The sequence below is a fragment of the Streptomyces sp. genome (genome assembly GCF_035645055.1).
In the GTDB taxonomy this organism is placed as follows: Bacteria; Actinomycetota; Actinomycetes; order Streptomycetales; family Streptomycetaceae; genus Streptomyces.
The window spans coordinates 56,715-97,614 of the sequence record NZ_DASQNH010000007.1 but is presented as its reverse complement, the minus strand read 5'-3'; the positions used below and the strand labels follow the sequence as shown (position 1 = coordinate 97,614).

Here is a 40,900-nt window from a genome sequence, read left to right as displayed (position 1 = left end):
ACGAGGGTGCGGTGAGGGTGGCGAAGACGCGCGGGTGATCCCGGACAGTGGCGGGGATGTCTCGGCGGTCGTCACCGGCGAGGCCGGCGCGGATGAGGTGGTACGTGTCGCCCGCGTAGGTCCAGGCGCAGGCCGGGCAGCGCGAGGCGCGGCGGTTACCGCAGGCAAGACGGAGGCGTCCGCCGGGCTCATCGGCGGTGGTGTAGTGGTGCAGGGGCTCGCCGGTGGTCTTGTCCGGGAGCGGCACGCAGGCCAGTGCGTGGGCTGACGGTCGACGCAGCGAGTCGTAGGTCAGCTCAGACCGGCGGCACGCCTCAACTCAGACTCGCTGTAGCCGAACGTGTAGTCCTCGTCCATCCCGTTCGACAGCCAGATGTCTGCCGCGTCATGCACGCTTAGCGACTCGCTGCCTCCGTCGCCGTCATGGTCTTCGCCGATCATGCAACGGCAATCCTCGCAATAGCCGCTCTCCTGCCCCTCTTCGCTGAACTCGACGAAGATAAAACGTTGGTGCTTCGGGCCCGTGGGCATGAGATCTCCTGCCAGCGAAGTGAACATTCCGGTAGCAGTGCGCACATATCAGAGGCGCTGAGCCCGTGATGCCGGGCCCCCACGTCAGGCCGGACCCGCGTGCACTCGAAGATTGGGCACGCGGAGGGCGTGGGCGCTTGGTTGAGACCCGCCAGTCACTACTTCTCACGCCAGCGCACGCCTGCTGACCTGCGGTTTCGCGTCAATCGAGGGCAGGATCGAGCAGGAGGAGCCAGCCTGCCGTTCCCCGAGGAACGCTGCCGGACGGTTCGTCGCATCACCGCACGCAAAGCCTTCGGGCCAACTACGCCGCCGCGCTGCCCTGATCGCCACTTGCCGGCATCCGCAGCGTGTGATCACCGAAGTCGGCAACCAAGTCCAACCTGCCGCCGAGCGCTTCGACGTAACGTGCGATGACATCGAGAGTGGCGACCTCACCGTGCTCGATCTGGGACACGCGAGCGATGCTCACACCCATACGGGCAGCCACGTCCCTCTGGGCCATCCCGGACTGCTTGCGCGCCTCAGCGAGTTGATGCCCACGGGCTTCCGCCAGCAGACGACGCGAACCAGCTTCCACCTCAGCGGGGTCCACGCCGGCCGAGTACAGCTCCTGCTCCAGGGTCTCCCAGTCCTGCGGGGTCTTCTCGGGCATGCTTACTCCTCAGTCCTCCGTGTCACCGGTGTAGTCGCGGTAGAGCTGTTCAGCCAGAGGAATGTTGTCGCGGTACCAGCGCTCCCAGTTTCCTGCCTTGTCGCCCCCGAGGAGTAACAGGGCTGAACGGGTCGGATCGAAGGCGAAGATGATCCGGATCTCGGACCGGCCGCCTGACCCCGGCCTCAGCTCCTTGAGGTGATGCAGTTCCGATCCCTTCAGCCGGTCCACGAGGGGACGCCCCAGGGTGGGGCCTGCGTCACGTAGGGCGGCGACGGCCTGGGCGATCTGGGCGGCAGAACCGAGGTCCTCCTTGATCAGCCGCCTGAACCACTCCGCGTACTCATCGGTGACCTTGATCGCCCAGCTCAAGACGACTCCCCTCGACACCAGCGTCATCAGTTTAAGGATTTCCTTAAACAGCGGCAAGCCGACTGGTCCGGCGCTGGGCTCACCAACATGGCTCTCATGAACCACCACGCCGGGTGGGAGGTCCTGAATTTCTCATCATGCTCAGAAGCTCACGCCACGCGCGAACAACGGCGTACCGGTCGATCAGGAAGCTCATCCGCGCACACTCCTTACTCCTGCCGCCGCGAACGCGGCAGTGCCGGTTTCGGCCGTCGAACCGCCTCGAATGACGCCCACGGGATGAGGTGACGGCACGCACGCACCGCTTACCTCCAGAGGTCGACTGGGCCTGGACGGCAAGCCGGTCCTGCTCGCAACGAGCTACCTTCCCATGGCTCTGGTCGCCGGGTCCGCCCTCACCCAGGAGGACACCGGACCAGGCGGAACGTACGCCAGGCTCGCCGAACTCGGATACGAGCCCGTGCACTTCCGCGAAGAGATCCGCTCACGCATGCCGTCGAAGGACGAGGCGGCACAGCTGAGCATGTCCGCGGGCACTCCGGTCATCCTCATCTGCCGCACCGCTTTCACGGACCAGGGCCAGCCCGTCGAGGTCAACGAGATGACGCTGGACGCCGCCTCCTACGTCCTGGAGTACGACTTCGACGCAGGTACACGAACTGCCGCCACCGGCAATTGAGTCACCGCCTTCTTCCCCAGGCGGGGTGGGTTCGGGTTCAGCTTCGGGCGAAGAACTCCACCTCCGCCAGGGCCAGGTGGCGGCCCGGGGTGAGGCCGACGGGTGAACGGAGGACCAGGCGGATCGTCTTCACGTCGCTGATGGGGGTCGGGAACGTCTGCGGGCCCGGCTTGTCGCTGAGGGTGAGTTTCCTGTGGTGGCGTTCGCCGTCCCGCGTCGTCACCTCCAGGTTCAGTTGGAGCGCGCGTGCCTGGTGGGCGTAGGACTCCGGAGACTTGGACGCGCCGTTGGTGATGATCAGGTCGACCAGCCGGAACGGCTTGCGGAAGGTGTAGGTCACCGAGGCGCCCGGTGCCGGCGCGCCCCAGTAGCGGTTGCTCAGCCCGTCCGTGGTGTTCGTCGCCGGGTGCCGGGGTACCCCGGCGCTCGCCTCGACGGCCACGGGGGTCACGGGCTTGGCCTTGCTCAGCTTGTCCCGGGTGTCCTCGACCAAGGCACGTCCGGCGGGCAGCAGCAGGAGGCCGCCCGCGCACAGAGCCGCCAGCACGGCCAGGGTCATCAGGAGGCGCGCCGCCCGGCCCGAGCCGGCCCGCACCCGGCGGCGCAGTGGCCACACGGACCGCCACCACGGCAGTGGAGCGGGCTTCGGGGCGGCGTTCAGCGCGGTCGCGCAGCGGCGGCAGAACCGGCGGTCCGGCGAGTTGAGCGCGCCGCAGGCGGGGCAGGGCACGCCCGCCCCTTCGTCCGGTACCGCCACCGCCGCCGGTCGTACGACGGGACGCCGGGCCATCGGCCTCGCGGGGCGTACGGGCAGCACGGCGTCCGCGGAGCCGGAGGGCTCCGGTGCCGGGGAGGGAGTGGGACGCTCGGGGCGGGTTTCGTCCGGTTCGGGCCGGGGCGGGGCGCTCCCGGTCCTCTCCCGGCCCGAGGCGGTGCCGCGCCCCTCGTCGTCGGCCCCCGGTGATCCCGCCGTGGTCGTGGTACTCGGCTCCCCCGTCTCCCCGCGGTTCCGGGGCGTCGGCCGGGGCCGTGACGACGCGGTGCGGGGAGGTGCGGCGGGCGCCGGCTCGGCCGCCTGGGGAGGGGTCGGGTCCGGTGCGGCCGGGGGCTCCGGGGACGTACCGGGGGGCGGGCTCGTGTCCGACCAGCCCAGGTACGCGCCGCAGTTGCCGCAGAAGTCGTCCGTGGGGCCGTTGGACGCCCCGCACGAGGGACATGCGCGCATGGCGTCACCTCCCTTCGTCGGCGGGCGGGCCGGGCAGTATCTCCACCCGGCAGACGGTATGCACCGGGCACATGGCCCGGACGATCTCGCGCACCCTGTCCGGGTCGACCCGTGCCGCGCGGCCAGGCCACACGCGGACCAGGGGCCCGGTGGGGGACTTCGGCGGCAGGTCGGCGCCGGGGGTGCCCGACCACGCCGCGCCGCCGTCCCCGGACACCTCGGCGTGCACGCCGAGTGCGAGCCGCAGGCCCTCGACCAGGCCGCGTGCGGTGCCACGCCACCGGTGCAGCTCCACCGCGCGGACGACCGCCTCGCGGCGCAGTTCCTCCGGCCACTGCGGGTCGTCGGGGGCGCCCACCCACGACGCCAGCCAGGTCAGGAAGTCGGCCGGGGCCACCCGGGGGTCGAGGTAGGCGGTCAGGTTGTCCAGGGTCGCGAACACCGGGGCGAGGACGGTGTCGAGGCCGGCGGTGAACCGCTGTGCGAAGTCGTCGTCGGCGTACAGGGCGGGCAACTGCTCGCCGATCGGGTACCTGCTCGGCAGGCCGGGTACGGCGGCGCGGCTCATCGTGGTGCCTCCGGTTCCGCGGCGGTGGCGGCGCTGGTCATCTCCGTACCTCTCCCCCGGTTCCCGGTTCGGCCGCCGTGACGACCACCTGGTGCTGGTAGGAGAAGACCAGCGCGCCCGGGGCCACGTCGATGCGGTCCGTCGGCGCGCCGCGCCGGCCGGTGATCGGATCGGCGGGGAAGAGGCGGATCTCCTCCACGAGCGTGTTGCCGGTGGCGCGTTGCAGCACGCCGAACACCTCCCCGTACTGCACCGGCCGCCCGAACGGCCACCCGGTGCCGTCCGGCCCCCCGCGCAGCGGGTTGAGGTGCCGGAACAGCGCGTCGAGTGCGGCCTCGCGCACCGCGTCGGTGTCGCCCGGCGCCGCCACGAGCCGGGCCACCACGGTGACGCCCTGGTAGACCGGCGGCTCCACCACCACGCGGGTGCCGATCAGGCGTCGCTCGTCGAGGCTCGTGGTGATCGCTTCGAGGACCTGGTCCGAGGGGATCAGCTGTTCGAAGCGGAGCCGGTCGTCGCCCTCGTCGGCCACCGCGTCCGGCACCACCAGCACCCGTACCGCGCCCTCGCCGTCCGCGGCGGGCAGGCAGCGGACCCGGCGGACCGAGGGCGCCGCCCGGCGGCTGATGATCTCGTAGTCCTCGGCGGTCACCGCGCGCTCCTGCATCCGCAGCGCCTGCGGGGCCCGCAGTCTGGCGTTCTCGACGGTCTCCCCGGCGACGCCCCCGCGCGCCGCCTCCCGGTTGGTGACCCGGGCGACGTACGGAACGGAGCTGCGCAGCACGGAGATCGCGCCGCGGGCCACGTTGCCCGCCGGGCCGCCGCCGGTGCGGTAGCGGGCCACCCGCACCTGTGCGCCCTTGGGCGGGACGGCGCCGCACTGCCGCAGCGAGCCGTCCGGCTCGCGCAGCGCCGGGGGGAAGGCGAACTCACCGGTGGTGGCGTCCACCCGGACGTGCCGGTCGTCGGGGCCGGAGCGGCCGAAGTGCTCGACCACGTCCCAGCGCTGCCAGCCCTCGGCCGAGGACACCTCCACCGCGGGGGGCTCGCCGTCGAGGAGGACGGGCGGGCGGCCGAGCCGGAACGTCTGTCCCGCGACGCCCTCCGAGGTGCCGAGCGGCACGTCGGTCACGGTCTCGGCGTGCTCGACGGACATGGTGCCGCCCACGGTGAAGGCCGCCGCCTCGCGCACCGTGGGGGACTCCGAGTAGAACGGCTGGCCCGGCTCCGCCTCGGTGACGCGGCAGCGCAGCCAGCCGGCGCGCGTCCCGCCGATCACCGACGCCGTGTGCCCGGCCGGTACGTACACGATGACCTCACCGGGACGGTTCAGCCCGCCGGTGGTGTCCGGGCCGGTCTCGCACACCCGCCAGCCGCCGCCGTCCCACGCCTCCCACACGAGGGGCGGCTGGCGCGGGTCCACGCCGACTCCCTCGACGCGGCTGTCCAGGCGGACGGCGACGATGCAGCGGGGCACCGCCGTCGGCAGGCCGAACAGCAGCGCGTCACCCGGCTCCGGCGTGGCCTGGAAGCAGGGGATGTCGCGGCCTTCGGCGAGCATTCCGGTCCGGTCGGTCTGCTCACCGGTACGGTACGCGGTCACGAGGCGGATCAACTCGCCGGGCAGGACCCGCAGTTCGTCCGTGGTCGCGAACACCACGGCCTCGTCGGTCTCGCCGCGCGCGGTGGTCACCTCGGTGCCCGCGGGCAGCGCCACCGTGTCGGGCTGCGGCGCCGACAGCCAGAAGTCGACCTCGGCCACGGCCGCCGCCGGCGGGAAGAGGCGGATGCCCAGCAGGTCGAGGAACGCGGTGTAGTTCTTGTCCGGGACCCGGTTCAGCCGGTACAGCAGCTGGTCCACGAGGTACGCGAACGTCTCGATCAGGGTGACGCCCGGGTCGGAGACGTTGTGGTCGGTCCACTCGGGGGCGCGTTGCTGCACGTACCGCTTCGCCTCGTCGACGAGCTGCTGGAACCGCCGGTCGTCCAGGTTCGGGGAGGGCAGGGCCATCAGTCCGTGCCCCCGTCCTCGGCCCCCGCTGGGGCCCCCGCCTCGGAGGGGATCGTGTAGAAGGGGAAGACCAGATTGCGCCGGTCGTTGGTGGAACGCACGGTGTAGTGCACGTCGATGTAGAGGGTGCCGTCCTCGACGGCGTCGAAGGCGACCACCACGTCGTCCACCGCGACGCGCGGCTCCCACCGTTCGAGGGCCTCGCGCACCTGCTGCGCGATGCGTCCGGCGGTGGCGCCGTCACCGGGGGCGAAGACGTAGTCGTGGATGCCGCAGCCGAACTCCGGGCGCATGGGGCGCTCGCCGGGTGCGGTGCCCAGTACCAGGCGGATCGCCTCCTCGATCTCCCGTTCCCGTTCGACCATGGCGATCCCGCCGGTCGGCCCGACCCGCATCGGGAACGCCCAGCCGCGCCCGATGAACCGCTCGCTCATCACACGCCCCCGATCAGGACGTTCGGGGCACCGGTCAGGATCATCGCGCCGCACGCGGTCCGGTCGCGCGCCCGCGCGGCCGGTACCCCGCCGATCAGCACGGTGGCCGCGGCCGGGCCGGGCAGGACCACGTTGGCCGGGCCCGTGGCCGCGTGCGGCGGCACCGGGCAGGTGTGCAGGCTGCCCACGACGGCGGCGGGTCGGCCGCCGATCAGCACGCGGGCCACGGCCGCGGCGGCGCCGGGCGGTGGGGTGGCGATCACACCGCCGTGGTCGGTGGGGTCACCGGTACGGGCTGCGGCCGGCATGCGTTGCTCCTTGGGGAATCGGGACATCGGGGAACCGGGAGGTCCGGGGATCGGGAAGGAAGGTGAGTCGGGAAGGGCCGGAGAGCGGGAAGGGCCGGAGAGCGGGAAAGCCGGGGAGCGGGAAGGCCGGGGCGGGCGGGGTCAGTTGATCCGGATGAGCTTCGCCTTCAGAACGCCCAGCAGGCCGCCGTCGACGGTGACGTCCGAGCTGCCGGTGACGCTCACCGAACGGCCGCCGACCTTCACCCCGACCCGGCCCTGGATGTCCACGTTCCGGCCCGACACGCTCACGTCGCCCCGTCCCGCGTCCAGGGTGATGCCCTGCCTGTCGAGCAGGACGGAGGTGAGGGGTTGCCGGCCCTTGGCGTACACCGTCAGCTCGATCCGGTCCCGCCGGTCGTCCAGGAACACTTCGAGGCGCTCGTCACCGGTCGTCAGCCTGACGCCGGACGGACCCGGTGCCCTCGCGTCCAGCAGCTCCACCCGGTGGCCCGAACGGGACACGACGGAGCGGCGGTTGACCTGGCCGGTCGTCCTGTCGATGAGCGGGACGTCGTGGGGCGACGGCTTGTCGACGCCGTTGTAGAGCCCTCCGATGACGTACGGGCTGTCCAGCAGGCCCTGTTCGAAGCCCACCAGGACCTCGTCGTTGACCTCGGGGCTCACCACGCCTCCGCCGCCCCTGCCGCCCCACTGCACGGTGCGCACCCAGTCGGTGGTGTACGTGTCGTCCAGCCAGGGGAACCTCAGCCTCACCGCGCCGCTCTCGGCGCCGCCCGGCTCGCGTACGTCCGTCACCACGCCGATCGCCAGCCCCGGCATGCGCGGCCCGTGGCTCGGCGCGCCGGCGCCGGTGACCAGACCCGTCAGGGAGCGGTCCGGGCTGGCGCTCACCCACACCGTCGTCCGGTACCCGCCGTGCGGCTCCAGGACGTGCTGCACGGCCGTCGCCGTGTACTTGCCCGAGAACGCCTGCCCGACGTTGCCGAGCGCCACCGGCTTGCCCGCCCGCAGCCGGGGGTTGCCCTCCGCCACCGCCTCCAGCTCTCCGAAGGCCGCGCTCACCTGGGCGGCCGTCGCGTCCGCGACCGCCGTCGTCTCCGCCTGGGTGCGGTACGGGGTGTCCGTGACGGTCAGCTTCGCCGACCTGCCGAACCGGGCGGCGAACGCCGGGCTCAGGCCCGGCACCACCGTGTCGCTGTCCACCGACGGCTGCCGGGCCACCAGCGGCCGCTTCGTGGTGACGTCCCAGCCGCGCACCTCCACCTGTGACGCGCCGGCCGCGGCCGACAGCGAGGCCCGCAGCGCCAGCAGGTTCCGCCCGTACTCCAGCACCATCGGGTCCCGGGCGGCCGAGGTCGACGGCGCGGGCGCCCCGGACGCCTTGCGCGGCCGGGTGAACTGGAGCAGCCCCTTGTCGTCGACGCGCACCTGCGCGCCGCTCTCGGCCGCCAGGTACTGCAGGAAGTCCCAGTCGGACACGTTCGCCTGCGAGAGCTGCCGGTAGGTGACCGGCGCGGCCTCCACGGTCCCGCAGGCCAGCCCCGCCCCGGCGGCCACCTTGCGGACGATCGCCGCCGCCGTCATGTTCCGGTACGCCACCACCTTCCGGCCCCGCTGGAGGCGGTGCGCCCGGGAGTAGGCACGCACCACCGTGAACGAGCCCGTGCGGTCCCGGTCCACCTCCAGGGCCGTCACCTCGCCGTCGAACAGCCGCTCGCGAGCCTGCCCGGACACGGTGACCACCGACACCCTGAGCGGGGTGCCGATGGTGATGCCGGTCGCCCCCAGGAACTCGTGGTCGGGGTCACGGAAGGTGAGCTGCGCCGCGTCCGGCAGGCCCACGTTCTCGTCCACCACGCAGCCGACCAGTTGGGCGGCCCATACCGGCGGAAGTTCGGCGGGCGTCTCGATGACGGGGTCCGCCGCGAACGACCGGCCGCCCCGTCCCTCGGGTGTGGTCACCGCTCCTCCTCACCGCCCGCGTCCCGCAGCCCCGGCACCACCAGTTCGGTGCCGGGCACGAGCGCCATCGGGTCGTCGATTCCGTTCGCCTCCGCGATGACCCGCCAGGCCGTCGCGTCGCCGTACTCCCGCCAGGCCAGCAGGGCCAGGCTGTCGCCCGCCACCACGGTGTGCGTACTGCGGGCGGTGCGCGCGCCGGACGTCGGGTTCTGGCCCGGCGGATCGACGCTCGCCTCCTCGATCGACAGCGCGCAGGTGGCCCGCAGCGGCTTGCCGTCCACGTCGAAGAGGGTGTAGGTCACCGACAGGCTGGAGAGCACCCCGTCGAACGAGGTCGTCCGCGCGGTGCCCCACTCGAACCGCACCCACGGGCTGGCCGGCTTCTTGCGGCCCAGGCTGGCCGGGGTCGGCACACACGCCTTCATCAGCTTCTCCACCGCCTGCTCCACGGAGTTGTCGTGGGTGGCGGTGGCGTCCAGGAACACCTCCAGGCTCAGCTCGCGCGGGCCGCTGCCGACGAACTCGGGCAGCGCCGATTGCTCCGCCATCCGGGAGGGGGAACGCCGCCACTCGGTGGTCTTGCGCAGTTCCAGGGTGGAAGGGTTGAACTGCAGGTCGAGCCGCGCGATCGTCCCGCCGGGCTTCGCGCCGACCGAAGCGGGGGGCTCCTTCAGGGTCAGCTGGGCCCTGGCCCGGCTGGAGCGGACCGCTGGGGACATGCCGGGACTTCCTTTCCGAAGTGAACGCGTGGCGGGGCGGCTGATGAGGTGGGTCAGGACGGGCGCAGACCCTCGTGGGCGATCTCCAGGGTCTCCACCGCCGGCTCCGAGCTGGCGGGGTCGAAGGACGGCCCCTGCCAGCGCACCGGGACGATCCCGAACACCTGCCAGCTGATGATCCGGGTCAGGTCCGGCTTCAGCGCCACGATCTCGCCGTCCTTGGGTTCCACCCGCTTCAGCGTCTCGTCGAGCCAGCGGCCGATCTTCGCCGTGTCGGCGGTGACCGGGCGGGTGAGCGTGATGTTCGACCAGGTCACGCGCCCGGGCAGCTGCCAGGTGAAGCCGTTGTTGCCGCCCTCGGCGTAGCTCTCCATCTCGACCTCGGCACCCATGCCGGAACAGGTGTGGAAGGCGCCGAGGTCGTTGCCGCCGATCGCGAGCCGGAAGAACACGCTCGTCGCGAAGATGCTGTCCGTCATTGGTCCGTCATCCGTTCCCTGACCTCATCCGTTCCCTGACCTCATCGGTTCCCTGACCTCATCGGTTCCCTGACCTCATCCGTCCCGTGGCCTCAGCGGCGTCCGTCGTGGGGGCGGCCCGTGCGTTCCCTGCCGCGCCGCAGTTCGGCGCGCAGCAGCCGGGCCACCGGGTCGAGCAGGCGGCGCGCCAGGTCGTCCAGGTCGAGGCCGGGATCCGGCGCCGACTCGGCCCGCCGGGCCGCACCCTTGCCGGAGGCGGACGTCGTGGCGGACGCGGACGCCGGCCGCGGGCCGCCGCGCGCCGGTCCCGCCTCGGCGGGCACGCTCGGGGATACGCGGTCACCGGCGCCGGAGCCGGTGCGCTGGACCGAGGTCGCCGTCGCGCCGGACGCGCCGCCGGGCCCGGCGCTCTTGCGCCGGACCACGGGGGCGGTTCCCGCCGTTGCCGGCGCCGGCGTGGCCGGCGGGCGGTCCGCGAGCGGTGGTGCCTGCGGGGCGGTCACCGGGAGGGGCCGCGCCGGTACCGCCGCGGACGGGGGGAGCGCCCCGGGCCCGGGAGTCTCCGGGTGGGACGGCGCGGGCCGGACGACCGGGACGCGCTGAACGGAGGCCGCGGAGCCGGTGGGCCGTACGCCCGGGTCCTCCGGTCCGCGGTGGCCGGCCGCGGCCCGCTGGATCGGCGGGTTCGCCGGGGCGCCCGCGGGCCCGCCCGGCGTCGGCCGCGCGGGCCCACGTGCGGGCGGCACGGGGTAGTCCCGAGGGGCGGCCGGTGCGTCGGAGTCGAAGGGGGTGGCGGGTGGCTGTGCCGGGACGGCCCCGGTGGCAGCCGGTGCTCCGGAACGGGAGGCGGGCGGCTGTGCCGGCGCGATCCCGGTGGCAGCCGGTATCCCGGAACGGGAGGCGGGCGGCTGGGCGGGGGCCGTCCGGGCAGCAACCGGTGCCCCGGCGCGAGAGGCCGACGACTGGGCCGGGTCGGTGCGGGCGGCAGCCGTGGTGGCGGGCCAGCGGGCCGCCACCACGGGACGGCTGCCGGTGCGGGCGGCGGGCGGTGCCGCCCCTTCCGGGGGCCGGGTGTTCAGGGAGAGCGGGCGCGCGGCGAGCAGGGAGAGGGTACGCGGTGCCGCCGGAGCGGAGTGCGCCGCCGAGCGGGTCACCGGGAGGGCTCCCGGGCCGAGGGACCGAGCACCCGAGGTACCCGCCGTGCCTTCGGCCGCGCGCCGGGCGACGACGAGCGGGCCCGGGGCGGCGGGGACTCGGTGCCGCTGCCCGTCGGAGCCCGGCCCGCCGCCGGACGCCGTGCCGGGTCGTCGCGCGTTCCGCGCGGGGCCCGCCTCGTCTGCGGCGGCTTCCGGCACCGGGCCCTGGGGCGCGGTGGCCGGGGACGACGCCACCAGGGGCGTCACGGGTCCGTTCCCGTTCTGTGCGGGGCCGCGCTTCGAGGCGTCCGCGCCGGAGGAGCCGGCCGCGAGGCGGCGCTGCACGTCACCCGTCCCCAGCAGTGGTGCGTCCGCCCCGTTGTCTCCCGTCGCGCGGGACACGCGCTCGGCGGGCGTCCGTTCGCGATCCGTCGTGGGCGGCACCGGAGCGACGTGGGCCTCCCGGTCCCGTCGTACCGGAGCCCGCCGGCCGTCCGGGCCGGAGGCGGTGGCATCCGGCAGGCCGGCGCTCGGCGGCAGCGCGGGCAGCGGTGCGCCCAGGCCGCCGCGCGCGCGTGCCCCGGTGCGGGCGGGGGGCCGGTGCGGGGTGCCGGCCGGTGCGGCGGGGCCGTCCGGGGTGCCGTGGGCCGTGCGGCTTGCCGCGCCGTCGTACGAGCCCTCGGTGCCGGTCGCGCCTTCCACGCGGCGCTGGACGAGGGGAAGCACCGGGCCGGAGGCGGCCTTGGCGCCGGGCGTGGGGTGCGGGGCGGGGGCGTCCTCGGTCAACGGCGTCGCCGTGGCGGGCAGTTCGCTCAGCGGGGCGCCGAGCGGCGCGCGGGGGGCCGCGCCCTGCCCGGGGGTGGTCGAGCGCGCCCTCGTCCCGGCCGGTCTCGTCCCGGCCGGTGCGGTCGTCGTGGAGGGGGCGCCGGGATCCTCGACGGTGGCGGGCCGCAGGGCGGGGACGCGGCGCACCGGTCCGGCCGGGCGCCGGGCGACGGTCAGGGAGGGGCCCGCAGGGCGGAGCCGGACGGCCGGGTGGGACACGTCGGCGCCGGAGTCCGGGGAGGCCTCCGGCTCCCCGCCTTCCCGGTCGGGCCGTGGCCCGGTCGTCCCCGTCGCGGTGCGCCGGCCGTCCGGGCCTGGGGTGGTACGCCTCCCGGTACCGGACGGCGGCCGGGACGCGCGTCCGGGGTCCGGCTCGGGCAAGCCGGACCGCGTCGTCGACGCGGGCCCGTCGGATCCGGGCCGGGCCGTGGCTCGGTCGGCGGCTGCGCCCGGGACCACCGACACTCGCCGCACCAGCGGGATCTCCGGCGTGGCCGGCCGGCGGCCGGTGCCGGCGGAGGGCACGACCGGGCCGGTGCCGGGCATCGCCGCCCGTTGGACGGCGGGAGGTGACGAGGAGGGTGACGCGGAGAGCACGGCGGGAGAATCCGCGGACGTGAGGCCACGGCGTTGCGGCCCCTCGTCCGGACGTCCCTTACCCGCGGCGGCGCCGTCGCTGCCGGGACGCGCCACCACGGGTTCCCCGGACGAGACGGGACCGGACGAGACGGGACCGGACGGCATCCGACCGGACGGCATCCGACCGGACGAGGCCGAATCGGACGACGCCGAACCGGATGACGCCGAACCGGACCGCTGCGCCCCAGGCCGCGCTCGGCCGGCCGACGGACGGACCGCGCCGACCGGGGCACCGCCGACCGGGGCCCCGGCATCCGGCGCACCGGTGCCCGACGCGCCGTCCTGCGGCCCGTCCGTCCCCTCCGGCCGCAGTGACCGGAGCAGCAGCGGCCCCCCACCGGTCCGGGTGGCGTGCGGGGCGGCCGGGCGGGTGACGCCGCGCACCAGGCCCGCCGGGGCCGTGGGCAGCAGAGCGTGGCCGAGGCCGGAGTCGAACGACGGGTTCTGCCAGGCGGCGAGGCCCGCCCGGAAGGCGAGGCCGTCGCTGACGCCGAGCGGGGTCCGCGAGACGGTGAGTACCGGAGCCGGGGTACGGCGCCAGCCGCCGTCCCAGTCGCCGGGCACGGCGGGAACCGGTGCCTCGGGCACGCTCCGGTGCGGGTCCTCGCCGGACGGACCGCCCGCTTCGGCCCCGGCGCGCTCCGCCGGCCGCGAGGGGCCGGCGGCGATCGGCCCGGCGGCCCGGCGGCGCAGTCTGTCCCGCCATGCCATGCGCTCAGCCACCTTCGTTCACACGGGTGTTGATGCGGGCGATCTCGGCCACCCACTGCCGGCGTTCGTCGTGGGTCAGGTCGAGGATCTCCTCACGTGGCCAGTGGAAGTGATAGGCGACGTACGCGATCTCCTCCCGGAGCCGGGGAAGGGCGTACGTCACGATTCCCCCAGGCGCCCACCCGAGAGGTCGACCTCGAAGCCGCCCTCGCAGTGCGGGCAGGTCACCGCCGCCCGGGTGTGGCCCTCGCTGTTGACGCGGCGGTAGAAGTCCTGGAGGAAGGCGACGTCGGTGGCGTACATCCGTTCCACGATCCCGGCGTGCACATCGGTGATGGAGCCGATCCGGGTGATCACCTGGCTCAGCAGCACCACGCTCAGGTACGCCGGATTCTCCTTGACCCTCAGGTCGATCTGGGGCCGCAGCTCGTCCCGCGCCGTGGCCAGGCGCATCGCGCCGTGGCGGTGCACCGTACCCGCCTCGTCGACGTATCCGCGCGGCAGCTCGAACTCGAACTCGGTGCGCAGCCCGTGGTCCTCTCGTGGCGGCGGGGCGGCGGCGGGGGGTGCCGCCGCCTGCTCGGTCGCCGGGGCGGGCGCCGTCGCCTGGAGGATCTCGTCCAGGTTGCCCGCCGTCACCGTTCGGCGCCTCATTCGACGATGATCTCCTCGAACACGATCGTGACGGTCTCGGTGGCGGCGGAGGACTCGCCCGCCCTCAGGGAGGGCCCCTCCCACTTGGAGGCCCAGCCCTGCATCAGCTGGATGCGGCGGACCGTGTTGCCCTCGGTGTCCTTGATCTCGATGGTGAGGTTCTGGCGCGCGGCGTTCACGGCGCCGTTGTTCAGGGTCTCCTTGATCCAGGTGGTGAACTCGCTGCTCTGGTCGAGTCCCCGGGTGATCGTGATCTCGCCTGCCTGCCGGCCGCCGGGCTGCTTGCGGATGATCTGCTTGCCCTCGGCGCTGACCTGCTTGATCTCGACGACGTCCTCTTCGACGGTCAGCCCGCTGATCTCCTGGATCGACTCGACCAGGTAGCCGCCGAGCTGCACGCCGAAGACATGGGTGGAAAGAGCATCGCCCGTTGCCATGACTGTCTGTCACCTTTCCTTGCGGAGCCGTTCTTCCACGGTCCCGGGGTCACTCGTCGATGAGGCTGGTGCTGTCGGAGAACTGGGCCAGCCGGAACACCACGAACTCCGCGGGCTTGACCGGCGAGACGCCGATCTCGCAGACGACCCGGCCCTGGTCGATGGACTCCTGCGGATTGTTGTCGCGGTCGCACTTCACGTAGAACGCCTCTTCGGCGGTACGGCCGAAGAGCGCGCCCCGGCGCCACTCCTCGGTGAGGAACGCCGTGACGTTGCGCCGGATGCTCGACCAGAGACGGTCGTCGTTCGGCTCGAAGACCACCCACTGGGTGCCCAGGAGGATCGACTCCTCCAGGTAGTTGAACAGGCGGCGCACGTTCAGATAGCGCCAGGCCGGGTCGGAGGAGAGGGTGCGGGCGCCCCACACCCGGATGCCCCGGCCGGGAAAGGCCCGCACGCAGTTCACGCCGATCGGGTTCAGCAGGTCCTGCTCGCCCTTGCTGAGCCGGAGCTCCAGGTCCACCGCGCCGCGGATCACCTCGTTGGCGGGCGCCTTGTGCACGCCGCGCTCGGCGTCGCTGCGCGCCCACACACCGGCGATGTGACCGCTCGGCGGGACGGTGGTGTTGCGGCCGGCGGCCGGGTCGAAGACCCGCACCCACGGGTAGTAGAGCGCGGCGTACCGGGAGTCGAAGCCCGCCTCGTCGTTGCGCCAGGTGCGCGCCTGCTGGGCGGTCAGCCCGGGCGGGGTGTCCAGGACCGCGACCCGGTCGCCCATCTGCTCGCAGTGCGAGATCACCGCGAGCTGCACGGTGCGCACGCCCTCGGCGTCGATGTCGCCGCGCTGGTAGGCGCTCATCAGGTCCGGCACCGCGACCATGGTGATCTCGTCGATGGTCTCCAGGCCGCCGAACCCGGTGCGGGCCCCGGCGTCACCGACGTATTCGGCCGGTCCGAGACGGGCCACCTCGCCGGAGCCGGGAGCGGCGGGCGCGGCCGGGGCGTCGGCCAGCGCCACGGTCTGGTTGGCGGGCCTGCTCTGCGGGGCGCCCTGCTGCTCGGTGACCTCGATCAGCTTGGAGGAGCGGGCCTGGGTGACCAGGTAGCCCTTGACGTTCTTACGGGCGGACGCCTCGTAGGTCTCCACCACCTGGGTGCCCTGGCGGACCAGGAGCTTGAAGCGGTCCTCCGGCGGGTTCTCGCCGTCGGCGTCGGCGATCTCCACCGACAGACCGGAGGCGCCCGGGCGGGCCGCGACCAGGAAGCCGCCCAGCTCCGCCGGCTGCGCCGCCTTCGGCTCCGTCGCCCGGTCACCGCCGGCCGCCGGGGCGGAGGCGTCCTCGGCGGAGCCACCGATCCGCACGATGTACGCGGCGCCACCGCCGTTGGCGAAGTACCCGTAGACCGCATGGGCCAGGTACGTGCCCTCGGTGAAGCCGCCGAACAGCTGGGTGTACTGGTCCCAGCTGGTGACCAGCGTCGGCGTGTGGAACGGGCCGGTCTCGGCGAACCCGACGAACGCGGCGACGGCGGTGCCGACGCCTTCGATCGGCCGGGCACCGGACTGCACCTCCTCCACGTACACGCCCGGGGTGAGGTACGTCGGCATGCTCGCTCCTTCGGGTCCTTGCGGGTCGGTCACCTGTGTCCAGGCCGAGTCTGCGCGGCGGGTCGGCGGGGGCGACAGGTACGCGCGGACCCGACCGGGGGCAGGGGCGCTGCCTTTCCCTGCCCGCGCCGACCGTCGCCCCGCCACTCGGACTTGCCCCCGTTCTGCCCGTACGGACCTGGACGCCCCGCGCGCCCGCGCGGTCCACTGGGGGCCGCGCCGAGGGCGCGTCGACGAGGAGGCAGCAGATGCGGACGTCCAGGTCGCGCGCCGAGCGGGCCGAGAACGAGCGGACGGCACCCGGCCCCGCGGCCGGGCGAAAGGCGTCCCCCGGTGGCGCCGCCGTACCGCCCCCGCTCACCGCCGACGCGCTGCGCGCGGCGCAGCGCGGCGCGGGCAACGCCGCGGCGACCGGCATGATCGCCCGCCGCGCCCGCCACGCGTCCGCTCCGCAGGAGTCGGACACCGGGGTGCACGAGGTCCTGCGCTCGGCCGGCAAGCCCCTCGCGGCACCGGTGCGCCAGGACATGGAGTCCCGTTTCGGCACGGACTTCTCCGACGTGCGCCTGCACACCGGCGCCGCCGCCGCCCGCTCGGCCCGCGCCATCGGAGCGCGCGCCTACACCTCCGGCAGCCATGTCGTGATCGGTGACGGCGGCGGCGACAGGCACACCCTCGCCCATGAACTCACCCATGTCGTCCAGCAGCGCCAGGGCCCGGTGTCGGGCACCGACAGGGGCGACGGGCTGCGGGTGAGCGATCCGTCCGACCGCTTCGAGCGGGCCGCCGAGGACAACGCCCGCCGTGTCCTCGCCGGGCCCGCGCCCGCCGCGTCACGGGAACGGGCGGCGGAACACGGCACGGAGCCGGACCGGGCGACCGGGTCGGTGCAGAGGTTCACCGACCAGCAGGTGCCGGGCATGGGCGAGATGCGCATCTCGAACTCCGGCGCGTTCGCCATCCAGGACGGCGCGCCGGTGATCTGGGTACGCGACGACGCCCGGACCGGAATCGCGCCCGCCCTGGTGGACGACGGGGCGCAGACGCAGCTGGGCGCTGCGACGTACCACCGGTACTCGCTGGGCGGGCCGGTCCTCAACCAGTGCCTGCACGTGGCGGAGGAGATCATCAACAATCGGGTCCGCAGTCTGGAGCACGGCGTCGACGCCAGCGTGATCGACACCAACAGCAAGGCGAAGGGCGACCGCGAGGAGTTCTTCGGGGCGCCGAAGGACGAGACCAACCGCAGGATGGCCAGGCAGTTCCGGCACGCCCGGGACGAGGCGGCCGACCCCCAGGTGAACCAGGCGTTCGTCATCGTCGCGCTGAAGCCGGGAGACCGGGAGATGAGCCAGTTCCACGCCGCCGCGGTGGTCGCCCGGGACGGTGACGACTGCGTCACCCTGGAGGCGTTCGCCGGCGAGGAGGAGCAGCTGGAAGACGCCGCCGCCCGGATGTACACCGTCAACGGCGGGGGGGCCTCGTTCCACGGCTACTGGACCGGTGACGAGATGTACTACGAGGGGGTCAGCGCCACGACGGTCGTGATCCGGCCCGCCCTGGGGGCCTGAGCGACCGCGCGGCCCGCGCCTCAGACGTCCACGGCCACCGCCACGTACGGCCCGAACTCGCTCTCCAGGATCAGCCGTCCCAGCTTGCGGTACTCCTGGGCGACCGCCGTCACCACCTGACGCATGGTGAGCGGCTCCCCGGACTCCGCCGCGAGGTAGGCCGCCGTCACCGCGCAGGCCCGGATCGAGCCGCCGGCCAGTTCGAAGCGGTCCGCGCAGAAGGCGAGGTCCAGGTCGCCGGCCCGGGGCAGACGCCCGCCCAGGCACCGCTCCCACAGAGCGAGGCGCTGGCCGGCGTCCGGCACCGGGAAGTCCGCCACCACGTCCAGGCGGCGCGTGAACGCCTCGTCCAGGCTGGCCCGCAGGTTGGTGGTCAGCACGGCGATCCCGTCGAACGACTCCATGCGCTGGAGGAGGTACGCCGACTCGATGTTGGCGTGCCGGTCGTGCGCGTCCTTCACCTCGGAGCGCTTGCCGAAGATCGCGTCGGCCTCGTCGAAGAGGAGCACGGCGTTGACCGCCGAGGCCTCGGTGAAGATCCGCTCCAGGTTCTTCTCGGTCTCCCCCACGTACTTGTCGACGACCGTGGACAGGTCCACCACGTACAGGTCCATGCCCAGATCCGCCGCGACGACCTCGGCGGACATGGTCTTGCCGGTGCCCGACTCGCCCGCGAACAGCGCGATCACGCCCCGCCCCCGCCCGCCGCCGGGCCGCATCCCCCACTGCCCGAGCACCTGATCGCGGTGCCGGGCCCGCAGCGCGAGTTCGCGCAGCCGCCGGTGGGTGAGCGGCGGGAGCACCAGATCGTCCCAGCCGACGGCCGGCTCCACCCGGCGGGCGAGCCGGTCGAGCCCCGCGCCGTTCTGGGCGCGCACGGCGGTGCGCAGGTCGTCGGGGCGAACCGGGCGGCCCGCCAGGGCGGCCGTGCGCACGGCCACGTCCGCGGCGCGGCGCACCTGCCCCGAGTCCAGGCGGTGTGCGGCCACCGCGCGGGCGAGCGCCTCGGCGTCGCCGGTCACGGAGCCGTCGGCCGAGCCGTCGCCGGTGGCCCGCTCCAGGGCGTGCCGCCAGCGCGCGGCCTGCCGCTCGGGAGAAGGCGCGGCCACGGTCAGGACGACGGGGGTGTCGGCCGCCCAGGCCGGGTCCCAGCCGACGGTGCCGTGCGTCAGCAGCGGGATCCCCCGCAGCGCCGTGCACAACGTCCTGAGGGTCCGGGCCCGTTCGGCGGGTTCCGCGGGCAGCGCCTCCAGCGGGCCGAGGACGACCCCGGCACCGGTCAGGCGGGCTTCGCGTGCGGCCACCCTCGCCAGCTCCGGCACGTCGCCGGCACGCTGGGCGAGCGCCGCCGCGTCCAGGACGAGCGGGCTCAGGCCCGCCGCGCGCAGGGCGGCGGTGGCCAGGCCCTCGGCGTCGCCGCCCCGGGCACGCAGGTGGACGAGGCCCGTGCCGGTCCCGGCCGCGGCCGCCGTCCGGGCGACGTCCGCGGGCTCGGCGGTCGGGTCCTCGCGGGCCTCGTCGAGCACGCCGGCGAGCCGGGCGTCGGGCCGCGCGTTCCCCAGGAGGTGCGCGGTGACCCGGTCGGGGACCGCCAGCACACGGGAGAGCGGCGGCCGTTCCGGTTCGGTGACCTCCACCAGGCCACCGGCGACCAGCGGTGCTCCGGGGGCGAGCCGGAACCGGCCGGGCGCCGCCCCGGCGAGCCCGCACAGCTCCAGGGCGAGCCCGACCGTGGGCCGGCGGCGCGTCAGGTCGTCGTTCAGGTAGCCGTAGAGCCGCTCGAACCGCGCGTCCAGATCGGGCGCCACCGCGACCAGGAGCAGATCCAGGTCCAGCGGCGACAGCCCGAACCGCGCGGCGAGGCCGCCGAGGACGGAACCGGCCGGCGGGCGCCACGGTTCGTGGGCGGGTACGTCGAGTCCACCCGGCTCGTCCAGGATGCGGGCCGCCGCCCCGGGCGTGAGGTACTGGCCCCGGTACGGGTCGTCGGGGTCGGGGTCGGCGGCACGCCGAACCGCCACCGCGTGCCGCACCCGCTCCTCGACCGCGCGAAGACGCGTCCACAGGGGATCGGCGTCGGCAGGTCCAGCGCCCGCCAGGACGCCGGCGCCGGCACCGGGCCGGGCGGCGGCTTCGGCCTCGGGGTGGTCGCGGACGGCCGGATCGGTGGTGTGGGTCATGGCTGGCGGTCCCCCCGGCGGCGCCGGGCGGGGGCGGCCCCCCGCTCGCGCGGACCGGTGAAGCCCTCCGGGCCCGGATCGCTCGTCTCCAGGTAGCGCAGCCGGCGCCCCGGCTCCGCTTCCCCGCCTTCGCGCCGGGCGGCGGAGCGCACGAGGAGCCCTTCGGTGACCGGCGGCGCGACGGCCGTGGTGAGCCCGGCGAGCGGTGCCCGTACCCGCACCCCGAGCGACGCCTTCAGCTCGCCGCCGAGCGCCGACCACACGTCGGCGGCGGCCGGTACGTCGGCCGCCGCCCCGGCGGTGTCCAGTGCCACGGTCAGGCCCAGTTCGGCGAGCGTGCCGGTGAGCAGCCGCGCGGGCAGTGTGTCGGTGGCCACCAGGCAGGCGAGCACCTGCGAGAGCAGCCGGTGTTCGTCCTGCGGGCGGCTCGCCCAAGCCGTGACCAGATAGGTCAGCTCGAACCAGCGTGGCGGGGTGCGCCGCGCCACGAGGTGCCCGTCCGCGTCGTACACCTCCCCGGCGCCGCTGCCGCGCCGGGCGGCGTCCTCGCGGATGTCGTACAGGAAGACGCAGACCGTCGGTGCGCTGCGCCGCGCGGCCCAGTCCCGGGTGGGGGCGTCGAAGACCACCTCGACGCCGGATGCGGCCAGGCCGGATTCGCCGAGCAGCCGGCGCAGCCCTTCATCGACCTCGTGGATCACCGGCGGGTCACCTCGTCCGGCGGCTGCACGGATCCGCTGACCACCAGGAAGTCGGTCCTCACCGGTGAGAACCCGTCGCCCCTGGCGGTGATGACGCGCGGCCCGGTCCGGTCCTTGGCGAGGATGAGCAGCTGGCCGGTGAACGTGCCGTCCGGCTTCGGCACGGTCGGCGCCGCCGCCGCGGTGATCCCCGGTTTCCAGGTGAACCGCACCGGCACTCCCGGCGGGAAGTCCTCGCCGCGCACGGAGGTGACGAAGCCGGGCTTGCCGATCTCCGGCACCGCGACGATGCGCGGCTGGAGGATGCGCAGCCGCTGCCGGGCGGTGTTGTCGCTCCGGTCGGCGTCCGTCCCGGTGGTGGCGAGGTCGCCGGTGACGCGGCCGGTCAGCGCCTTGTCGGGGCTGAGGACGACCCGGACGACGGTGCTCGCGCCCGGCTCCAGGTCCGGCAGCGCGCACACCCAGGAGGCGTCGCACCCCGCCGGCGGCCCGCTGTTCGGGATGCCCTCGGGCAGGCCGACTCGCAGCCGCAGGCCGGTCGCCAGCGCGTCGCGGCCGTTGCGCACGGAGTACGTCACCACGACCCGCCCGCCGACGTAGCCGGGGTTCGGCTGGGCGGTGACGCGCACCCCGGGTCCCGCCTCGGGCTCGTCCGGCTGCGGCGGCACGGTGCCGGCCGGCGGCGGGGAGGCCGGCGGCGTGGTCGTGGGCGGCGGGGAGGCCGGCGGCGTGGGCGGTGTGGGCGTGGGCGGTGTGGGCGTGGGCGGTGGGCTCGTCGGCGGCGTGGCCTCGCGCACCGGCACCACCGTGCGGCCGGCGTTGTCGCTGGGCCGCGGGTCCAGGACGGTGCCGGTGACCGACCAGTCGACCGGCGCGTCGCCGGGGACGACCCCGGTGAGGGTGACGTCCACCGGAACGGTGGTGCCGGGCGGCACCACGCCGACATCGCACTGGAGGGAGGCGGCGTCGCAGGTGCCGCCGGGCCAGGTCAGCCCGGTGACGCGGACACCGGTCGGCGGCGCGATGGTCAGCCGGGTGCCGGGTGAGGCGGCGGGGCCGTTGTTCACCACGTCGACGCGGACCGTGGTGGAACGGCCGACGGTGACCCCGGCGACGGTGCCGGGTGCCTGGACCGCGAGGTCCACGGACTGCTGGACGCTGGGTTCCTTCTGCCGGCCCGGGAGACCGTTGGTGAGGGGCAGGAGGTCGCCTGACTCGATGTCGAGGATCTTCAGTTTCTCGGGGCTGTTCACCGCGACCCTGGCGCGGGCGCTGAACACCAGGCCCGTGCCGTCGGCCGTCCAGGCGGCGTCCCGCGGCTGGTGCGGGCCGGTGGCCGAGGTGTCCGGCAGCTCCCGGCCGCAGGCGCCGGGGAGGTCGCGGGCGGCGGCGGGCAGCAGCACCTGGCACGCGTCGCCCGACGGGGACGTCAGGAGGATGCCGTTCCGCTCGTCGATCCGGCCGCCGCCGCTCTTGCGGTTGAAGGCGATGCTCCGCCCGTCCGGGGAGAACGCCGGGCTGTCGTCGATGACCTGGCAGCCGGCCGGGCAGATCTCGGCGCTCAGGTCGCGCTGTCGGCCCAGGTCGTTCACGGGCACGGTCCAGATGTGCTTGTTGCCGCCGTTCCCGTCGATCACGTGGTTGCGGGTGAAGGCCAGCGTGGTGCCGTCGGAGGACCAGGTGGGCTGGGCGTCCTGGCCCTGGAGCTGCCCGGCCGGCGGGGTGATCTCGCCGGTGATCGCGCCGGTGGCGGCGTCCGCGATGAGGATGCGGCTGGGTCCCGCGGCCTCTCCGACCCGGCCCGGCGAGATCCGGGTGAAGGCGAGGTGCCTGCCGTCCGGGGAGAGCGCCGGATCGGTGTCCCAGTCCTTCGGGCCGCGTCCCGCGAGCGGCATGACCGCCGCGTTCGAGCCGTCGGCGTCCGCCGTCCAGATCCGCTCGACCCGGTCCTCCCGGGCGCCCTCGAAGCGGGTCACCACGATCCGGCGGCCGTCCGGCGTGTAGTTCTGCCGTTCGGTCCACGGGTCGTAGCCGGCCGCGGGCCGGAAGAGCGGGTCCTCGGCGGGGTCGGTGTTGGTGTCGGCCGCCGGGTCCTCCTCCAGGATCGTCAGCCCGAGGTCGCGGGGGTCGGCCCCGTCCGTCCGGACGTCCTGCAGGGTCGCCACGTGCGGGCCGGACGCCGAGGTGCGCTCCACCACCGCACGGCCGCCGTCGAGCGGGCCGAACCACGTGGGCGACAGGACCTCCCGGTCCTCGTCGAGGACCAGCCCGGGAGTGGCGGCGGAGTGCGCGGGCGTCCGGAACACGTGGTCCCAGTCGCCCTCGCACTCACAGGTGATCTCGGGACTCAGGAACAGCACCTGGTCTCCGTCGGGCAGCCAAGCTGCCCCGTGGGCACGCCACTCTGCCTGCGCGCCGCCGAGCAGCGGCCCGTCTATGCTCCCGCCGGTCCCGTCCGTCACCCGCAGCCGGGGTCCGTTCGGCCCGGTGGCGGTGTACGCGATGAGGTCCCGGTGGGCGTCGTCGTCGACCGGGTTCCACACCGGTTCGGTGGCCGCGCCGTTCGCGGGGCCGGTGATCCGGGTGGCGGTGCCGCCGGCCAGCGGCCGTACGTAGATCTGCTGTCCGGCCGACGGGTCGCTGTCGCTGGAGTACGCCAGGCGCTGTCCGTCCGGGGAGACCGTCGGGCACTCCTCGTCGGAGGGGGTGTCGGTCAGCCGTGTCAGGCCGGTGCCGTCGGTGCGCACCAGCCACAGGTCGCGTTGGGTCCCGCCGGCCGGGGCGGACTCGGCCGAGTCGAAGACCACGGCCCGGCCGTCCGGTGTCAGCCGGGGGTGCGCCGCGTTCATGCCGCTGGTGAGGCGGCGTACGGAACCGTCGGCGGACCGCAGGTAGATCTGCGGCTTCCGCTCGTCGCGGCGGCTCGCGAAGACCAGCTGGTCGCCCAGGGCGGACGGCTGGACGTCGAAGTGGGCCGGACCCGCGCCGAACAGCGGGGTGCTGGACGTGGTGGTGTCGACCTCGCCGAGACTGCGGTGCCGGGTGCCGGCGTAGGCGATCCGGGTGTCCGCGGCGTCGGCCACCCGCGGCGCGGGCCGGGCGCTGTCCTGCCCCGCGACCACGATCACCCCGAGCAGCGGGATCAGCAGCAGCAACGACGCGCCGAACCGCCCCAGGCGGTACCGCCCGCCGGGGCCAGCGGTTCCCATCACGGTCCCCCTCGCAGTCTGGTGCGGCATCCGGATGTGCCCCCGCCACCCTGGGGCAGGCCGCGCGCGGTGCGGCAGGGCGGCGGGGCCATACCCGGGGGAAGCGTGCGGTGCGCTTTCGGGCAGCGCGCGTTCCCGGCCGTGGCCGGACCGGCCCGTCAGATCAGCCCGTTGCGGAGCGCGTAGCCGACCGCGTGGGCCCGGTTGCGCAGTTGCAGCCGCGTGATGACCTCGTGCAGGACGTTCTTGACGGTCCGCTCGGAGTACGCGGTCTTGCGGGCGATCTCCGCGGTGTCCAGGCCCTCCGACACCATGCGCAGCATGTCCGCCTCACGCGTGGTCAGCGTGGACAGGGACATGCCCCGCGGGTCGACCGCCGAGCGCTGGAGGCTGCCCACGTGGGTGAGCAGTTTGCCGAGCAGGTCGCCGGGCAGCACGCCCTCGCCGTTGGCTATGGCCAGGACCAGGCGCAGGAGTTGGTCCTGGTCGGCTTCCGCGCGCCGCAGCACCGCCGCGACACCGCACTCGATGACGCGTTGCAGCGATCCGGAACCCAGGGTGGCGACCACGAGGCCGGTACGGGTGCCGGTGTTGTGCCGCAGCCGGTGCAGCAGGGCCGCCACGTCGTCGTCGACGTGGTCCACCACCACCAGTGACACCTGTGCCCGCTCGACGTCGACGTCGGCGAGCAGATCGATCTCGGGGCGCTGGCGTAACTGCTGGACGACACCCAAGCGCAGGACCGGGTCGGCGGCATGGACGGCCACGGTCACGCGCTCGGGGCGTTCGGAACGGGGTGTCCTTCGCGTGGTCCGGGCCGCGGTGGGCACACGTGACGTGGTGGCCGACGCGGCCGGTCCAACTTTGGCTGTAGTGGGCATGAGGGCTTACCTGTCTGATGGGATGCGGGGCGGGGGGATGCGGGGAGCGGGGCGGGCACCGGCAGGCGGCGCACGCGAGGCGGCGGGGTGTGACGGCGGCCCGCCGACGTCGAGGGCCGGGTGGGACCGCCGGGGCACCGCGACTGCCCGGGCGTTGCCCTCGCGCTTGTCGTGGCGGCCCGAGCGCGGTCCTACCGTGGCGGCGTGACGTCTTCTCCAGCCTCTTCCAGTCCCGGTGCGCCCGGCCTCGACATTCCGGAAGCGACCGTTGCGCCGGGGGACACCGCCACGACCAGTCTGACCGTCCGCAACGACAGCGACATCGTCGAGGCGTACAGCCTGGAGGTCGTCGGGGACTGCGCCTCCTGGACCACGGTGGAACCCGCACGGGTCTCTCTGTATCCCGGCACGTCCGAAACGGTGACGCTCCGGCTGGCGCCACCGCGTTCTCCGGAGATCCGGGCCGGCGAGGTGCCCCTCGGAGTGCGGGTCCTGCCGGCCGAGCACCCCGAGTCGGTGAGGGTGTTCGAAACCACGGTGCACGTCGGGGAGTTCCGCGAGCTGCACACCGAGCTGGTCCCGCGCCGCCGGCGCGGCTGGCTGCGCGGCCGCTACCGGCTGGCCGTCCGCAACCAGGGCAACTCGCCGGTGGAGGTGGGATTCACCGCCGGCCAGGCGGGTGAGGAGCTGGGGTTCGCCTTCAAACCGGCGGAGCGGAAGCTGGAGCCCGGCGAGTCGGCGGAGATCGGTCTGCGTGTCCGCACCGGCAGGCCGGTGTGGTTCGGTGCCCCCGTGGTGTGGCCGTTCACCGTGGACACCACCGAAACCGGTGACCAGGAGGATCCGCGACGCGACGAGTCGGCCGCACGGGTGCCGCTGGACGCCGAGTTCGTGCAGATCCCGGTCTTTCCCAGGTGGCTGCTCGTGCTGCTCGCGGCGCTGCTCGCTCTGCTGCTCGCCTGGTTCACGCTGGTCCGTCCGGCGGTGCGCAGCGCCGCCAGGGAAGCCGCCACCGAGGCGGTCCAGCCGCGTCCCACGCCCGCCGGGGAGCAGGGAGCAGCAGGGCAGAGTCCGGGTGCCGGAGCGGGTACGGGTACGGGTACGGGTACCGGTGCGGGCTCGGAGACCGGTCCCGGCGGCCAGGGAACGGGCGCACCGTCCGGATCCGGTGACGACGGCACCTCGGCCGACGACGGCACCGCGATCGGCGGTGGCCGGCAGAGCTCGGAGACCATCGACGTGCAGACGTCCGGTGGGGAGACCAAGGCCGGTACCTACCGGGTGCCCGAGGGCAGTGTGTTCGGGGTGACGGACATCGTTGTCGCCAACTTCCAGGGCGATGAGGGTCTGCTGACGATCACGTTCGGCGATCGCAAGGTCACCACGATCGCGCTGGAGACCTTCCGCAACCAGGACTACCACTGGGTGACCCCCATCAAGATCCCCGAGAACGACACCGTGACCGTCGAAGTGACCTGCGAGAAACCCGGTACACCGGCGTCCGGCCGTCAGGCGCAGGGGTGCCATGAGGTCCTGAATGTGAGCGGTGTACTCACCCGTATCACTCAGTAACTCCAGCCCCGCCTTCGAGCATTGTCGTGCGAAGTTGGGTGTATCCGCCAAGAGTTGTCCGCCGCTCCGACCGGAAACCAACACCATGGGACCGAAAAGCTGCACCCCGGTCCTGACCGGTCCCCGTACCGGAACCGTGCCGGAAGGCGAGCGAGCCGCCGGCGCTCAGCGTCAGCAGGTCGCCGGTCAAGGCGGTCCCGTTCGTCGACGTGAACGGTGACCAGTGCAACGACCTGCTGGTGCGGATGGCCGAGGGAGGCCCCGACCGTGACTCGGCCGGGGCCTTCTTCGCATCCGGGGTCATGTGGCGCCATGTGGCGCGGCTTGGCACCACATGGCACCACATGGCGCCAGCGGCGGTGCCACGCCTTCTCGGTCATCACGCCCCATTTCCGCAGGTCAGAGGCGCCGTTACCGACCCGCACCGTTCGAGGCGCCACCCGGGCTTGCAAATGGCACCACCGTGGTGCCATTATGGCGTCATGGACCTCACGCCGTATGTCGACACCCTCCGACGCGAACTCGCGGTGGCCGCCGAGGCCGGCGGCGAAGACGCGCGCAAGCTCGCCGAGCGGCTCACCGCTCCCCTGGAGTCGGCGACGCGGCTGACCATGCTCAACGTGCTCTCCGCCGCGATGGACGAGATCACCCGCGAGCTGGCCCCCGGCTCGGTCGACGTACGGCTGCGCGGGCTCGACCCCGAGTTCGTGGTCGCGCTGCCGCCCGTCGAGGGCGCCGCTGTCGCGGAGCCGGCCGGGCCCGTCGAGGCGTTCAGCGCCCCGGTCCCGGCCGACGGCGACGAGGGCGGCACCGCGCGGGTCAATCTGCGGCTGCCGGCCCACCTCAAGGCGCGCGCCGAGGAGGCCGCGAGCCGTGAGGGGCTGTCGGTCAACGCGTGGCTGGTGCGTGCCGTGGCGGCCGCGGTCGACGGCGGCACCCGGCCGCGCACGGCGGAGAAGAGCCAGGCGGTCGGACAGAGCTTCACGGGCTGGGTGCGCTAGCCGCCCCCCTCCACCCGTATTTCCAGCAGTACTTCACCCACACCACGTCCCACGCGTGGACGCCCACAGACTCAAGAGGACGGGACAGCCATGCCTTCTTTCGACACTCCCGAAGCGATCTCGGTCACCGCGCGTGTGGAGGCCGGCTCCATCCAGTTCACCGCGGGCGACCGGCTCGACACCGTGGTGGAGGTGCGCCCCCGCGACCCGAAGAAGGATCTGGACGTGCGGGCGGCCGGGCAGACCGAGGTCACGTACGCGAACGGTGAACTGTCCGTCAGGACGCCCAAGTCCAACCTGTTCGGCCGCACCGGCGTCGTCGATGTGACGGTCGAACTGCCCACGGGCTCGCGCGTCGACACGACCGGCGCCTGGACCCAGGTGCTCGGCGAGGGCCGGCTCGGCGAGACCCGCGTGAAGACCTCCGCCGGTGATGTCCGCCTCGACGTGACCGGCCCGCTGCGCCTGACCGCGTCGCACGGCTCGATCACCGTGGACCGGGTCGAGGGCAGGGCCGAGATCACCACCAGCACCGGCAGTCTGCGCGTCGGTCTGCTCGACGGTCCCGCCGTGCTGAAGAACTCGCACGGCACGACGACCGTCGACGCCGTGACCGGCGAGCTGCGGGTGAGCAACGCCAACGGTGACATCGAGGTCCGCCGCGCCGATGACTCGGTCACCGCCACCACCGCCCACGGCACCGTGCGCGTGGGTGACGTGGCGCGCGGCACCGTCCAGTTGGAGACCTCCTACGGTGCCATCGAGGTCGGCATCCGCGAGGGCACGGCCGCCTGGCTCGACGCCCGCTCGAACTCCGGGCAGGTGCGCAACGCGCTCACCGCGTCCGAGTCCCCGGCGGAGACCGAGGACACCGTCAAGATCCGCGCCCGCACCAAGTACGGCAACATCGACGTCCGCCGCGCCAAGGCCTGAGCGCCACTCACCACCGGCCTACCCCCCCAACCCACTTCAGCCTTCGATCGGAGGCCCCCATGCCTTCTTCTGTCATGCCCATGTCCAACCGTGGAGACGGTCACCCGTCGCCCGCCGCCATCTCCGCCGTCGGGCTGCGCAAGGCGTACGGCGACAAGACCGTCCTGGACGGCATCGATCTGCACATCCCGGAAGGCACCGTCTTCGCGCTGCTGGGGCCGAACGGTGCGGGCAAGACCACCGCGGTGAAGATCCTCTCCACCCTCATCACCGCCGACGGCGGACAGGCCCGCGTCGCGGGACACGACCTCGCCACCCACCCCCAGGCCGTGCGCGCCGCGATCGGTGTCACCGGGCAGTTCTCCGCCGTCGACGGGCTGATCACCGGCGAGGAGAACATGCTCCTCATGGCCGACCTGCACCACCTGCCCAAGCGGGAGGGACGGCGGGTGGCCGCCGAGCTGCTGGAGCGCTTCGACCTCACGGCGGCCGCGAAGAAGCCCGCCTCCACCTACTCCGGCGGCATGAAGCGCCGCCTCGACATCGCCATGACCCTCGTCGGCGACCCGCGCATCATCTTCCTCGACGAGCCGACCACCGGCCTCGACCCGCGTTCCCGCCACACCATGTGGCAGATCATCCGCGAACTGGTCACCGGCGGCGTCACCGTCTTCCTCACCACCCAGTACCTCGAAGAAGCCGACGAACTCGCCGACCGCATCGCCGTCCTCCACAACGGCCACATCGCCGCCGAGGGCAGCGCCGAGGAGCTGAAGCGGATCGTCCCCGGCGGACACGTCCGGCTCCGCTTCACCGACCCGGCCGCCTACCGCACCGCCGCCACCGCCCTGCGCGAGACCGCCCTCCCCCACTCCCGGCTTCACTCGAGCGGGGGCACCCCCAACGACGACTCCCTCACCCTCCAGGTCCCCAGCGACGGCAGCCAGCGCGAACTGCGCTCCCTCCTCGACTGGCTCGACGCCGTCGGCGTCGAGGCCGACGAACTCACCCTCCACACCCCCGACCTCGACGACGTCTTCTTCGCCCTCACCGCCGACCCCGACATCCCCCAGCAGCCCCACCAGCCCGGCCGGCCCGGCCTGCCCAAGGAGAACGCCCGATGAGCTCCCTCTCCCTCGCCGTGCGCGACTCGACCACGATGCTGCGCCGCAACCTCCTGCACGCCCGGCGCTACCCGTCCATGACGCTCAACCTGCTGCTCACACCGGTCATGCTGCTGCTGCTCTTCGTGTACGTCTTCGGCGACACCATGAGCGCGGGCATCAGCGGCACCCCCGACCGCTCCCAGTACATCGCCTACCTCGTCCCGGGCATCCTGCTGCTGACCATCGGCGGCACCACGATCGGCACCGCGGTGTCCGTCGCCATGGATATGAGCGAGGGCATCATCGCCCGCTTCCGCACGCTGGCCATCCACCGCGGCTCGGTGATCGTCGGGCACGTCGTCGGCAGCGTCCTCCAGTGCGTGATGAGCGTGCTGCTCGTCGGGGCCGTCGCCGTGGCCATCGGCTTCCGCTCCACCGACGCCACCGCCCTGGAGTGGCTGCTGGCGCTCGGGCTGCTGGCGCTCGTCTCCCTGGCGCTCACCTGGATCGCGGTCGGGATGGGCCTGTCCAGCCCGAACGCGGAGGCCGCCAGCAACAACGCCCTGCCGCTGATGGTCCTGCCGCTGCTCTCCAGCGCCTTCGTGCCGGTCGACGCGATGCCGGGCTGGTTCCAGCCCGTCGCCGAGTACCAGCCCTTCACCCCCGCCATCGAGACCCTGCGCGGCCTCCTGCTCGGCACCGGGATCGGCCACAACGGCTGGCTCGCCGCCGCCTGGTGCCTTGGACTCACCGTCCTCGGCTACCTCTGGTCCCGGTCGCTGTTCGCCCGCGACCCGAAGTAGCTGCGGGCGGCACGGCCGGCCGGCTCCAGGGCGGCGTACTCCGGCACCGCGTCGGCGTACGCCGCTCCGCCGCGTCCGACGGCGCCTGAGCCGCCCAGGTCGTCCTCGGGTCGTCCTGAGGTCGTCGTCGCCGGCGGTTCGTACGGAAACACCGGCCTCGCGCCGGAACCCCTGCGGGAAACCGCAGGGTCGGTGGTGCGGGGAACAGCAGCAGGGTGGACGGGAACCCTCGTACCGCCGCCGCACCGCGGTTTCTAGGTTGGAGGTCGGGGCAGCCGCCCGCCACCGATCCGCCACCTTGGAGGCCCACCATGCATCACATGACTCTGGCGCAGTCCCAGGAGCCCACGGGCGGCATGGCGGGGTGGGCCGCCGGCCTCGTGGACACGCTGGGCGGCCCCGGGGCCGGTCTGGCCATCGCTCTGGAGAACCTCTTCCCGCCACTGCCCAGCGAGGTCATCCTGCCGCTGACCGGATTCGCCGCCGGGCAGGGCGTGCTGAGCCTCGCCTCGGCGCTGTTCTGGACGACGCTCGGCTCCGTGGCCGGCGCGGTCGCGCTCTACTGGATCGGCGTGCTGTTCGGGCGGGAGCGGATGCACGCGCTGTGGGCGAAGCTGCCGCTGGTGAAGACCTCGGATCTGGAGCGGACCGAGGAGTGGTTCGCCAGGCACGGCACCAAGGCGGTCTTCCTGGGCAGGATGGTGCCGGTCTTCCGCAGCCTGATCTCGGTGCCCGCGGGCGTGGAGCGGATGCCGATGCCGGTGTTCATCATGCTCACCACGCTCGGCAGCCTGATCTGGAACAGCGTCCTGGTGCTGGCCGGTTACTGGCTGGGCGACCGGTGGGACGCCGTGGGGGTCTACGTCGGCTACCTCAGCAAGGCCGTCCTGGTCCTGGTCGTCGTCGCCCTCGCCGCCTACCTGGTGGTCCGGCTGAAGGGCCGCAGCGAGGCCCAGCACCGCCGCGTCTGATGGGCGGCCGCCCCTCCCCCGCGGCCCCGGACGATCTTGCCCGGGGCTGTTCGGCCGCCCTAGGCTCGGGTGCTGTGCACGAGGACTTGGCCGGCGCCGCGCCAGACGGTTCCGCGGGAGCCCTCGGCGCCGCGGACCCGGAGGACGGCCGGACCGCCGCACCACCGCCCCCATGGCGGCGCCGCGGCCTGGGCGTCCTGCTCGGCTGTGGGACCGCCCTGCTCGGCTCCCTCTGCTTCCTCGTCGTCGGCGCCGCCCTCGGCGCCTTCCTGCTGTGGCCGCGCACCCGCCCCGACGCCCTCCGCGTCCTGGTGGCCGGGGCGCGCCGCCTCACGGCGCTCGAACGGGCCCGCCGCTCGGTGTTCTTCGGTGACCGCTTCCCCGAGCACTACGAGGCCTCCGACCGGAAGATCCTGCGCTACCTCGCCGTCCGCTGCTGCACGGGGGTGCTGTGCGCCGTCGTGCTCGGACTGCTCGGCTTCGGCGCCGTACTGGCCGGGCTGCTGGTCACGGGCGTGGCGCGGGGCGGCCTCGACTGGGACGAACTGCTCACCCAGGTGGTGCTGGGCGGCGTCCTGCTCTTCCTCGACCTCCAGGGCCTGTACTCGCTGGCCGCCCTGGACACCCGCACCGCCCGCGAGTGCTTCGGCCCTTCCGAGCGGGAGCTGCTCCGGCAGCGCGTCGACGAACTCGCCGCCAGCCGGGCCGCGGTGGTGCGGGCGGTGGACGCCGAGCGCCGGCGCATCGAACGCGATCTGCACGACGGTGTCCAGCAGCGCCTGGTCGCACTGGCCATGCTGCTCGGCCGGGCCCGCCGCAGCCGCGACCCCGAGCGGGCCGGCGCGCTGCTGCTCCAGGCGCACGAGGAATCCCAGGGGGTCCTCACCGAACTGCGCGAAGTGGCCTGGCGGGTCTATCCCTCGGCGCTGGACAGCCTCGGCCTGAGAGAAGCGCTGGACGGTGTGGCCGAACGGTCCGGTATCCCGCTGCGCCTCCGGTTCGAGGTCGGCGCGCCGCTGCCCCAACCGGTCGAGACGGCGGCCTACTTCGTGGTGTCCGAGGCCGTCACCAACGCCGCCAAGCACTCCTCGGCCACCGCCGTCGAGGTGCGGGTGACGCTCACCGGTGGGCGGCTCGGCATACGGGTCGAGGACAACGGCACGGGCGGCGCGGACGCGGCCGGCAGCGGGCTGGCCGGGTTGCGCGGCCGGGTGGCCGCACTGGACGGCGTGCTGCACATCGACAGCCCCCTCGGGGGACCCACCGTCATCACCGCGGAGCTGCCATGCGCGTGATCCTCGCCGAGGACTCGACCCTGCTGCGAGAGGGCCTGGTCCGGCTGCTCGCCGACGAGGGCCACGAGGTGGTGGCGGCGCTGGGCGACGCGGTGACCCTGCTGAAGGAGGTCGAGGAGCACCGGCCGGACATCGTCGTCGCCGACAACCGGATGCCGCCGACCCACACCGACGAGGGCCTGCGGGCCGCCGTGGAGATCCGCGAGCGCTTCCCGGAGATCGGCGTGCTGGTCCTCTCGCAGCACATCGAGCGCACCTACGCGGCCCAGCTGCTGGCCTCCACCGCCGAACGGGTCGGCTACCTGCTCAAGGACCGGGTGGCGCAGGTCGAGGAGTTCCTGGACGCCCTGGAGCGGATCCACGCGGGCGGGGCCGCGATCGACCCGGAGGTCGTACGGCAGTTGCTCATCCGCACCACGCACGGTGACCCGCTGACCCGGCTCACCCCGCGCGAGCGCGGCGTGCTGGAGGTGCTGGCCCAGGGGTACACCAACACGGCCATCGCGAAGGAGCTGCATGTGTCGCTGAGTTCGGTGGAGAAGCATCTCAACGCCGTCTTCGCCAAGCTGGATCTGCCGCACACCACCGGCTACAACCGCCGCATCCTGGCGGTCCTGCGTTACCTGGAGTCCTAGGAGCCACCGATGCCCGCGCACCCGAAGACTCGGTGACATGGAGGCCGCGTGAAGGGGCACTCGCAGAATAAGTGAAACGTAAAGGGTGGGCGCCCGTCCGGTCCGTGTCTTCGACAACCGGGAGTATGCAATGGCGAGTTACGGCAGTTCCCCTGCCGCTTCCTCCGGATCGCGCACCAATGGGCTGGCGATCGCGAGCCTGTGCTGCGGCGTCGTCGGGCTGTTCTTCCTGAACATCGTGCTGGGGCCGCTGGCCATCATCTTCGGTGCGGTCGCGCGCCGGCAGGCGGCGGTCAAGAACGGGGCCGGGATGGCGAAGGCGGGCATCGTCCTCGGTGTCGTGGACATCGTGCTCTGGCTCGTGCTGCTGGCCGTCGCCGCCAGCAACGGCGGGTTCAGCTGGTACGTGGGCGGCTGACGCCTCCGGGGAGGCCCTGTGGGGTGCGGGGCGGCCGACGGGAGATCGGCCGCCCCCGCGTGCGGCCGTCGTTCGGCCGCACCTCGCACATGGTGGCCGTGGCGGGATCCTGCACACCTGGAAGATCCGTGACGGAAAAGGAAGTCGTCGGCGCGTCAGGAACAGCTGAACGAAAAGGGAACGGCGTCGTCGTGGAAGACGACGCCGTTCCCCTGGGCACCGATGAGCCGGCCGCGGTGGTTACTTGATGTAGACCAGGCCGTCCGTGGTGATGGTCGGACGGCCGGTGGTGCCGACCACGACGATCTTCACCGTGTGCTGGGCGCTGGTCGCCCAGGTCTTGGTCCAGATGGCCTGGCGGTACAGGGTGCTCGTCGACTTCAGGTCGACCGTGGACACCTTGACGCCGTCGACGTAGACGTAGACCTGGCCGGAGGTGGAGGCGCGGGAGACCACCCAGGAGGCGGAGCGGCCGGTGAAGGTCCAGGAGAGGCTGGCCCCCTTGGAGCCGCTGGAGTAGGACTTCCCGCCGAGGTAGCTGGTGGACGAGCGGGTGGTCCAGGTGCCGGTCTTCACCGCGGAGGTCTCCTGGAGGATGACCGGGGTGTAGGCGGCGGAGGCGTCACGGTAGTTGCCGGCGTAGTCCTGCGCCTGCATGGACCACGTCGAGGCCGCGCCGGGCTTGGCGGTGCGGTTGGAGAGGGTGGCGGTGGCGCTGAAGGTGGCGGCCGCCGGGGACGTCAGCTTCACGTACCTGAGCGCCTTGTCGTCGGTCGCCTTCCACCCGAGGGTGACGGGGACGGCGGTGGTGCTGACCGTGCCGGTGCGCAGGGAGAGCTTCGGTGTGGTGGTGAACGTCGGCGCGGTGGCGTCGGCGACGACGGTCATCGGCGCGGTCTCCTCCGGCTTGCCGGACTGGTGCACGGCCCGGACGGCGACGGTGTGGTCGCCCGCGGCCAGGGTGACCGCCTTCGCGGAGCCCGCGCCCGAGGTGGTGGCGACGACGTTGCCGTCGACCAGGATCTCGTACTTGGAGATCAGCGAGGCCGGGGTGGTCGACGACCAGCGCACGGTGACCGCGCCCTTGGTGTAGTACGTCGTGCCGTTCGCGGTCGCCCCGGTGAGCGAGGTGACCTTCAGGTCCTGCACCGGTCCGGCCGCCCAGGAGCGGATCTTGGGCAGCTGGGCGTAGAGGGAGTTGCCCGGGCACTCGCTGTTGTAGCCGTCGCGGTGGCCGGATATCCGGTTGAAGGAGTACTTCTGGCCCGCGGTGAACGAGGTCCCGAAGTAGTTCTTCTGGGTCGCGCCCGCGGTCAGCTCCACCGTGCCCGTCGGGTCGGTGACGCCGTGCAGGCTCAGCTTCCAGGCCGCCACCCGGGCCACGGACTCCAGGGCCGCGTCGGAGGCGCTGCCGGAGACGTAGTTGCCGAGGACGGAGATGCCGGTGGACTCCCGGTTGAAGCCGTAGGTGTGCGCGCCGAGCACCGGCTTGTCGATGCCGCCCTTGCGGCCCTCGAAGATCTGGCCGCACTTGTCGACCAGGAAGTGGTAGCCGAGGTCGTTCCAGCCTTGGCCGTTGGGGGCCGGGTCGGTGTGGTACGCGTAGATGCCCCGCACGATGGCCGGCGACTCGGAGCAGTCGTAGTCCGCGCCGGCCGTGTGGTGCACGAACACCGACTTCACGTCCGCGTTGTACTCCGACGGGTCGGGGCTGCGCTTCTCGTCCGCCCCCCACTCGGCGCGGCTGATGACCGGCGGCTGGGTCACGGCGGCCGCATCGGCGGCCGCCGCGGGGTAGGAGGCGGCGTACGAGGCGGGCGTCAGGTTCGGCTCGGTGGTGAACGCGGCCGGCTCCGGCGGGCTCATCCGCGTCTCGGCCTCGGTCACGACGCCCGGGTCGACCATGCTGACGTCGAGTCCCTTGGGCAGCGCGCCGGTCGAGCCGTCCTCGTGGAGGACCTGCACCTCGATGCCGTCGGAGGGGCCGACCCACATCGGGGCGGACGCGCCCCGCATGTCCGCCTCCGGCTGGTCCGGCGGGGAGAGGTCCACCTCCAGGTCGCGCCACGGGCTCCACGCGCCGGTCTCCAGGCTGCGGGTGCGCACCTGCGCCCTGCCTTCGAGCTTCTTGAGCGCCCCGGTCCAGGTGACGCCCACGAGCGAGAACTGCTTGGTCTCCGTGCGCGGCAGTTCCCGCTCGCCGGGGGCGGTCCCCTTCAGCGCCAGGTGATAGACGCGCACCGGCCGCTTGTCCTGACCGGTGACGTCCGGAACGGAGGAGTCGCTGGCCGACGCGTACGTCGCCATGCCCCCTCCGCCCAGCACCACCGCGCCGAGCGTCAGCCACGCCCGCCGCTTCAGGCTCAACGGTCTGTACGCATGCCCTTTACGTCGACTCACGAAGAGATCCACCCCAGAGAAAGGCCGCTGCGGGCCACCAGAAGGTCACATGGGGCACATCCGCCACAGGGATGGCCCATCGTATTAAGCGCTCCTTGAACCACAGACGACACACATGACCGGTGACAGTGACCGACATCACCTGACTGGCGGGGCGGATTTCGTGACGGGACATGGCGAAGCGGGCGCCCTCAGGTGTGGCGCCCGCTTCGGCGGGTGGGTCACGCGGATGCCGTGATCGCCGAGTCCGCTCGGGCCGGCTGGGGGACGACGCGGCGCGGCCGGGCCGGCAGGCCGATCAGCGGGTGGGCGACGCCCCAGGCCGCACCCTTGCAGATCAACTCCTTGTAGCCGGCGGCGAGTCGGCCGGTGAGTGCCGCGCGGACGGCGCGGTCGTCGGCGGTGACGTACTGGATGAGGCCGTCGCGGCGGCCCAGCGAGATGCACTGGTTGAAGTAGCGCAGGGGCACCTTCGGGAGCTTGCCTCCGGTCAGGCGCGCGGCGATGGCGTCGGCGGCCTGCCAGGCGGTGGGGACGCCCGAGGCGCACGACATCCGCAGCGGCTTGTCGCCGGGGCCCATCACCAGGGCCGCGTCGCCGATGGCGTAGACGTCCGGGTGCGAGACGGACCGCATGGTGCGGTCGACCACGATCTGGCCGGTCTCGGAGACCTCCAGGGTGGTGGCCCGCGCGATCGGGTGGACGGCGAAGCCGGTGGTCCACACGGTGACCGCGGCGGGAATCTCCGTGCCGTCGGCGGTGGTGACGCGGTCGGCGGCCACGGCGGTCACGGCGGTGTGCTCGTGCACCGTGATGCCGAGCCTGGCGCACACCTTCCGCAGATGGGCGCGGCCCTTGTCGGAGAGCCAGTCGCCGAGGCCGCCGCGGGCGGCGAGGGCGACGTCGAGGTCCGGGCGGGCCTCGGCGATCTCGGTCGCGGCCTCCAGGCCGGTGAGACCGCCGCCGACCACGACCACGGTCTGTCCGGCGTCCAGGCGGGCCAGGCGCTCGCGCAGCCGGAGCGCGCCGGGACGGCCGGCGACCTCGTAGGCGTGCTCGGCGACGCCGGGGACGCCGCCGTCGTTCCAGCCGCTGCCGAGGGCGTACACGAGGGTGTCGTACTCCAGCAGTTCCCCGGCGCCGTCCGCGCCGGTGACGGTGACGGCCTTGCGGTCGGCGTCCACACCGGTGACCCGCGCGAGCTTCAGCTCGACGCCGGTGCCCGCGAACATCGCGTCGAACGGCCGGGGTTGGAGGTCCTGGCCGGTCGCGAGCTGGTGCATCCGGACGCGTTCGACGAAGTCGGGCTCGGCGTTGACGAGGGTGATCGCGACGTCGTCGCGGTGCAGCCGCTTCGCGAGGCGCCCGGCGGCGGTGGCTCCGGTGTATCCGGCTCCGAGGACGATGATGCGCTGCTGCATTTCCTGGCTCCTGTCTTGGGCGGACTCGACCCTTGAACCGGGGAGCCCGCCGTTTCCTGACAGGTCTCAGGTGTGAAGCACGTCACACATGAGCGTCATGTCGGCCGTGACACCGGTCCGTCACACCGGCCCCGTCACACCGGCACGCCGCATCAGAAGACGGCGTCGAGCAAGGGCTCACCGTGGTCGGTCGCGGACCAGTGCCGGGTCGCCCGTTCCAGCTTGTCGGGGTTGACCTGGCTGCGGACGGCGGCGACGCCCTCCGCGGTGACCTCCAGGCACATGACCCCGATGACCCGGCCGTCCAGGACCACGACGACGGCCGGCTCGCCGTTCGCGGTCGACGCGTACACCTCGGGCGAACCGCCGACCAGGGCGCGCTTGGCCTTGCTCGGCTTGAACAGGCCCCGCAGGAACGTCGCGACCGCGAGCGCGCCCTCGAACGCCCTCGCGCGGGCCGGGACCTTCCCGCCGCCGTCGCCGATCGAGGTGGCGTCCTGGGTGAGCAGCCGCACGAGCGGCTCGGTCTGCCCGCTGGTGGCGGCCGCCAGGAACTCCTCGACGATCCGCCGGGCGGCGGCCTCGTCGATCTCCGTACGGGCCTTGCCGGCCGCGACGTGCTTCTTGGCGCGGTGGAAGATCTGCTGGCTGGCCGCCTCGGTGAGGTCGAGGATGTCGGCGATCTCCCGGTGCGAGTAGTCGAAGGCCTCCCGCAGGACGTACACCGCCCGCTCGTTCGGGGAGAGCCGCTCCAGCAGGACGAGCACGGCGTACGACACCGACTCGCGCTGTTCCGCGGTGTCGGCCGGGCCCAGCATCGGGTCCCCGCCGAGCAGCGGCTCGGGCAGCCACTGGCCCACATAGGTCTCCCGGCGCGCGCGGGCCGACGTCAGCTGGTTGAGGCACAGGTTGGTGAGCACCTTCGTCAGCCAGGCCTCGGGCACCTCGATCCGCTCGACGTCGGATCCCTGCCAGCGCAGGAACGTCTCCTGCACGGCGTCCTCGGCCTCGCTCGCCGAGCCGAGCAGACGGTAGGCGATGGCCTCCAGCCGGGGCCTGGCCGCCTCGAACCGGTCGACGTCGCGCAGGGTCAGGGCCATGCCCCGGATCCTAACCGCCACCCCCGTGAGGAGTCCCCGTGAATGCCGCCGGCCTGCCTCCCGCCGGGCCGGGTAACCGGCCCGCATGGGTGACATTCTCGTGGGCACGTGCTCGTGGACCGACCGGGAGCTGGTGGGCAGCGGCTGGTATCCGGTGGGGCGGCGGGACGCGGAGGGGCGGTTACGGCACTACGCCGAGCGGTTCCCGGTCGTGGAGGTCGACGCCTCGTACTACGCCCTGCCCGGCGAGCGGAACAGCCGGCTGTGGGTGGAGCGCACCCCGGACGGGTTCGTGTTCGACGTGAAGGCGTTCTCCCTGCTCACCGGGCATCCCACACGGAGTGCGGTGATGCCGGACGGGCTGCCCGCCGACAGCCGGGACCCGAGGGTGCTCGACGAGGTGTGGGCGCGGTTCGCGGCGGGGATCGCGCCGCTGCGGCGGGCCGGGCGGCTGGGCGGTGTGCTGTTCCAGTTCCCGCCGTGGTTCCGGCCCGGGGCACGGGCCGAGGCGTTCCTGGCGGACACCGCGCGGCGGACGGAGGGGTGGCCCGTCTCGGTGGAGTTCCGGCATCCCGAGTGGTGGGAGGCGGGGCGGGCGGAGGCCACCCGCGCGCTGCTCGCGCGGTACGGAATGGCCGCCGTCGCCGTGGACATGGTGCAGACGCTGCCGTCCTCCCTGCCGCCGGTCGTGCACGTCACCTCGCCCCGGCTGTCCGTCGTACGGTTCCACGGGCGCAGTACGGCCTGGGGGACCGGCAGCAAGGAGGACCGGTTCCGGCACGCGTACCGCGACGACGAACTCGCCGAGTGGGTGCCGCGGTTGCGACACGCCGCCGAGCGGGTCGAGCAGCTGCACGTCCTGTTCAACAACTGCTGCGGCGACGCGGCCGTGCGGGCCGCCGAGGCCATGGCGCGGCTGCTGGGGCTGCCGTCACCCGCCGGCCTCGGCCGCCCTGCCGTCCCCGTCCAGCAGGGCCCTCTCCCGTCCGGCGCCGCGCGCCCACACCGCCCGCAGCGGCAGGAACACGAGCGTTCCGACCGGTGACAGCGGGATCGTGAGCACCAGCAGCGGCCCCGTCGGCAGCGGCGGGATCCGCCGGCGCCCGGCCTCCCGGTACATCCACTGGCCGACTCGGCAGGTCCCAGGCGATGCCCCGGGCCCAGACGGCTCCCGCGCCGCCGGCGAGGGCCGTGAGGTCGCGGAAGGTGGCCCTCGAGGGCGTGGTGATGGGGACCGTGCCGGGCGAGGCGGTGCTCAGCTCGCTGCGGCGGCTGGCCCATGTCGACGCCTCGGCGCGGCTGGACGGCACGGGCGGGGACGAGGAGCGCGGGACGGGCCCCGCCGGGCGCGAGGCGTCCGACGCGCCTCGCGCCCGGCGGTAGTGCGGGACCGGACTCAGCGGAAGTTCACGTCGCTGCACAGGAAGTACGTCTGGTCCATGTGCGACGCCTGCCAGATCGTGTACACGACGTGCCGGCCGCTCAGGCCCGACGTGCTCACGTTGATCGAGTAGTTCTGGCTGGGCGCGTACTTGCCGGTGCGGGCGACGAGTTGCAGGTCGCTCCAGCGCAGCGGCTGGGTGGCGGGATCGAACCCCTGCCGGGTGACGTAGACCAGGAAGTAGTCCGCGCCATGGCTGGCCTGGTCGTACAGGCGCACGGTGAAGTTGGCCGAGACGTCCGTCGTCTTCCACGGACCGACGGCGTCCAGGGAGTTGTAGCGGCCGCCCTCGGTCCGTCCGCCGCTGCACAGCTGGCCGTCGGGGACGACCGCCTGGAAGTTGCCCGCGGAGCCGTTGCGGTACAGGCCGTTCCAGTTCCACATGGCGTTGGGGTTGGCCTGCCACGCCTGCCAGCACATGGGGTCCTGCTGCGCCATCGCCGGGTTCTGGAAGTCGCTGCCCCAGCGCAGCCAGCAGCCGTAGTTGCGGGACGCCGGGTCGACGACCGAGCCGTGGGCCGCGGCGGTGCCGGCTCCGGGGACCAGGCTGAACAGCAGGGCGGCGAGCACGCTCAGGAGGAGTGCGGGGCGGAATCCGCCCTTCGATTTGATGTGATCATGACATGCCGATGCGTAGCGCAAGGCGGATCTCCCTCTTTCGGACGCGGGGGGACGAAGGTGCGGGAGCTGCGGTGTGGGGGGTGCATTGGGAGCGCTCCCATCGGTGACAGGTTGCGCCACTCGTGGCGCGGACACAACGCCTGTATTGCGCCACCTTTCCCTCGCAGCGGCATCGCGGAGGGGGACGACGAGACCGAGGGGCGCGGAGGAGCAAGGGCGCGAGGGCAGGTTCGCGGGCGTGAAGGCGCGCGACAGGCGCGGAGGCTGGGGTGATGGAGCCGCGGAGCGCCGGGCGCGCGAGAGCGCGAGGGGCGCGGAGACGGGGCGGCGGAGCCGAGGAGCGCCGGGCGTGGAAGCTCGGGCGGTGAGCGCGTAGGGAATGTGACGGGCGTGAAGGAGCATGACGGGCGTGCAGGGGCGCGCGACAAGCGCCCGAGGTGGGGTGTGGCGGTGGGGCCGCCGGGGCGCCGGACGCGTGCACGCCATCGCGGTGAAGTCGCTGATGGGCGACGGAGTACGGCCGCTGACCGACGGCGAACGCGCCCTGCTCGGCGAGTGGCTGGACCGGATCGCCGCCGAGGAGCCCGGGCAGCGGCGGTAGCGCTCTCCCGGGTGACCGGGATCACACGCCGTGAGTGCATAGCGGGCCCGTCCCCACCGTCTTTCCCCTCACGTAGGCAACTG

Annotated in this window: 37 protein-coding genes and 3 pseudogenes; 14 read left to right on the top strand and 26 right to left on the bottom strand. The window is 73.5% G+C overall.

All coding sequences use genetic code 11. The features are described from left to right. From VE614_RS02510 to VE614_RS02495, 4 genes and pseudogenes are all read right to left on the bottom strand, one after another. Window positions 1–238: pseudogene (locus VE614_RS02510) on the bottom strand (replication initiator); the annotation flags it as partial. A gap of 53 nt (window positions 239–291) precedes the next feature. After that, window positions 292–531, bottom strand: coding sequence for a hypothetical protein (locus VE614_RS02505; RefSeq protein ID WP_324931160.1), 240 nt, complete (start codon window positions 529–531; stop codon window positions 292–294). Between the two features lie 304 nt (window positions 532–835). Continuing rightward, entirely contained in the window at window positions 836–1,186 is a 351-nt protein-coding gene (locus tag VE614_RS02500; protein WP_324931157.1) for a helix-turn-helix transcriptional regulator, read from the bottom strand. 9 nt (window positions 1,187–1,195) lie between these two features. Further along, window positions 1,196–1,585: a type II toxin-antitoxin system RelE/ParE family toxin gene (locus tag VE614_RS02495; protein ID WP_324931154.1), complete on the bottom strand. Its 390-nt coding sequence runs from the start codon at window positions 1,583–1,585 to the stop codon at window positions 1,196–1,198. 286 nt (window positions 1,586–1,871) lie between these two features. Between VE614_RS02495 and VE614_RS02490 the strand changes: the two are divergent. Further along, window positions 1,872–2,237, top strand: a pseudogene (locus tag VE614_RS02490) (UTRA domain-containing protein); the annotation flags it as partial. Between the two features lie 37 nt (window positions 2,238–2,274). On the opposite strand, the gene VE614_RS02485 reads toward VE614_RS02490, so the two are convergent. The 13 genes from VE614_RS02485 to VE614_RS02425 all read right to left on the bottom strand — a co-directional run bounded on the left by VE614_RS02485 (window position 2,275) and on the right by VE614_RS02425 (window position 15,957). Then, complete coding sequence (locus VE614_RS02485) at window positions 2,275–2,994, bottom strand: NADase-type glycan-binding domain-containing protein (RefSeq protein WP_324931151.1); 720 nt, start codon at window positions 2,992–2,994, stop codon at window positions 2,275–2,277. 472 nt (window positions 2,995–3,466) lie between these two features. Continuing rightward, window positions 3,467–4,030 carry a phage tail protein gene (locus VE614_RS02480; protein ID WP_324931148.1) on the bottom strand — a complete coding sequence of 188 codons (564 nt, stop codon included), beginning with the start codon at window positions 4,028–4,030 and terminating at the stop codon, window positions 3,467–3,469. 37 nt (window positions 4,031–4,067) lie between these two features. Beyond that, on the bottom strand, window positions 4,068–6,041 hold the full coding sequence (locus VE614_RS02475) for a putative baseplate assembly protein (protein WP_324931145.1): 1,974 nt from the start codon (window positions 6,039–6,041) through the stop codon (window positions 4,068–4,070). Further along, window positions 6,041–6,475, bottom strand: a complete 435-nt coding sequence (locus VE614_RS02470; protein WP_324931142.1) for a GPW/gp25 family protein — start codon at window positions 6,473–6,475, stop codon at window positions 6,041–6,043. Before VE614_RS02470 ends, VE614_RS02475 begins: the two co-directional genes overlap by 1 nt. After that, entirely contained in the window at window positions 6,475–6,783 is a 309-nt protein-coding gene (locus VE614_RS02465; protein WP_324931139.1) for a PAAR domain-containing protein, read from the bottom strand. Before VE614_RS02465 ends, VE614_RS02470 begins: the two co-directional genes overlap by 1 nt. Before the next feature lie 141 nt (window positions 6,784–6,924). Beyond that, complete coding sequence (locus VE614_RS02460; protein WP_324931136.1) at window positions 6,925–8,748, bottom strand: VgrG-related protein; 1,824 nt, start codon at window positions 8,746–8,748, stop codon at window positions 6,925–6,927. Continuing rightward, entirely contained in the window at window positions 8,745–9,467 is a 723-nt protein-coding gene (locus tag VE614_RS02455; protein WP_324931133.1) for a LysM peptidoglycan-binding domain-containing protein, read from the bottom strand. The genes VE614_RS02460 and VE614_RS02455 overlap by 4 nt, the downstream gene beginning before the upstream one ends. A gap of 53 nt (window positions 9,468–9,520) precedes the next feature. Continuing rightward, complete coding sequence (locus VE614_RS02450) at window positions 9,521–9,946, bottom strand: phage tail protein (protein ID WP_324931130.1); 426 nt, start codon at window positions 9,944–9,946, stop codon at window positions 9,521–9,523. A gap of 92 nt (window positions 9,947–10,038) precedes the next feature. Next, window positions 10,039–12,126, bottom strand: a complete 2,088-nt coding sequence (locus tag VE614_RS02445) for a hypothetical protein (RefSeq protein ID WP_324931127.1) — start codon at window positions 12,124–12,126, stop codon at window positions 10,039–10,041. 1,135 nt (window positions 12,127–13,261) lie between these two features. Further along, window positions 13,262–13,420: a DUF6760 family protein gene (locus VE614_RS02440; RefSeq protein WP_164540787.1), complete on the bottom strand. Its 159-nt coding sequence runs from the start codon at window positions 13,418–13,420 to the stop codon at window positions 13,262–13,264. After that, window positions 13,417–13,911 (bottom strand): hypothetical protein, encoded by a 495-nt coding sequence (locus tag VE614_RS02435; RefSeq protein ID WP_324931120.1) that lies wholly within the window; start codon window positions 13,909–13,911, stop codon window positions 13,417–13,419. The genes VE614_RS02440 and VE614_RS02435 overlap by 4 nt, the downstream gene beginning before the upstream one ends. Beyond that, window positions 13,908–14,348, bottom strand: a complete 441-nt coding sequence (locus VE614_RS02430) for a phage tail protein (protein WP_324931117.1) — start codon at window positions 14,346–14,348, stop codon at window positions 13,908–13,910. The genes VE614_RS02435 and VE614_RS02430 overlap by 4 nt, the downstream gene beginning before the upstream one ends. 49 nt (window positions 14,349–14,397) lie before the next feature. Further along, entirely contained in the window at window positions 14,398–15,957 is a 1,560-nt protein-coding gene (locus VE614_RS02425) for a phage tail sheath family protein (RefSeq protein WP_324931114.1), read from the bottom strand. 248 nt (window positions 15,958–16,205) lie between these two features. Here VE614_RS02425 and VE614_RS02420 point away from each other — a divergent pair, with 248 nt between their 5' ends. Next, window positions 16,206–17,528, top strand: coding sequence for a DUF4157 domain-containing protein (locus VE614_RS02420; RefSeq protein ID WP_324931111.1), 1,323 nt, complete (start codon window positions 16,206–16,208; stop codon window positions 17,526–17,528). Between the two features lie 20 nt (window positions 17,529–17,548). Here VE614_RS02420 and VE614_RS02415 read toward each other — a convergent pair whose 3' ends face one another. From VE614_RS02415 to VE614_RS02400, 4 genes are all read right to left on the bottom strand, one after another. After that, window positions 17,549–19,708, bottom strand: coding sequence for an ATP-binding protein (locus tag VE614_RS02415; RefSeq protein ID WP_324931108.1), 2,160 nt, complete (start codon window positions 19,706–19,708; stop codon window positions 17,549–17,551). Further along, on the bottom strand, window positions 19,705–20,409 hold the full coding sequence (locus VE614_RS02410; protein ID WP_324931105.1) for a DUF4255 domain-containing protein: 705 nt from the start codon (window positions 20,407–20,409) through the stop codon (window positions 19,705–19,707). The genes VE614_RS02415 and VE614_RS02410 overlap by 4 nt, the downstream gene beginning before the upstream one ends. Further along, on the bottom strand, window positions 20,406–23,618 hold the full coding sequence (locus VE614_RS02405; RefSeq protein ID WP_324931102.1) for a hypothetical protein: 3,213 nt from the start codon (window positions 23,616–23,618) through the stop codon (window positions 20,406–20,408). Before VE614_RS02405 ends, VE614_RS02410 begins: the two co-directional genes overlap by 4 nt. A 158-nt stretch (window positions 23,619–23,776) precedes the next feature. Then, complete coding sequence (locus VE614_RS02400; protein WP_414719485.1) at window positions 23,777–24,499, bottom strand: helix-turn-helix transcriptional regulator; 723 nt, start codon at window positions 24,497–24,499, stop codon at window positions 23,777–23,779. Window positions 24,500–24,703: 204 nt separating this feature from the next. Between VE614_RS02400 and VE614_RS02395 the strand changes: the two genes are divergently transcribed. From VE614_RS02395 to VE614_RS02355, 9 genes are all read left to right on the top strand, one after another. Next, a complete protein-coding gene (locus VE614_RS02395) occupies window positions 24,704–26,071 on the top strand; it encodes a hydrolytic protein (protein ID WP_324931099.1) in 1,368 nt (455 codons plus the stop codon). A 482-nt stretch (window positions 26,072–26,553) separates the two neighbouring features. Continuing rightward, complete coding sequence (locus VE614_RS02390) at window positions 26,554–27,072, top strand: hypothetical protein (protein ID WP_324931096.1); 519 nt, start codon at window positions 26,554–26,556, stop codon at window positions 27,070–27,072. Window positions 27,073–27,162: 90 nt separating this feature from the next. Beyond that, the gene (locus VE614_RS02385) at window positions 27,163–28,005 is read left to right on the top strand and encodes a DUF4097 family beta strand repeat-containing protein (protein ID WP_324931093.1); all 843 of its coding nucleotides are present in this window, start codon (window positions 27,163–27,165) and stop codon (window positions 28,003–28,005) included. A gap of 74 nt (window positions 28,006–28,079) precedes the next feature. Continuing rightward, the gene (locus tag VE614_RS02380; protein ID WP_324931175.1) at window positions 28,080–29,129 is read left to right on the top strand and encodes an ATP-binding cassette domain-containing protein; all 1,050 of its coding nucleotides are present in this window, start codon (window positions 28,080–28,082) and stop codon (window positions 29,127–29,129) included. Further along, complete coding sequence (locus tag VE614_RS02375) at window positions 29,126–29,914, top strand: ABC transporter permease (RefSeq protein WP_324931090.1); 789 nt, start codon at window positions 29,126–29,128, stop codon at window positions 29,912–29,914. Before VE614_RS02380 ends, VE614_RS02375 begins: the two co-directional genes overlap by 4 nt. A 311-nt stretch (window positions 29,915–30,225) precedes the next feature. Next, window positions 30,226–30,885: a DedA family protein gene (locus tag VE614_RS02370; protein WP_324931087.1), complete on the top strand. Its 660-nt coding sequence runs from the start codon at window positions 30,226–30,228 to the stop codon at window positions 30,883–30,885. Window positions 30,886–30,959: 74 nt separating this feature from the next. Beyond that, window positions 30,960–32,180 carry a sensor histidine kinase gene (locus tag VE614_RS02365; protein WP_414719484.1) on the top strand — a complete coding sequence of 407 codons (1,221 nt, stop codon included), beginning with the start codon at window positions 30,960–30,962 and terminating at the stop codon, window positions 32,178–32,180. After that, entirely contained in the window at window positions 32,171–32,815 is a 645-nt protein-coding gene (locus VE614_RS02360) for a response regulator transcription factor (RefSeq protein WP_324931083.1), read from the top strand. The genes VE614_RS02365 and VE614_RS02360 overlap by 10 nt, the downstream gene beginning before the upstream one ends. A gap of 130 nt (window positions 32,816–32,945) precedes the next feature. Beyond that, window positions 32,946–33,233 (top strand): DUF4190 domain-containing protein, encoded by a 288-nt coding sequence (locus tag VE614_RS02355; protein ID WP_324931080.1) that lies wholly within the window; start codon window positions 32,946–32,948, stop codon window positions 33,231–33,233. 240 nt (window positions 33,234–33,473) lie between these two features. Here the strand turns inward: VE614_RS02355 and VE614_RS02350 are convergent, their stop codons facing one another. The 3 genes from VE614_RS02350 to VE614_RS02340 form a co-directional block, all read right to left on the bottom strand. Beyond that, on the bottom strand, window positions 33,474–35,594 hold the full coding sequence (locus VE614_RS02350; RefSeq protein ID WP_324931169.1) for a peptidoglycan recognition protein: 2,121 nt from the start codon (window positions 35,592–35,594) through the stop codon (window positions 33,474–33,476). 260 nt (window positions 35,595–35,854) lie between these two features. After that, window positions 35,855–37,054: an NAD(P)/FAD-dependent oxidoreductase gene (locus VE614_RS02345; protein WP_324931077.1), complete on the bottom strand. Its 1,200-nt coding sequence runs from the start codon at window positions 37,052–37,054 to the stop codon at window positions 35,855–35,857. Window positions 37,055–37,206: 152 nt separating this feature from the next. Continuing rightward, on the bottom strand, window positions 37,207–38,154 hold the full coding sequence (locus VE614_RS02340) for an RNA polymerase sigma-70 factor (protein ID WP_324931074.1): 948 nt from the start codon (window positions 38,152–38,154) through the stop codon (window positions 37,207–37,209). An 85-nt stretch (window positions 38,155–38,239) separates the two neighbouring features. Between VE614_RS02340 and VE614_RS02335 the strand changes: the two genes are divergently transcribed. After that, window positions 38,240–39,199, top strand: a complete 960-nt coding sequence (locus VE614_RS02335; RefSeq protein WP_324931071.1) for a DUF72 domain-containing protein — start codon at window positions 38,240–38,242, stop codon at window positions 39,197–39,199. A 27-nt stretch (window positions 39,200–39,226) separates the two neighbouring features. Here the strand turns inward: VE614_RS02335 and VE614_RS02330 are convergent. After that, window positions 39,227–39,274, bottom strand: a pseudogene (locus VE614_RS02330) (hypothetical protein); the annotation flags it as partial. Between the two features lie 101 nt (window positions 39,275–39,375). Between VE614_RS02330 and VE614_RS02325 the strand changes: the two are divergent. Then, a complete protein-coding gene (locus tag VE614_RS02325; RefSeq protein WP_414719483.1) occupies window positions 39,376–39,537 on the top strand; it encodes a hypothetical protein in 162 nt (53 codons plus the stop codon). Between the two features lie 13 nt (window positions 39,538–39,550). Here the strand turns inward: VE614_RS02325 and VE614_RS02320 are convergent, their stop codons facing one another. Then, window positions 39,551–40,207, bottom strand: a complete 657-nt coding sequence (locus VE614_RS02320; protein ID WP_414719487.1) for a lytic polysaccharide monooxygenase auxiliary activity family 9 protein — start codon at window positions 40,205–40,207, stop codon at window positions 39,551–39,553. A 484-nt stretch (window positions 40,208–40,691) separates the two neighbouring features. On the opposite strand from VE614_RS02320, the gene VE614_RS02315 reads away from it, so the two are divergent. Then, window positions 40,692–40,817, top strand: a complete 126-nt coding sequence (locus tag VE614_RS02315) for a hypothetical protein (RefSeq protein ID WP_324931065.1) — start codon at window positions 40,692–40,694, stop codon at window positions 40,815–40,817. Window positions 40,818–40,900: the final 83 nt, after the last annotated feature.

Bases quoted from the DNA above. Each gene is read 5' to 3' on its own strand.
- VE614_RS02475 (WP_324931145.1), bottom strand. From the start codon at position 6,041: ATGGCCCTGCCCTCCCCGAACCTGGACGACCGGCGGTTCCAGCAGCTC.
- VE614_RS02390 (WP_324931096.1), top strand. From the start codon at position 26,554: ATGGACCTCACGCCGTATGTCGACACCCTCCGACGCGAACTCGCGGTG.
- VE614_RS02380 (WP_324931175.1), top strand. From the start codon at position 28,080: ATGCCCATGTCCAACCGTGGAGACGGTCACCCGTCGCCCGCCGCCATC.
- VE614_RS02375 (WP_324931090.1), top strand. From the start codon at position 29,126: ATGAGCTCCCTCTCCCTCGCCGTGCGCGACTCGACCACGATGCTGCGC.
- VE614_RS02340 (WP_324931074.1), bottom strand. From the start codon at position 38,154: ATGGCCCTGACCCTGCGCGACGTCGACCGGTTCGAGGCGGCCAGGCCC.
- VE614_RS02425 (WP_324931114.1), bottom strand. From the start codon at position 15,957: ATGCCGACGTACCTCACCCCGGGCGTGTACGTGGAGGAGGTGCAGTCC.
- VE614_RS02335 (WP_324931071.1), top strand. From the start codon at position 38,240: ATGGGTGACATTCTCGTGGGCACGTGCTCGTGGACCGACCGGGAGCTG.
- VE614_RS02450 (WP_324931130.1), bottom strand. From the start codon at position 9,946: ATGACGGACAGCATCTTCGCGACGAGCGTGTTCTTCCGGCTCGCGATC.
- VE614_RS02360 (WP_324931083.1), top strand. From the start codon at position 32,171: ATGCGCGTGATCCTCGCCGAGGACTCGACCCTGCTGCGAGAGGGCCTG.
- VE614_RS02420 (WP_324931111.1), top strand. From the start codon at position 16,206: ATGCGGACGTCCAGGTCGCGCGCCGAGCGGGCCGAGAACGAGCGGACG.
- VE614_RS02435 (WP_324931120.1), bottom strand. From the start codon at position 13,911: ATGAGGCGCCGAACGGTGACGGCGGGCAACCTGGACGAGATCCTCCAG.
- VE614_RS02385 (WP_324931093.1), top strand. From the start codon at position 27,163: ATGCCTTCTTTCGACACTCCCGAAGCGATCTCGGTCACCGCGCGTGTG.
- VE614_RS02355 (WP_324931080.1), top strand. From the start codon at position 32,946: ATGGCGAGTTACGGCAGTTCCCCTGCCGCTTCCTCCGGATCGCGCACC.
- VE614_RS02455 (WP_324931133.1), bottom strand. From the start codon at position 9,467: ATGTCCCCAGCGGTCCGCTCCAGCCGGGCCAGGGCCCAGCTGACCCTG.
- VE614_RS02480 (WP_324931148.1), bottom strand. From the start codon at position 4,030: ATGAGCCGCGCCGCCGTACCCGGCCTGCCGAGCAGGTACCCGATCGGC.
- VE614_RS02345 (WP_324931077.1), bottom strand. From the start codon at position 37,054: ATGCAGCAGCGCATCATCGTCCTCGGAGCCGGATACACCGGAGCCACC.
- VE614_RS02500 (WP_324931157.1), bottom strand. From the start codon at position 1,186: ATGCCCGAGAAGACCCCGCAGGACTGGGAGACCCTGGAGCAGGAGCTG.
- VE614_RS02430 (WP_324931117.1), bottom strand. From the start codon at position 14,348: ATGGCAACGGGCGATGCTCTTTCCACCCATGTCTTCGGCGTGCAGCTC.
- VE614_RS02465 (WP_324931139.1), bottom strand. From the start codon at position 6,783: ATGCCGGCCGCAGCCCGTACCGGTGACCCCACCGACCACGGCGGTGTG.
- VE614_RS02370 (WP_324931087.1), top strand. From the start codon at position 30,226: ATGCATCACATGACTCTGGCGCAGTCCCAGGAGCCCACGGGCGGCATG.
- VE614_RS02505 (WP_324931160.1), bottom strand. From the start codon at position 531: ATGCCCACGGGCCCGAAGCACCAACGTTTTATCTTCGTCGAGTTCAGC.
- VE614_RS02495 (WP_324931154.1), bottom strand. From the start codon at position 1,585: ATGACGCTGGTGTCGAGGGGAGTCGTCTTGAGCTGGGCGATCAAGGTC.
- VE614_RS02470 (WP_324931142.1), bottom strand. From the start codon at position 6,475: ATGAGCGAGCGGTTCATCGGGCGCGGCTGGGCGTTCCCGATGCGGGTC.
- VE614_RS02415 (WP_324931108.1), bottom strand. From the start codon at position 19,708: ATGACCCACACCACCGATCCGGCCGTCCGCGACCACCCCGAGGCCGAA.
- VE614_RS02405 (WP_324931102.1), bottom strand. From the start codon at position 23,618: ATGGGAACCGCTGGCCCCGGCGGGCGGTACCGCCTGGGGCGGTTCGGC.
- VE614_RS02400 (WP_414719485.1), bottom strand. From the start codon at position 24,499: ATGCCCACTACAGCCAAAGTTGGACCGGCCGCGTCGGCCACCACGTCA.